This is a genomic window from Streptomyces sp. NPDC031210 (assembly GCF_055570395.1).
In genome coordinates this window covers 146,915-198,916 of sequence record NZ_JBVIHH010000016.1, presented here as the reverse complement: position 1 = coordinate 198,916, position 52,002 = coordinate 146,915, and the positions used below count along the sequence as shown (strand labels likewise).

Annotated in this window: 42 protein-coding genes and 2 pseudogenes; 16 read left to right on the top strand and 28 right to left on the bottom strand. The window is 70.9% G+C overall.

The genetic code is table 11. The features are described 5' to 3' along the window. Window positions 1-172: 172 nt before the first annotated feature. The 6 genes from ACZ45Z_RS27050 to ACZ45Z_RS27025 form a co-directional block, all read right to left on the bottom strand. On the bottom strand, window positions 173-715 hold the full coding sequence (locus ACZ45Z_RS27050; protein ID WP_468367478.1) for an arginine repressor: 543 nt from the start codon (window positions 713-715) through the stop codon (window positions 173-175). Between the two features lie 8 nt (window positions 716-723). Beyond that, window positions 724-1,941 carry an acetylornithine transaminase gene (locus ACZ45Z_RS27045; RefSeq protein WP_468367474.1) on the bottom strand — a complete coding sequence of 406 codons (1,218 nt, stop codon included), beginning with the start codon at window positions 1,939-1,941 and terminating at the stop codon, window positions 724-726. Then, entirely contained in the window at window positions 1,938-2,855 is a 918-nt protein-coding gene (gene argB / locus ACZ45Z_RS27040) for an acetylglutamate kinase (RefSeq protein ID WP_468367471.1), read from the bottom strand. The genes ACZ45Z_RS27045 and argB overlap by 4 nt, the downstream gene beginning before the upstream one ends. A gap of 73 nt (window positions 2,856-2,928) precedes the next feature. Beyond that, on the bottom strand, window positions 2,929-4,080 hold the full coding sequence (gene argJ, locus ACZ45Z_RS27035) for a bifunctional glutamate N-acetyltransferase/amino-acid acetyltransferase ArgJ (protein ID WP_468367468.1): 1,152 nt from the start codon (window positions 4,078-4,080) through the stop codon (window positions 2,929-2,931). Window positions 4,081-4,159: 79 nt separating this feature from the next. Then, window positions 4,160-5,188, bottom strand: coding sequence for an N-acetyl-gamma-glutamyl-phosphate reductase (gene argC / locus ACZ45Z_RS27030; RefSeq protein WP_468367465.1), 1,029 nt, complete (start codon window positions 5,186-5,188; stop codon window positions 4,160-4,162). A gap of 96 nt (window positions 5,189-5,284) precedes the next feature. After that, on the bottom strand, window positions 5,285-5,767 hold the full coding sequence (locus tag ACZ45Z_RS27025; protein ID WP_468367462.1) for a MerR family transcriptional regulator: 483 nt from the start codon (window positions 5,765-5,767) through the stop codon (window positions 5,285-5,287). Between the two features lie 98 nt (window positions 5,768-5,865). Between ACZ45Z_RS27025 and ACZ45Z_RS27020 the strand changes: the two genes are divergently transcribed. After that, a complete protein-coding gene (locus ACZ45Z_RS27020) occupies window positions 5,866-6,654 on the top strand; it encodes an amidohydrolase family protein (RefSeq protein ID WP_468367460.1) in 789 nt (262 codons plus the stop codon). Window positions 6,655-6,757: 103 nt separating this feature from the next. On the opposite strand, the gene ACZ45Z_RS27015 is transcribed toward ACZ45Z_RS27020, so the two are convergent. Together ACZ45Z_RS27015 and ACZ45Z_RS27010 are read right to left on the bottom strand one after the other, a co-directional pair. Further along, complete coding sequence (locus tag ACZ45Z_RS27015; RefSeq protein ID WP_468367458.1) at window positions 6,758-7,762, bottom strand: MerR family transcriptional regulator; 1,005 nt, start codon at window positions 7,760-7,762, stop codon at window positions 6,758-6,760. Window positions 7,763-7,765: 3 nt separating this feature from the next. Next, window positions 7,766-8,437 carry a HEAT repeat domain-containing protein gene (locus ACZ45Z_RS27010; protein WP_468367455.1) on the bottom strand — a complete coding sequence of 224 codons (672 nt, stop codon included), beginning with the start codon at window positions 8,435-8,437 and terminating at the stop codon, window positions 7,766-7,768. 422 nt (window positions 8,438-8,859) lie between these two features. On the opposite strand from ACZ45Z_RS27010, the gene ACZ45Z_RS27005 reads away from it, so the two are divergent. Continuing rightward, window positions 8,860-9,549: a DUF6215 domain-containing protein gene (locus ACZ45Z_RS27005; protein ID WP_468367453.1), complete on the top strand. Its 690-nt coding sequence runs from the start codon at window positions 8,860-8,862 to the stop codon at window positions 9,547-9,549. A gap of 152 nt (window positions 9,550-9,701) precedes the next feature. Here the strand turns inward: ACZ45Z_RS27005 and ACZ45Z_RS27000 are convergent, their stop codons facing one another. Next, window positions 9,702-10,097, bottom strand: coding sequence for a DUF5997 family protein (locus tag ACZ45Z_RS27000; protein WP_468367450.1), 396 nt, complete (start codon window positions 10,095-10,097; stop codon window positions 9,702-9,704). Window positions 10,098-10,154: 57 nt separating this feature from the next. On the opposite strand from ACZ45Z_RS27000, the gene ACZ45Z_RS26995 reads away from it, so the two are divergent. The 5 genes and pseudogenes from ACZ45Z_RS26995 to ACZ45Z_RS26975 form a co-directional block, all read left to right on the top strand. Beyond that, entirely contained in the window at window positions 10,155-10,964 is an 810-nt protein-coding gene (locus ACZ45Z_RS26995) for a LysR family substrate-binding domain-containing protein (protein WP_468367447.1), read from the top strand. A gap of 286 nt (window positions 10,965-11,250) precedes the next feature. Then, complete coding sequence (locus ACZ45Z_RS26990; protein ID WP_468367444.1) at window positions 11,251-12,477, top strand: FUSC family protein; 1,227 nt, start codon at window positions 11,251-11,253, stop codon at window positions 12,475-12,477. 241 nt (window positions 12,478-12,718) lie between these two features. Then, window positions 12,719-13,942, top strand: coding sequence for a beta-ketoacyl-[acyl-carrier-protein] synthase family protein (locus ACZ45Z_RS26985; protein ID WP_468367497.1), 1,224 nt, complete (start codon window positions 12,719-12,721; stop codon window positions 13,940-13,942). Window positions 13,943-14,102: 160 nt separating this feature from the next. Continuing rightward, window positions 14,103-14,363 (top strand): annotated as a pseudogene (locus ACZ45Z_RS26980) (alpha/beta hydrolase fold domain-containing protein); the annotation flags it as partial. Between the two features lie 20 nt (window positions 14,364-14,383). After that, window positions 14,384-14,476 (top strand): annotated as a pseudogene (locus ACZ45Z_RS26975) (hypothetical protein); the annotation flags it as partial. A gap of 51 nt (window positions 14,477-14,527) precedes the next feature. On the opposite strand, the gene ACZ45Z_RS26970 reads toward ACZ45Z_RS26975, so the two are convergent. Next, window positions 14,528-14,980, bottom strand: a complete 453-nt coding sequence (locus ACZ45Z_RS26970) for a GNAT family N-acetyltransferase (protein WP_468367441.1) — start codon at window positions 14,978-14,980, stop codon at window positions 14,528-14,530. 211 nt (window positions 14,981-15,191) lie between these two features. On the opposite strand from ACZ45Z_RS26970, the gene ACZ45Z_RS26965 reads away from it, so the two are divergent. Next, window positions 15,192-15,401, top strand: a complete 210-nt coding sequence (locus tag ACZ45Z_RS26965) for a DUF1918 domain-containing protein (protein WP_468367438.1) — start codon at window positions 15,192-15,194, stop codon at window positions 15,399-15,401. A 75-nt stretch (window positions 15,402-15,476) separates the two neighbouring features. On the opposite strand, the gene ACZ45Z_RS26960 is transcribed toward ACZ45Z_RS26965, so the two are convergent. Then, a complete protein-coding gene (locus ACZ45Z_RS26960; RefSeq protein ID WP_468367436.1) occupies window positions 15,477-16,709 on the bottom strand; it encodes a glycoside hydrolase family 10-like protein in 1,233 nt (410 codons plus the stop codon). A 159-nt stretch (window positions 16,710-16,868) separates the two neighbouring features. Between ACZ45Z_RS26960 and ACZ45Z_RS26955 the strand changes: the two genes are divergently transcribed. Further along, window positions 16,869-17,726 (top strand): 3-hydroxybutyryl-CoA dehydrogenase, encoded by an 858-nt coding sequence (locus ACZ45Z_RS26955; RefSeq protein ID WP_468367435.1) that lies wholly within the window; start codon window positions 16,869-16,871, stop codon window positions 17,724-17,726. Window positions 17,727-17,860: 134 nt separating this feature from the next. Here the strand turns inward: ACZ45Z_RS26955 and ACZ45Z_RS26950 are convergent, their stop codons facing one another. Further along, complete coding sequence (locus tag ACZ45Z_RS26950; RefSeq protein WP_468367432.1) at window positions 17,861-18,322, bottom strand: hypothetical protein; 462 nt, start codon at window positions 18,320-18,322, stop codon at window positions 17,861-17,863. A gap of 466 nt (window positions 18,323-18,788) precedes the next feature. On the opposite strand from ACZ45Z_RS26950, the gene ACZ45Z_RS26945 reads away from it, so the two are divergent. The 4 genes from ACZ45Z_RS26945 (at window position 18,789) to ACZ45Z_RS26930 (ending at window position 27,948) form a co-directional block, all read left to right on the top strand. Further along, window positions 18,789-19,229 carry a hypothetical protein gene (locus ACZ45Z_RS26945; RefSeq protein ID WP_468367429.1) on the top strand — a complete coding sequence of 147 codons (441 nt, stop codon included), beginning with the start codon at window positions 18,789-18,791 and terminating at the stop codon, window positions 19,227-19,229. Window positions 19,230-19,486: 257 nt separating this feature from the next. Next, window positions 19,487-19,798 (top strand): hypothetical protein, encoded by a 312-nt coding sequence (locus ACZ45Z_RS26940; RefSeq protein ID WP_468367426.1) that lies wholly within the window; start codon window positions 19,487-19,489, stop codon window positions 19,796-19,798. 294 nt (window positions 19,799-20,092) lie between these two features. After that, window positions 20,093-27,679, top strand: a complete 7,587-nt coding sequence (locus tag ACZ45Z_RS26935; RefSeq protein ID WP_468367494.1) for a toxin glutamine deamidase domain-containing protein — start codon at window positions 20,093-20,095, stop codon at window positions 27,677-27,679. Then, complete coding sequence (locus ACZ45Z_RS26930) at window positions 27,676-27,948, top strand: DUF6406 domain-containing protein (RefSeq protein ID WP_468367423.1); 273 nt, start codon at window positions 27,676-27,678, stop codon at window positions 27,946-27,948. Before ACZ45Z_RS26935 ends, ACZ45Z_RS26930 begins: the two co-directional genes overlap by 4 nt. A gap of 91 nt (window positions 27,949-28,039) precedes the next feature. Here ACZ45Z_RS26930 and ACZ45Z_RS26925 read toward each other — a convergent pair whose 3' ends face one another. Next, on the bottom strand, window positions 28,040-28,843 hold the full coding sequence (locus ACZ45Z_RS26925) for an alpha-ketoglutarate-dependent dioxygenase AlkB family protein (RefSeq protein ID WP_468367420.1): 804 nt from the start codon (window positions 28,841-28,843) through the stop codon (window positions 28,040-28,042). Continuing rightward, the gene (locus ACZ45Z_RS26920; protein ID WP_468367418.1) at window positions 28,827-30,071 is read right to left on the bottom strand and encodes a hypothetical protein; all 1,245 of its coding nucleotides are present in this window, start codon (window positions 30,069-30,071) and stop codon (window positions 28,827-28,829) included. Before ACZ45Z_RS26920 ends, ACZ45Z_RS26925 begins: the two co-directional genes overlap by 17 nt. Before the next feature lie 338 nt (window positions 30,072-30,409). Here ACZ45Z_RS26920 and ACZ45Z_RS26915 point away from each other — a divergent pair, with 338 nt between their 5' ends. Beyond that, complete coding sequence (locus ACZ45Z_RS26915; RefSeq protein ID WP_468367415.1) at window positions 30,410-32,623, top strand: SUKH-4 family immunity protein; 2,214 nt, start codon at window positions 30,410-30,412, stop codon at window positions 32,621-32,623. A gap of 46 nt (window positions 32,624-32,669) precedes the next feature. Here ACZ45Z_RS26915 and ACZ45Z_RS26910 read toward each other — a convergent pair whose 3' ends face one another. The 4 genes from ACZ45Z_RS26910 to ACZ45Z_RS26895 all read right to left on the bottom strand — a co-directional run bounded on the left by ACZ45Z_RS26910 (window position 32,670) and on the right by ACZ45Z_RS26895 (window position 38,870). Then, window positions 32,670-34,829 carry a hypothetical protein gene (locus ACZ45Z_RS26910; RefSeq protein ID WP_468367412.1) on the bottom strand — a complete coding sequence of 720 codons (2,160 nt, stop codon included), beginning with the start codon at window positions 34,827-34,829 and terminating at the stop codon, window positions 32,670-32,672. A gap of 80 nt (window positions 34,830-34,909) precedes the next feature. Beyond that, window positions 34,910-35,182, bottom strand: coding sequence for a DUF6406 domain-containing protein (locus tag ACZ45Z_RS26905; RefSeq protein ID WP_468367410.1), 273 nt, complete (start codon window positions 35,180-35,182; stop codon window positions 34,910-34,912). A 28-nt stretch (window positions 35,183-35,210) separates the two neighbouring features. Beyond that, complete coding sequence (locus tag ACZ45Z_RS26900; RefSeq protein ID WP_468367407.1) at window positions 35,211-36,530, bottom strand: SUKH-4 family immunity protein; 1,320 nt, start codon at window positions 36,528-36,530, stop codon at window positions 35,211-35,213. Between the two features lie 165 nt (window positions 36,531-36,695). Then, window positions 36,696-38,870, bottom strand: a complete 2,175-nt coding sequence (locus ACZ45Z_RS26895) for an ATP-binding protein (protein WP_468367404.1) — start codon at window positions 38,868-38,870, stop codon at window positions 36,696-36,698. Window positions 38,871-39,626: 756 nt separating this feature from the next. Between ACZ45Z_RS26895 and ACZ45Z_RS26890 the strand changes: the two genes are divergently transcribed. Beyond that, window positions 39,627-39,884 carry a hypothetical protein gene (locus ACZ45Z_RS26890; RefSeq protein WP_468367402.1) on the top strand — a complete coding sequence of 86 codons (258 nt, stop codon included), beginning with the start codon at window positions 39,627-39,629 and terminating at the stop codon, window positions 39,882-39,884. Window positions 39,885-39,930: 46 nt separating this feature from the next. Here ACZ45Z_RS26890 and ACZ45Z_RS26885 read toward each other — a convergent pair whose 3' ends face one another. The 10 genes from ACZ45Z_RS26885 to infC all read right to left on the bottom strand — a co-directional run bounded on the left by ACZ45Z_RS26885 (window position 39,931) and on the right by infC (window position 51,161). Continuing rightward, window positions 39,931-40,461: an NUDIX domain-containing protein gene (locus tag ACZ45Z_RS26885; protein ID WP_468367400.1), complete on the bottom strand. Its 531-nt coding sequence runs from the start codon at window positions 40,459-40,461 to the stop codon at window positions 39,931-39,933. A 65-nt stretch (window positions 40,462-40,526) separates the two neighbouring features. Continuing rightward, a complete protein-coding gene (locus ACZ45Z_RS26880; RefSeq protein WP_468367397.1) occupies window positions 40,527-41,864 on the bottom strand; it encodes a transcriptional regulator in 1,338 nt (445 codons plus the stop codon). Window positions 41,865-41,999: 135 nt separating this feature from the next. Then, window positions 42,000-43,262, bottom strand: coding sequence for a PP2C family protein-serine/threonine phosphatase (locus ACZ45Z_RS26875; RefSeq protein WP_468367491.1), 1,263 nt, complete (start codon window positions 43,260-43,262; stop codon window positions 42,000-42,002). A 292-nt stretch (window positions 43,263-43,554) separates the two neighbouring features. After that, window positions 43,555-46,080 carry a phenylalanine--tRNA ligase subunit beta gene (gene pheT, locus ACZ45Z_RS26870; RefSeq protein WP_468367394.1) on the bottom strand — a complete coding sequence of 842 codons (2,526 nt, stop codon included), beginning with the start codon at window positions 46,078-46,080 and terminating at the stop codon, window positions 43,555-43,557. After that, window positions 46,080-47,204, bottom strand: coding sequence for a phenylalanine--tRNA ligase subunit alpha (gene pheS / locus ACZ45Z_RS26865; RefSeq protein WP_468367391.1), 1,125 nt, complete (start codon window positions 47,202-47,204; stop codon window positions 46,080-46,082). Before pheS ends, pheT begins: the two co-directional genes overlap by 1 nt. Before the next feature lie 191 nt (window positions 47,205-47,395). After that, on the bottom strand, window positions 47,396-48,556 hold the full coding sequence (locus tag ACZ45Z_RS26860; protein ID WP_468367389.1) for a sensor histidine kinase: 1,161 nt from the start codon (window positions 48,554-48,556) through the stop codon (window positions 47,396-47,398). A gap of 82 nt (window positions 48,557-48,638) precedes the next feature. Beyond that, window positions 48,639-49,493: a TrmH family RNA methyltransferase gene (locus ACZ45Z_RS26855; RefSeq protein WP_468367387.1), complete on the bottom strand. Its 855-nt coding sequence runs from the start codon at window positions 49,491-49,493 to the stop codon at window positions 48,639-48,641. Window positions 49,494-49,637: 144 nt separating this feature from the next. Beyond that, window positions 49,638-50,021: a 50S ribosomal protein L20 gene (gene rplT / locus ACZ45Z_RS26850; RefSeq protein WP_468367384.1), complete on the bottom strand. Its 384-nt coding sequence runs from the start codon at window positions 50,019-50,021 to the stop codon at window positions 49,638-49,640. A 109-nt stretch (window positions 50,022-50,130) separates the two neighbouring features. Continuing rightward, the gene (gene rpmI, locus ACZ45Z_RS26845; protein WP_361161105.1) at window positions 50,131-50,325 is read right to left on the bottom strand and encodes a 50S ribosomal protein L35; all 195 of its coding nucleotides are present in this window, start codon (window positions 50,323-50,325) and stop codon (window positions 50,131-50,133) included. Window positions 50,326-50,447: 122 nt separating this feature from the next. Continuing rightward, entirely contained in the window at window positions 50,448-51,161 is a 714-nt protein-coding gene (gene infC, locus ACZ45Z_RS26840) for a translation initiation factor IF-3 (RefSeq protein WP_468367488.1), read from the bottom strand. 335 nt (window positions 51,162-51,496) lie between these two features. On the opposite strand from infC, the gene ACZ45Z_RS26835 reads away from it, so the two are divergent. Continuing rightward, window positions 51,497-51,895, top strand: coding sequence for a DUF1844 domain-containing protein (locus ACZ45Z_RS26835; protein ID WP_468367381.1), 399 nt, complete (start codon window positions 51,497-51,499; stop codon window positions 51,893-51,895). The last annotated feature ends 107 nt before the right edge of the window (window positions 51,896-52,002 follow it).

Below are 52,002 nucleotides of genomic sequence, written 5' to 3'. Positions count from 1 at the left end.
ACGCCTACGCGTCCCCGGGCGAACACGACTCCCCGTGCGGGCACGACTCCCCAGACGCACCCCCCCCCCCCCCTGCCTCTCCCCCCCCCCCCCCCCCCCCCCCCCCCCCCCCCCCCGGGCCCTGCCTTCGAGGTGTCTCGGTCCTTCCGGTGCCGCAGTCGTTTCCGGCGTCTCAGTGCGCCTTCTGCGCCAGCCGCAGCAGATGATCGGCCAGCGCCTGGCCGCCCGCCGGGTCGCGGCTGATCAGCATGAGCGTGTCGTCGCCGGCGATGGTGCCGAGGATGTCGTGCAGCTCCGCCTGGTCGATGGCCGAGGCCAGGAACTGGGCCGCTCCGGGCGGGGTGCGCAGGACGACGAGGTTGGCGGACGCCTCCGCGGAGATCAGCAGCTCGCTGGAGAGCCGGCGCATCCGCTCCTCCTTGGCCGACTCGCCCAGCGGCGCCCGCGGCGTGCGGTCACCGCCCTCGCTGGGCACCGCGTAGATCAACTCACCGCCGGTGTTGCGGATCTTCACCGCGCCGAGTTCGTCCAGGTCCCGCGAGAGCGTGGCCTGGGTGACGGAGAGCCCGTCGTCGGCGAGCAGCTTGGCGAGCTGGCTCTGGGAGCGGACCGCCTGCCGGTTGAGGATGTCCACGATCCGGCGGTGCCGGGCGGTGCGGGTCTGCGGTACCGCCTGGCCGCCGTTGTGCGACTCGTTGTCCTGCGGCTCGGTCATCGTTGTCGTCAGTCTCCGGATCGTTGTGCCCCGTGGGCCCCGTCGAGGGCCGTGTCGAGGACGGCGGGGAGCCTGTGGAGGAACGTGTCCGCCTCGCCTTCCGAGAGGTTCAGCGGCGGGGCGAGCCGGATGACGTCCGGCGCGACCGCGTTCACCAGAAGACCCGCGTCCTGAGCCGCCTGCTGCGCCTGGGGCGCGAGGGGCTCGGTCAAGACGATACCCAGGAGCAGACCCGCGCCGCGGACCTGCCCGACCAACGGGTGCGCGAGCGCCTCGATCCCGCCCCGCAGCCGCTCGCCGACCCGCTTGACGTGGTCGAGCAGACCGTCCGCCTCGATGGTGTCCAGGACGGCGAGGGCGGCGGCGCAGACGACCGGGTTGCCGCTGAACGTCGAGCCGTGCGAACCCGGCGTGAGCAGCTCGGCGGCCGGTCCGAAGGCGAGCGTCGCGCCGATCGGGAGGCCGCCGCCCAGGCCCTTGGCGAGGGTGACGATATCGGCCTCGACGCCCTGCGCCCGCGATTCCAGCCAGGTGCCGGTCCGGCCGATGCCGGTCTGGATCTCGTCCAGGACAAGGAGGGTGCCGGTGGCGGCGGTGATCTCGCGGGCCGCCCGGAGGTAGCCCGGCGGCGGCACGATCACCCCGTTCTCGCCCTGCACCGGCTCCAGGATCACGAAGGCGGTGTCGGTGGTGACGGCGGCGCGCAGGGCGTCGGCGTCGCCGTAGGGGACGTAGGTGACGTCGCCCGGCAGCGGGGCGAACGGGGCCTGCTTGGCGGGCTGGCCGGTCAGCGCGAGGGCGCCCATGGTGCGGCCGTGGAAACCCCCGGCCGTGGAGACCATGTGCGTACGCCCGGTCAGCCGGCCGATCTTGAAGGCGGCCTCGTTGGCCTCGGCACCGGAGTTGGAGAAGTACACCCGGCCCGGCCGGCCGGCCAGCGTCAGGAGCCGCTCGGCCAGGGCCACGGTGGGCTCGGTGACGAAGAAGTTCGAGACGTGGCCGAGGGTGGCGACCTGGTCGGAGACCGCCCGGACGACCGCGGGGTGGGCGTGGCCGAGGGCGTTGACCGCGATACCGCCGAGGAAGTCGAGGTAGGCGTTGCCGTCGGCGTCCCAGACGGTGGTGCCCTCACCCCGCACGAGGGGGAGGCGGGGGGTGCCGAAGTTGTCCATCATGGCGCCCCGCCAGCGCTGTGTCAGGCCCGCGTTGTCCACCGGCTCGCTCATGCCGTCCCCTCGTTCGTGTCCGCGTCCGGCACGACCATCGTGCCGATTCCCTCGTCGGTGAAGATCTCCAGCAGGATCGAGTGCTGGACCCGCCCGTCGATCACCCGGGCGGTGTGCACCCCGTTGCGGACGGCGTGCAGGCAGCCGCGCATCTTCGGCACCATGCCGCTGGCCAGGTCCGGCAGCAGCCGCTCCAGCTCGGTCGCGGTCAGCCGGGAGATCACTTCGTCGCTGTGGGGCCAGTCCTCGTAGAGGCCCTCGACGTCCGTGAGCACCATCAGCGTCTCGGCGCCCAGCGCGGCGGCCAGCGCGGCCGCCGCGGTGTCGGCGTTGACGTTGAAGACACCGGAGGCGTCGCCTTCGTCGCTGCTGCGGGCGATGGAGGAGATGACCGGGATCCGGCCGTCGTCCAGCAGGGCCTGGACGGCCCCCGGGTCGATCGCGGTGATCTCGCCGACCCGACCGATGTCCACCCGCTCGCCGTCGATCTCGGCGTAGTGCTTGGTCGCGGTCATCAGATGGGCGTCCTCGCCGGTCATGCCGACGGCGAGCGGGCCGTGCTCGTTGAGCAGTCCGACCAGTTCGCGCTGCACCTGGCCGGCGAGGACCATCCGTACGACGTCCATCGCCTCGGGCGTGGTGACCCGCAGGCCCGCCTTGAACTCCGACTCCAGGCCGAGGCGGTCCAGTTGCGCGCTGATCTGCGGTCCGCCGCCGTGCACGACGACCGGGCGCAGCCCGGCGTGCCGCAGGAAGACGACGTCCTGCGCGAAGGCGCTCTTGAGCGCGTCGTCGATCATGGCGTTGCCGCCGAACTTGATGACGACGGTCTTGCCGTTGTGCCGGGTCAGCCAGGGCAGCGCCTCGATGAGAGTGCGGGCCTTGGGCAGCGCGGTGTGCTTACGCGTACTCATGCGCCGGCCTCGCTACGCTCGGCGGGCTGTGAGCACAGCACGCACCTTTGAATGATTCCCTCGCTACGCTCGCTCATGAGGAGTACGCGCTGTTCTCGTGGACGTAGTCGGCGGTCAGGTCGTTGGACCAGATGACCGCGGACTCGGTGCCCGCGGCGAGGTCGGCGGTGATCCGCACCTCCCGGTAGCGCATGTCGACCAGGTCGCGGTCCTCGCCCACCGAACCGTTCCGGCACACCCATACGTCGTTGATCGCGACGTTCAGCCGGTCGGGTTCGAAGACGGCGGACGTGGTGCCGATCGCGGAGAGCACCCGGCCCCAGTTGGGGTCCTCGCCGTGCAGGGCGCACTTGAGGAGGTTGTTGCGGGCGATGGAGCGGCCGACCTCGACGGCGTCGTCCTCGCTGGCCGCGCCCACGACCTCGATGCGGATGTCCTTGCTGGCACCCTCGGCGTCGCCGATCAACTGCCGGGCGAGGTCGTCGCAGACCGTCCGCACCGCCTCGGCGAAGGCGGCCGCGTCCGGCACGACGCCGGAGGCGCCGGAGGCGAGCAGCAGCACCGTGTCGTTGGTCGACATGCAGCCGTCGGAGTCGACCCGGTCGAAGGTCGTACGGGTGGCCGCGCGCAGCGCCGTGTCCAGTTCGGCGGCCGGCACGTCGGCGTCGGTCGTGAGCACCACGAGCATGGTGGCCAGGCCCGGCGCGAGCATGCCCGCGCCCTTGGCCATGCCGCCGACCGTCCAGCCGTCGCCGGCGGCCACGGCCGTCTTGTGCACGCTGTCGGTGGTCTTGATGGCGATGGCGGCCTTCTCGCCGCCGTGCTCGGTCAGCTCGGCCGCGGCCTTGTCGATGCCCGGCAGCAGTTTGTCCATGGGCAGCCGCAGGCCGATCAGACCGGTGGAGGCGACGGCCACCTCTCCGGCGCTGTGCCCCAGCGCCTCGGCCGCCTTCTCCGCGGTGGCGTGGGTGTCCTGGAAGCCCAGCGGGCCCGTACAGGCGTTGGCGCCACCGGAGTTGAGGACCACCGCGGAGACCTGGCCGCCCTTGAGGACCTGCTCGGACCACACGACGGGCGCGGCCTTGACGCGGTTGGAGGTGAAGACGCCGGCGGCGGCCAGTCGCGGCCCGTTGTTGACCACGAGGGCGAGGTCCGGGTTGCCGTTCTCCTTGATCCCCGCGGCGATGCCCGCCGCCGTGAATCCCTGTGCTGCCGTGACGCTCACTTCTTCTCCTCCGTCGATTCTCCGGCCGCGCCCGTCGCGGGCGCGCCGGTCCCCCCTGGCCGCCCCGGCCCGGTCGGTGTCACGGGGCGACCCCGACCGTGGGCAGCCCGGTCTCCTCGGGCAGGCCCAGGGCGATGTTCATGCTCTGCACCGCGCCGCCGGCGGTGCCCTTGGTGAGGTTGTCGATGGCGCAGACGACGATGATCCGGCCGGCCGCGGCGTCCAGAGCCACCTGGAGCTGCGCGGCGTTGGAGCCGTACACGGCGGCGGTCGAGGGCCACTGCCCCTCGGGCAGCAGCCGCGCGAACGGCTCGTCCGCCAGCGCCTTTTCGTAGGCGGCCCGCACGCTCGCCGCGTCGACGCCCGGCTTGGCCTTCGCCGTGCAGGTGGCGAGGATGCCGCGCGGCATGGGGGCGAGGGTCGGCGTGAAGGAGACGCTGACCCGCTCGCCGGCCACCGCGCTCAGGTTCTGGATCATCTCGGGGGTGTGGCGGTGCCCGCCGCCGACGCCGTACGGGCTCATCGAGCCCATGACCTCGGAGCCCAGCAGGTTCGGCTTGGGCGTCTTGCCGGCGCCGGACGTGCCGGAGGCCGCGACGATCACGGCCTCGGGCTCGGCGAGGGCGGCCGCGTAGGCCGGGAACAGGGCGAGCGAGACGGCGGTGGGGTAGCAGCCGGGGACCGCGACGCGCTTGGAGCCGCGCAGTGCGGCCCGTCCGCCGGGCAGCTCCGGCAGGCCGTACGGCCAGGTGCCGGCGTGGGCCGAGCCGTAGAACGCCTCCCAGTCGGCGGCGTCCCGCAGCCGGAAGTCCGCGCCGCAGTCCACGACGAGTACGTCGGGGCCGAGCTCCTCGGCGACCGCGGCCGACTGGCCGTGCGGCAGCGCCAGGAAGACGACGTCGTGCCCGGCCAGCACCTCGGCGGTGGTCGGCTGCACCTCCCGGTCGGCCAACGGGAGCAGATGCGGCTGGAGCGCACCGAGGCGCTGCCCCGCGTTGGAGTGCCCGGTCACCGCGCCGATCTCCACCTCCGGGTGCCCCAGAAGCAGACGCAGAACCTCACCCCCGGCGTACCCACTCGCACCGGCCACTGCTGCTCGTACCGTCATGGACCCTCCTCCTTGAAGGCATGACTATACGGAAGAAGGAAGTTTTATGCAATGCGGCGCCAGGCCACGCACGCGGCATCCCTGTGACTGAGCGCTTCACTTGGCGGATGAGCGTCCGACGTGGCGGGCCGAAGCGTCTCGGTTGGCGGACGAGGGGGTGACTGCGGTTCTCACCTGCGAAAACTCAGCGCTGTGCGGGACTCGGGCGCCCGACATCCGGTCTTGGTTTGCTTCGTTCTCGGTGGCGGCGATCGTCTGGCGCAGAAGGCGGCGCGCGGTCTCCAGGTCGGCGGCACGTTGATCGAGGACGTTCAGCTGGTCCCGGAGGCTGGTGAGGACGCCGGGGCAGGGGCGCAGTGCCGCCTCGTCAAAGGTGCAGGGCAGGATCTGGCGGATGATGCGGGTGGGCAGTCCGGCGGCCAGCAGGGCGCGGATGCGCCGCACCGTCTCCACCGTCGGGTCGTCGTACTCGCGATAGCCGTTGGTGCGGCGCTCCGAGTGGATCAGCTCCATCCGCTCGTAGTAGCGCAACAGCCGCTCGCTCACTCCTGCGCGACGCGACAGCTCACCGATCAGCACCGACCAGCTCCTTCCAGCTTGACCTTGCCACCGTGTCAGGGAGCAACAGTGCACTGGTCGGCCGAATTCCGGGCCGATCGTCAAGGATGGAGTGACCATTGATCATCGATGCACACAGCCACGTCCACGACCCGGTCGAGGCACATGTGGGGCTGCTGGACGAGGCCGGGGTGGACCGTGCCGTGCTGTTCGCCACCCGTCCACATCCGGAGCGGGCTGGTGACCTTGCCTCGCTGCGCCGGGAGATGGCGATCCTGGACGAGGCCATCGGGGGTCGGGCCGGCACGGCCGAGAGGTATCGCGACGCGTGGCGGGAATTGGACGCCGCACTTGCCGCACGGCCGGAGCGGTTCATCGGCTTCCTGTCCGTACCGCTGGACCTGGAGCCGGAACACATTGCCGCGACCGTGGAACGCGAGGTCGTTGGGCGTGGGCTGCACGGGATCGGCGAGCTGACGCCGCCGCCCGGACAGGCAGGGGTGATCGAACCGGTGCTGAGGGCGGCGGCCGATCATGGTGGGCTGCCCGTGGTCGTGCACGGATCGGCCCCGACCACGGCGGACGATCTGGTAACCCTGTCGGTTCTCGCCGGCCGGTATCCGAGGGTTCCGCTGGTGGTCAGCCAGCTCGGAGGGCTGAACTGGATGCAGGCTGTCGGGCTGGTCCGGGACACCCCGAACATGTACCTGGAGCTGTCCACGGCCAACATCGTTTTCGCGGTCCGGCTGGCCGTCAAGGAGATCCCGGACCGGACCCTGTTCGGCTCGGACGCCCCGTACGGCGACCCGGTCTTGGCCCGGGCGATGGTGGAGCGAGTCACCAGCCCGGGCGAGATACGCGACCGGGTGCTCGGTGGGACGATCGCCGAATTGGTCGGGCTTGCCTGAGGCAGACCCGGCGTCCCCAGGCGCGACCTCGACAGATTGAGCGCTTCAGATGGCGAACTCCGCCAACTGAAGCGCTCAGTCACAATCCCGGAACGGAGATGCGTCACCGCGCGTCGCGGAGCCGAAGAACGTACGCCGCAGTCAGCGCGACGGCGCGGTCCTCGTCATGCGACAGCTCCATGAGGGCACGTGACGCCGTCGTCCCCGGGACGGCGGCCAGCGCCTGGGTCAACCGTCCGCGGGCGGGCGCTTCAGTGGTGTCGTGGGCGAGGCGGTCGACAAGGCCGGTCGCGATCCGATCCGCCCTCGCGCCATCGTCGCTCGCCAGCACGCTCAGTGCGTCGGCGGCATCGGTGTCGTTCCGTCCTTCCACGATCATGTCGATGAGCGTCGGGAGCGCATCGGCCACTCCACGGGTTCCGAGCGCCAGAGCCGCATGCCCGCGGACCACGGCGTCGGGGTTCGCGAGGGCCTGCCGCAGCCGCGTGGCCTCACCGCAGGGCATCTCGGCGAGGGATCGAACAGCGCGTTCCCGCACCGCGGCCACCGGTGAGCCGAGGCCCTCCGCCAGCAGTGCCGGGCCGCCGTCGCCCGCTCGCGCCAGCGCCCATCGAAGGGCTCCGGCGACGTTCGGGTCCGTCTCGCTCAGTGCCGCCTGGACCAGGGCCTCCACCGGCACCGGAACCTCGTCGGCCGAGGAAAGGGCCGCACGCTGGCGCGCGCTGGCGCTCTTCGACCCCAGTGCCTGGACGAGCGCGACGACCTGGAGGACGTCCTCCCAGTCGGCGGGGTCCGCGGCATCGATCCGGCGCAGCCGCGTGAGCAGCTCGGTCTCGGCCGCGATGCGTTCGCGTGTCTGGCGGATGAGGTCGCCGACGAGCGCCGAGGGCGTGAAGCCGGGATCGTCGAGCGCACGCCCGATCTCCCGCAGCGACAGCCCCAGCGACCGCAGGCTCTCGATATGGAAGATCCGCCGGATGTCCTCCCCGGAGTACTCCCGATATCCGGAGCCCGTACGGCCGGACGGCCGCACCAGGCCGAGCGACTCGTAATGCCGGAGCATGCGGGCACTGACCCCGGACCGTCGCGCCACCTCACCGATCAACACGTCCTATCGTCCCTCCTGGCCGGACCCGCCGAGGGCCACGACGCGCTTCGCCTCCTCGATCGCGAACTCGAAACCGGCGTCCGGGTCGCGCAGCAGCCGTTGGGTGGCGAGCGCGTGCGCGCGCACGTGCGGGTCAGGGACCGTCGTCGCCGCACGCAGAGCCGGCGCGGTTGCTTCACCCAGCGCGACCAGCGCCCGGCTGAGACTCAGCCGCGTCTCCCGCTCACCGCGCCCGAGTCGCGTCGCCAGCACCGCGGCCAGGGCGGACTCCTCGCCTTCCGGTACGAGCACGACCGCGGCCCGCCAGGCGCTCCGCGCCACCTCGTCGTCGGCGTCGGACAACAGCGCCGGCGTGATCGCCGGCCACGCCCGCCGGTCCCCGATCTTGGACAGCGTGTGCAGCGCCTGGCTCCGTGCCTGCGCACGCTCCGAGCGGACTTCGCGGACCAGCGCGGGGAGCGTCAGGGACACCGGGTGGCGGGTGAGCGCCCAGGTCAGCATGTCGCGGACGAGGAACTCGGGCTCGGTCGCGCATCGCTCGATGAGCTTGCCGACGAAGCGGGGGTCAGGCGTCGTGCCGACGGCCAGGGCGGCCCGCAGTCGCACGGACGAACGGTCGTCCGCCAGCCCCTGGAGCGCTCGTATCGCATCCGTGTCCTGTTTCGTGATCGTCATCGAGATCACCACCTCCTTGGCAGGCAGTGAAGACCTTGTCACCGTGTCAAGGTCAAACAGGTCGAACGGGATCCGAGAAGGGTCGGTGGCCACGCACGGTGGCTGGGCGCCGCAGGAGCGTGGCGCAGCAGACGAGGAACGCGAGGAGGCAGCACCACAGTCCACGGAACTCGATGCCGATGAGGCCGGTGCCGTGGCGGACGGCGCCGACGCCGCCATGTCACGTAGGCGAACGCCCCGGCCGCCAACCACGCATGCCGCGACGGGGTCGCCGGATCAGCCAACACATCGCACCACTCCGGGCGGTCCATTTGACGCAACCGGCCAACAGAACCGCTCGGTCACACCACATCCTTGTCCGCCCGATGATCGCGGGTTAAGGTCCCCGGGCACGTATCGGGGGATCATGGCAGGCGGGGGACATGGCAGACGAAATCGGCACGCCCACGAAGGGCACGGGCGCGTGGGGGCAGGCCGTCGCGGCCGTGGCGATGGTGGCGGCACTCGGTGTCGGTCTGTGGACGTTGCAGGAGACGTCGTCCTCGGAGAATGCCCCGACGCCGGCCACGTGCTCGGGCGGGGAGGCCGCGAAGGCGTCTCGGCGCGTCTCCGGGGCGCAACTGTGCGAGGCGCTGAACCGTCGCGACCTCGCCGAACTGCTGGGCACTCCGGGGCAGATCGCGAAGACCGCCGGCGGCAGCGGTGGCTCCGTCAAGCTTGCCGGCGGCAAGGAGATCCCCACGCCGTCCGCCCAGGTCGAGTTCGAGACCTACACGGTGACGCTGTCGGCCACCTACGACCGTCTTCCGGTGGCCGGTTCCACCGCGCTTGTGGGGGACGGCGCGCGACGGCAGAAGGTGCTGGGCCGCCCGGCGGTCTTCTCCTCGACCCGCACCATCCGCATCAGCTTCCGCCTCGACGGGAGCGACACCGACAGCGGTCCCGGCGTCCCGGCCCGCACCCTCACCGTGGCCCAGGACACCAAGGACAGCGGCGGTTCCTTCGAGGTGGGCGTGTGGCGGGCGGACGGCGGGGTGCCGGACGACGCGGTGCTGCTCCGCGTCGCCCAGAAGGTGCTGCCGACGGTGCCGGGGTGGACTGCCGCCGGATGATCGCCGGATGATCGCCGGGTGACCGCCTTGGGCGGCGCCCGGCGTCCCGGCGTCTCTTACCTCGCGGCTGGTGTCCTCACCTCGGTGGGCGAGGACCGCCGGCGGCGTCCAGGAACCTCAGCAAGCGGAGGCGGGGAAGGTCAGGAACGCGGTCAGCGGCCCTGCTCGTCCTGCGCCGCCTTCTTCTTCTCCTTCAGGCGGACCGCTTCCTTGCGGACCTCGGCCTGGGTGGCGCGTTCCTTCTGCAGCCACTCGGGGTTTTCGTTCTTGAGCGCGTCGATCTGCTCGGTGGTGAGAGCCTCCGTGACTCCGCCCCGCGCGAGACCGGAAATGGAGATGCCCAGCTTCGCGGCGACCACCGGCCGGGGGTGCGGGCCGTTGCGTCGCAGTTCCACCAGCCACTCGGGCGGGTCGGCCTGCAGCGCACTGAGCTCGGTACGCGAGACGACACCCTCCTGGAAGTCGGCGGGGGTGGCCTCTAGGTACACACCCAGTTTCTTCGCCGCGGTCGCGGGCTTCATCGTCTGGGTGGTCTGGTGCGACGTCATGTGTCAAGAGTATCGAGCGTGTGCGCTACCTCTGACCACGACCGGTAACCTGGCGGGGTGACAGGCTCGGAAGTATCCCCTTCGTTCCGGCTCGCCTACGTCCCCGGGGTGACGCCCACGAAGTGGGTGCGGATCTGGAACGAGCGGCTGCCCGACGTCCCCCTGACCCTCGTCCCGGTGTCCCCCGCCGAGGCGTTCGGCGTGCTGCGGGACGGTGGCGCCGACGCGGGTTTCGTGCGGTTGCCGGTCGACCGGACGGACCTCAGCGCGATCCCGCTCTACACCGAGACGACGGTGGTCGTGGTCCCGAAAGACCACCTCCTGACGGCGGTCGACGAGGTGTCCGCCGAGGATCTGGCCGACGACATCGTGCTGCATCCCCTCGATGACACCCTCGGCTGGGAGCGGCCGCCGGGCCGGCCCGCGAACGAGCGTCCCGCGACGACGGCGGACGCCATCGAACTGGTGGCGGCCGGCGTGGGACTCCTCGTCGTCCCGCAGTCCCTCGCCCGCCTGCACCACCGCAAGGACCTCACCTACCGACCGGTGACGGACGCCCCCGAGTCCCGTGTCGCGCTCTCCTGGCCGGCCGACGAGACCACTGATCTGGTGGACGATTTCATCGGGATCGTGCGCGGGCGGACGGTCAACAGCACCCGGGGGCGCTCGTCGGCCACGGCTCCGGCCCCGGCGCAGTCGAAGCGTAAGCGCCCGGAAACGGGGGGCGGCGCGCGGCGGAAGCCCGCGGCGGGCAAGGGCGCGGGCAAGGCCACCGGGAAGACGACGGGCAAGAGCCCGCGGGGCGGTTCCGGCGGGTCCGGCGGCTCCAGATCCGCCCGGCGCGGCAAACCCGGCCGCCGGTCGTAGCGCGGGTATCAGGCTTGCGGCGCTGAGTGCCGCGTATCCGGCCCCCGGGAACTCAACGGTCCCGGGGGCCTGCGCGTGTCACACCTCGGTGGCGGCTTCGGAGGCGTCCTCCGTCTCGGCCCTGGAGTGCCCCTGGCCGTCATGAGGGGCGCCGCCGCGAGCGCAGGCCAGGCTGCGGTCGCGGACCGTAGTCGACCCCCGGTGCGCCTCGGTCCGTACGGGCGGCGCACGGGTGGTGGGGTGGCCGATGGTGCCTGCGGGGCGGAAGAGCGGGAAGAGAGGAAGGGTGCCCGAAGTTACCGACCCCCTGCTGAATCTCGTGCGGCGGCACCGGGAACCCGCGGTCGCGCAGACGGTCCGGTCGACCGTCGCCGCCGTGATCTCCTACGTCGTCGCCCTGATGCTGAGCAGCGAACCCGCCCCGCTGACCGCGCCGCTGACCGCGCTGCTCGTCGTCCAGGTCACCCTCTACACGACCCTGACCACCAGCATGCGCCGGGTGAACTCGGTCGTGGCGGGGGTGGTCATCGCCATCGGCTTCAGCTCGCTGGTGGGTCTGACCTGGTGGAGCCTGGGCCTGACCATCCTCGCCTCGCTCGTGCTGGGGCGTTTCGTGAAGGCCGGGGAGTTCCTCCCCGAGGTGGCGATCAGCGCCATGCTGGTGCTGGGCGTGACAAGGGTGGCCGAGACGGCCTGGGACCGGGTGCTGGAGACGCTGATCGGGGCGGTCGTCGGGCTGCTGTTCAACGTCCTGTTCGTGCCACCGGTGTGGGTGCAGCCCGCGAGCGCGGCCATCGAAGACCTCGCCGGGCGCATGCGGGGGCTGCTGGTGTGTCTCGGCGACGAGGTGACCGGCCACACCCCGGTGGCGGAGGCCGCCGCCCGGCTGCACGAGGCGCGCCGGCTGGATCACGACATCGTCCGGGTCGACGCGGCTCTCCGGCAGGCGGAGGACAGCCTCCGCCTCAACCCGCGCGTCAAGGAGGGCCTCCTCTTCCGGGTCGTCCTGCGCACGGGCCTGGACACCCTGGAGATCTCCGCGGTGGTGCTGCGTACGGTGTGCCGCACCCTGACCGATCTGGCGAAGGCCCGGACCGAGGAGACGCTGTTCACCGCGGAGATCGGCGCCGCGCTGCGGGAGCTGTTCACGCACATGGCCCGCGCGGTGGAGAGCTTCGCCGTACTGATCACCACGCAGGTCAGCGCCAACGCGGAGGAAGCCGAGGACCGGCTGCTCAGGGAGCTCGGCGCCAGCCGCCAGAGCCGCGAGATCGTCGCGCATCTGCTCCTGGACGGGGTGCGGGAACACCCGCGCCAGTGGCAGCTCCACGGCGCGCTGCTCGCCGAGGTCGACCGGATCCTGGACGAGTTGGACGTGGAGAAGCGGTCGCAACGGCTGGTGGAGGAGCTGGACCGGCAGTCGCGGGAACAGCATGAGAAGTTCCCGCTGGTGGCCAAGCTGCGGAGCCGGTTCCGCGGCCGGTCGCGTGCGCGGGCGGCTGCGGAGTCGTAGGAGCGGCGGGCGGGGAACGAGGACGGGGCCGGCGCGCCACGCGGTCGCCGGTGGGGCTTGGCGCGGCCGCCAACATGGCAAGAACCTACAAATTCCCTGCTCGGGAATCCGTTGATCATCGCATCCGAGGGGCCCTCAAGCCGCTGGCAGAGTGGCTGTCGAGTCGATCTCTCCCCGCAGCCGACCGCGCGGGGAATTGTCTCTCCACGACAAAGGGGGTTCAGCCATGAACGGTTCAGCCATGACGGCGGACAACAACGATGTGGTGGTCACCGGACTCGGCGCCACCACGCCGCTCGGCGGGGACGCCGCTTCGACCTGGGCCGCGATGCTGGCCGGGGAATCCGGGATCGGGGCGATCGAGGAGGAGTGGGCGGCCGGGCTGCCGGTGCGGATCGCGGGCCGGCTCAAGGTGGAGCCGACCGAGGTGCTGGACCGAGTACGGGCCCGCCGTATGGACCGCTGCGAACAGACCGCCCTCGTCGCGGCCCGCGAGGCGTGGGCCGACGCGGGCGCGCCCGAGGTCGAACCCGAGCGGCTGGCCGTCGTGATCGGCACCGGCACCGGCGGCGCGCTGACCATGCTCGGCCAGGACGACGTCCTGGAGTCCTCCGGCGTACGGCGGGTGTCCCCGCACACCGTTCCGATGCTGATGGCGAACGGTCCGGCCGCCTGGGTCAGCATCGAACTCGGCGCCCGCGGCGGCGCCCACACGCCGGTCAGCGCCTGCGCGTCGGGCGCGGAAGCCCTCGCGATGGGCCGGGACCTGATCCGCCTGGGCCGGGCCGACGTGGTGGTGGCGGGCGGTACCGAAGCCTGCATCCATCCGCTGCCGCTGGCCGGTTTCGCGCAGGCCAGGGCGCATTCGACGCGGAATGACGCGCCGGGGCGGGCGTCGCGGCCGTTCGACGCCGACCGGGACGGATTCGTCATCGGCGAGGGCGCGGCCGTGGTCGTCCTGGAGCGGGCCGGGTTCGCCGCGGCCCGGGCGGCCCGCGCGCACGCGGTCCTGGCCGGGGCCGGTGTCACCTCGGACGCCCACCACATCACCGCCGCGCACCCGGCCGGCCAGGTCCGCGCGATGCGTCTGGCGCTGGCCGACGCGGGACTGTCCCCGCTCGACGTCGGGCACGTCCACGCGCACGCCACGTCCACGCCCACGGGGGATGTCACCGAGGCTCTCTCGATCACGGAGGCCGTCGGCGCGCATCCGGCCGTCACCGCGACCAAGTCGATGACGGGCCACCTCTTCGGCGCGGCGGGAGCGGTCGGCGCGCTGGCCGCCCTCCTCGCGGTCCGTGACGGTGTCATCCCGGCGACCCGGAACCTGGAGGTCCTCGATCCGCGGGTGAAGCTCGATGTGGTCGCGGGGGCGCCGCGGCGGAGGCCGCTGACGGCGGCGATGGCCAATTCCTTCGGCTTCGGCGGACACAACGCCTCGCTGGTCTTCACCCCGGCGGGCTGACGGCGAGCCCCGGCGCGGCCCGGAGACCCGAGCCGCGCCGGGGAGAAGGCGGCTCAAGCCCCCTCACCCCTCGGCCGTATCCGGCTCCCGCGGATCGTCGAGCCGGCCCGCCGATCCGTACGCCGACATCGCCGCCACCCGCGCGGGCTTCGCCGCCCTGATGATGGCGCCGCGCATGTCCGCCCACGACCCCCGGATAACCCAGCGGCGTACGACCCTGCCCGGGCCGAACGGCAACACGCTGGAGGCGCAGGTGCCGCGCCCGGCCGGTGCCGAGGGGACGCTGCCGGGCCTGCTCTACCCGCACGGCGGCGGGTTCGCGTACGGCGAGCTGGACGGGCCGAGCCCGATGGCCCGGGACGCCTGCGCGGCGGCGGGCGCGGTGGTGGTCAACGTCCACTACCGGCCGGCTCCCGAGCATCCCGCACCTAGGACACCCACCTGGGCTGTGACCGGGCCCCCGGCCTCTCTCCCTACGCGGCACCCGCCCGCGCCACCGACCTCTCCGGCCTGCCGCCCGCCTGCGTCCTGACCTGCGGACTCGACCCCCTGCGCGACGAGGGACTCGACTACGCCCGCCGCCGGTCAGAGGCCGAGCGGTCCGGGATCGATCAGCCCGAGGGTCATCCACTCCTCGGGGGCCACCAGGCTGCGGAAGCCGATCTTCTCGTAGACGCCGTGGGCGTCCTTGGTGGCGAGCGTGAGGCGGGAGAGTCCGCAGGGCGTCATGTGGTCGGCGATGGCCGCGACGAGGGCGGTGCCCAGGCCCTTGCCGCGCTCGTCGCGGCATACGTAGACATCGCAGAGCCAGGCGAAGGTGGCGTGGTCGGTGACCACCCGGGCGTAGGCGGCCTGACGGCCCGAATCCGCTTCGTAGAGGCCGAAGTTGAGCGATCCGGCGACGGCGCGGTCATGGAGTTCCCGGGGACGGTCCAGGGCCCAGTAGGCGTCGGTGGACAGCCAGTGGTGGACCAGGTCCGCGTCCAGGCGGGCCGGGTCGGTGGAGATCTCGTAGCCGTCGAGGGCGTGATCGGTCATGCCGGGAGGTTGGCAGAAGCGCGGGCCGGCGTCGAACCGATAAGGGGCCCGAGCGCACCGGATGCGCGATTCCTGCCCGGACGTAAACTTGCCGCGAGGGCATGCAAGCCGTCCGGGCCGCTCCGGTCCGTCAAACCCTGGCCGTTGAACCGCTCGGCCGTCGCGCCCCGGCGGCCGACGGCCGTCCGGCCGCCGAGCGGAAGGAGACCTGATGCACGCGAACACGGGCGACCGACTGGTGGTGCACGGCAGGACCGTCGGGCATCACGACAAGGTCGTGGAGATCATCGAGGTGCTGGGCACGAACGGCGATCCGCCCTATCGCGTCCGCTCCGAGGACGGGCATGAGGCGATCATGTCGCCCGGTCCCGACGCGGTCGTCCAGCACACCAGGTCCACCGACGCCGGCCCCGCGCGGTAATCCGGCCGTCGCCGGTCTCTCCGAAGCGCTCCCTCCGGAGCCGCTCACCCCGGCAACGAGCACGCTCCCCCGCCACTACGGCTTCGCCGCGCCGCCGTAGTGGTCGCTCACGACCCGCGCCAGCGCGCCCACCCGGTCCTCGGCGACCTCCTTCGCCGAGAAGAAGACATGCCCATCGACCTGCGGACAGCGGCGGGCGAACGCGAGGTGCCGGGAGAGTTCGGCCGGGTCGCGCCAGGCGGCCGGCTGGGCCGGGTCGCCCGCCTTGTACAGCGCCTCGCCGATGTAGAGATCCACTCCGCTGCCCGCCACGGTCCGCGACCACCAGGGCACGAGTTCGGCGTAGTCGGCGGCCTCGAAACCGAGAGGCCAGTAGACCTGCGGCGCGATGTAGTCGAGCCAGCCCTTCCGCACCCACTTGCGGGTGTCGGCGTAGAGATCGTCGTAGGTCTGCACGCCGGCGTGCGTGGCGGAGCCCGCCGGGTCGGTCGCGCGGTTGCGCCAGATGGCGAACGGGCTGACGCCGAACCGCACCCGTCGGCCGGCCCGCTTCCCGGCGGCGCGGACCCGGCCGGCCATCTCCCGCACCAGCCGGTCGGTGTTGTCCCGCCGCCAGTCGCCGAGGTCGTCGAAGCGCGCTCCGTGTGCCGCGTACGCCGCGTCGTCGTCGAAGGTCTCGCCCGCGACGGGATACGGATAGAAGTAGTCGTCGAAGTGCACCCCGTCGACGGGGTAGCGGCGCACCGCGTCGAGCATCGCGTCCTGCACGAACCGGCGGACCTCCGGCAGCCCGGGGTTGTAGTACAGCCTCCCGCCGTACGGCAGGACCCAGTCGGGATGCCGGCGGGCGGGGTGGGTGGCGACCAGCCGACCCGGGTCGGCGTGGTTGGCCACCCGGTAGGGGTTGAACCAGGCGTGCAGCTTCAGACCCCGCCGGTGGGCCTCCCGTACGGCGAAGCCCAGCGGGTCCCAGCCGGGGTCGCGGCCCTGGGTGCCGGTCAGGTACTCCGCCCACGGCTCGTACGGCGAGGGCCACAGCGCGTCGGCGGTGGGGCGGACCTGGAAGATCACGGTGTTCAGCCGGCTCTCGACGGCCGCGTCGAGGCGGGCCCGCAACTCGTCCCGCTGCTCGTCGGGCTCCAGCCCGGGCTCGGAGGGCCAGTCCCGGTTGGCGACGGTCGCCAGCCACATGCCGCGCACCGCACGCCGTGACCGGCCCCCCGTGGCCCGCGCGGCGCCCGCGCCGAGCAGCGAGGAGGCCGCGCCCAGCGCGCCCGCCGCGAAACCTCTTCGTGTGATCCGCCTCATGAAAAGTCCCCTGTTTATCCGGTTCATCCCGTACTGAGGGCCCAGAATGCCCGCCCCGCCGCCCGGAGCACAGCACCGTGCGGAGTAACGTCGGGGCCGAGGCGGGCGCCGGACCCTTACGGCGTACCGCCAGTCCTGAAGATCAGCGAAAGGCACGATGTGACCGACATCGAACGCGTCGGAGTGGTCGGCTGCGGCCAGATGGGCGCAGGCATCGCCGAGGTGTGCGCCCGCGCCGGGCTGGACGTCATGGTCGCCGAGACCACCGGCGAAGCCCTGGAGCTGGGACGTACCCGATTGACCAACTCCCTCGGCAAGGCCGCCGAGCGCGGCAAGATCACTGCCGCGGAACGCGACGCGACGCTCGGCCGGCTCAGCTTCACCACCGACCTCGGGGAGTTCGCCGACCGCGACCTCGTCATCGAGGCCGTCGTGGAGAACGAGCAGGTCAAGACGGAGATCTTCCAGGTCCTCGACCAGGTGATGACCCGGCCGGACGCGATCTTGGCGTCCAACACCTCCTCCATCCCGCTGGTGAAGCTGGCGGTGGCCACGTCCCGACCCGACCAGGTCATCGGCATCCACTTCTTCAACCCAGCACCAGTGCAGAAGCTCGTCGAGCTGATCCCCGCGCTGACCACCGGCGAGGACACCATCAAGCGGGCCGAGGCGCTGGTGCAGGACGTGCTGGGCAAGCACGCCATCCGCGCCCAGGACCGCTCCGGCTTCGTCGTCAACGCGCTGCTCATCCCCTACCTGCTCTCCGCGATCCGGATGTTCGAGTCGGGCATGGCCAGCCGCGAGGACATCGACAACGGCATGGAGCTGGGCTGCGCCCATCCGATGGGCCCGCTCAAGCTGAGCGACCTCATCGGACTGGACACCGTGGCCTCGGTCGCCGCCTCGATGTACGAGGAGTACAAGGAGCCGCTGTACGCCGCTCCGCCGCTGCTTCAGCGGATGGTGGACGCGGGGCGTCTGGGGCGGAAGTCGGGGTCGGGCTTCTACTCGTATTAGGGAGCGCGGTGGCGCGGTGGCGCCGCCAAGTGGCGCTGTTCCCGGGCTAGTTCACCCGACCCCACGCCGACGGCGGCGCTGCGGTCGGGTGGCTCTCGCGGTGCCCGCCAGGTCCTTCGGACCAAACCGCCGGCTCACTCGCCGCAGGCAGGGCTTGATCCCGCACTGGTTTGTTGGCGCTGCCTCGCCGATGCGAGTGCTCGGAGCGACACATTCGCCGCGCGGGTCGGCGCAGTACGGGCATCGGCAGGGCGGTGACGACAACGGCCTCGGACCACGGGAAGCGACATCCGCTCAATAGCCGCCTGCGCGGCCCCGTCGGCCTCCGAGACCCTGCGCCGCCGTATGACCCGCGCCTTCGCCCCGAGCAAGCCACGGATCTTGGCGCCCTCACTGCCCAAAAGACTCAACGTCGAGGCGAGCTCCATCAGGTCGATGACCGTCAGGTCCAGGACGAGGCAGAGGGTGCGCCGCATCTCGCGACGCCGCCGCTCCGCCTGCTTGCGGACGCTCATGTCGGGGACGAAGAACAGCACCACCGCCAGGGCCGGCAAGCCGGGAAGCGGACCGGGACCGGGCGAGCCGGAGATCGACAACTCCGAGCTGATGGACGTCGCGCAGGACCCAGAACAGGCTGACAGCCTCCACAAAGCGCTGCGCGCTCTGGCCAACAACCCCCATGTGAGCGGACCGCTCCAGGAAACGGCCGAGGGCATCCTGTCGGGACGTAGCGCGCCGAGCACGACGGTCCTTCTCCAACGTGGTCACGGGGCCGAAGAAGCGGGGGCGGGGTGGACACCGGGGTCGAGCCCGGAGCCGGACGGGCCAAGGGCCCGTGCCCACGGAGGCTCGGGCCGTCTCACCGACGCACCGCCTACCGGCGAACGATGGGGATCGGCCGGACGCTCCCGGGGCAGCACTGTGACACCCAGGGTTGAGGGCTTGTCAGTGCCTATGGGTACTCTGGCACCTATATAAAACGGACGTGAACCGGCAGCTCGATGACGCCGGTTGGTGAACGGGGGCGCGGTCATGGGCGACGGGTTCAGGAGCAATCCGGAGATGCTGAAGGCCGAGGGGAGGAACTTCTCCGAGATCGGCAGGGATTTCTACCAGGCGACCGCCAAGCTGAAGAACGGCCTGGCCGCGCAGGGTGACGGTGGAGGCGGCGGAGGCGGAGCGCCGAAGGAGACGACGGTCTCGAGTGTCGCCCACGACGCCTGGAAGGGCATGACCACCTTCAGCGACAAGGAAGGCACCCCGCCGTGGGGTGACGACGAGCTCGGCGAGAAGTTCGGCGTGGTCTACGAAGGTCTGCGCGACGGCATGACGGACTCGATGGACCACCTTGCCACCAAGCTCAACGAAATCGGCAAGGCGTTGGAGCGGATGGCGAAGAACCACGAGGAGAACGAGGACTTCAACGAGGCTCTGATCAAGGAGCACAAGCCGGAGAACCAGTTCGGCGGCGACGTGCGGATTCTGAGGTCCACGAGCAAGTGACACGGCCCGCACCACGGGGGGGCGTGTGGCGACCGCACAGCGGGGTTGCAGGGCCGCCACCACAGCAACACGGTCGCGGCAGCCAGGGTCGAGTGTTTGTGCCGTATCGGTTTCGGCGTCGGCTCGGCTCCGGCTCGACACTTCGAACGCTTCGAACGCTTCGAACGCTTCGACGGCCAACGCCCCGCGCCAACCCGAGTTCCACCGCATGACCGCGCCTGACCCACAGCCGTCCCTTCACTGACAGGAGAGAGTCCGTGTCGCATCCCGACGCGCCGGAACCGGTACAGCCCATCCCCGCCACTGCCGAAGAGGCATTGGCTGCCGCTCGCGCCCGATTCGAAGTACTGGATCTGGAAGGAAACCCGGCGCCGTTGTACGTGACGGAGTTCGACATCGGCTTCCTCGTCCACGCCGTCATGCCCCCACCGCCGCCCGGCACTCAGGCGCCCTTGGGTGGCAGTCACATGGTGATCTCCAAAAGCGACGGATCCGTCACCTATGTCCCCAACTTTCCGCCGGACTCCGCGATCGAGCTGTACCGCAGCATGCGCCGGCCCAACGGCTAGGGCTGCCGCCTGAGGGCTGGACGAATGCGGACCGGATGTCTGCTACAGCACTGTGACACACCAGAGCTGAGGGCCCAAAAGGTCCGTTGGGTAGGCTCTGGCATGGGCATGGGCATGACTCTGCGCCGACACAAGCCGGTTTGAGCACTCACGAGGCTCCGAACGGCGCCTTCGGCAGCAGCAGAGAAGCAGGGCCCTTCCGCCGGCGGGGAGGCGGAAGGGGGGCGGTCGGCCCACAGGGCCGGGACAACACGAACTACATGGGCAACAACGGGGGACTTCGTCGTGGCTTTGATGCTGCCGAACGCACTTGAGTGGGTTCTCGAGATGTGTGGCTTCGAATGGCCCACAGGCAACGAAGACAAGATGATGGAGTGCGCCAACACCTGGCGCCAGTTCGCCGCTGATGTGGAGGCCCTCCAGGCCCGTGGCGTGAGCGCCGCCGGCAACGTCCTCGCCGAGAGCGCCGGCGACTCCATCGAGGGCTTCAACAAGACCTGGGAGAAGTTCGCCGGCGGCTCGGGCTACTTCGATGACGCCCGCCAGGGCGCCGAGCTGATCGCCATCTGCATGGACGCCGCGGCGATGCTCATCATCGGGCTAAAAGTGGCGGTGATCGCCCAGTTGATCGTCCTGGCGATCGAGATCATCGCGGCCCAGGCCGCCGCTCCCTTCACCCTGGGTCTGTCCGAACTCGGCGCGATGGGCGCGGCCGCCGCCACGCGGATGATCCTGCGCAAACTCCTCAAGGAGATAGCCCAACAGATCTTGCAGGCGGTGTTGGAGACCGCCAAGGAACCCTTTGTCTCCGCTCTGGAAGCCATGGTCTCCGACCTGGTCGCCCAGACCGTCGAGCAGAACTTCGGCAAGCAGTCGGGCTACGACCTGGGCCGCACCGCCAAGAAGGGTTACGAAGAGGGCAAGGAGGCCCTGAAGAACTCCGGTTCCACCTTCGGCGAGTCCCTGCGCGACGGCGCCGGCTCCCGCGCGGGGCGTGGCGCCCGCGACGGACTGACCAACAGCGGAAACGACGGCGGCGACAGCTCGTCGGACTCCGGCAACGACAGCTCGTCGAACTCCAACGATTCGTCGTCGAACGACAGCAGTTCCAACGACTCTTCGTCCAACGACAGCAGTTCGTCCAACAACTCCCCCAGCTCCTCCAGCTCCTCCAATTCGTCGAACTCGCCGAGCTCGTCCAACTCGTCCAACTCGTCCAACTCGTCCAACTCGCCGTCGAACGACAGCAGTTCGCCGAGCAACACCCCGAGTTCCAGTAGTTCGCCGAGTTCGAGCAGTAGTGACTCCGGGCGCAGGGCACCGGATATCGGCGGTCCGTCGTCCTCGTCTCCGTCGAGCGGTTCGGACAGCTCTTCGTCGAGCCCGTCCTCGTCGTCCGACGGCCCGTCGGCTTCGGGTTCGCCCTCCTCTTCCTCCAGTACGCCGTCCAACAGCAGCACGGACAGCACCGGCAGCCCGGACTCGTCGAACCCCTCGTCGTCCTCGCCCTCACCGAGCCGCGGCTCCGACTCGCCCAGCCCCTTCGACGTGGGCACCCAGGCCTACAACGAGAGCGTCGGTCGTCCTCCGGGCGACGACTCGGCCACCCCCGACTCGTCTCCGGACTCGTCCACGCCGTCCACCACGACGAGGCCGGACGTCGAGGGCGGACCGGCCCCCGACACCACCCCTGACTCCGCCCGTCCGGACAGCACACCGGACGCCCCGCCGAGCACGGCACCGGGCAACGAGCCGTCCATGCCCTCCAACTCCTCGCCCATCGAGGGGCCGGGCACCACGCCGGATGTCGATGGCTCCCCGGCGCCGGACACCACTCCGGACAGCGCTCGCCCGAGCCGCCCGGACGGCGTCGACGTCCACACCCCGGAGCAGGGCGCGTCGATCCCGGACCCACGCAACACCGAGCCCGCGCCCATGCCGTCCCCGCCGCCGGAGACAGACCGCCCCGAGGCCGCACCGGCCCCGGCTCCCGACAACTCCCGCCCCGAACCGGGCGTGCACCAGGTCGACCGCGACTCGGTCACCACCATGCCCGCACCGGCCCAGGGCCCCATGCCGGGCGACTCCAACGACGGCAACAACAGCGACAATCAGAACCAGAACCAGGGCAGCGGCCGCGTCTCCATGCCGAGCGGCGCCATGCCCGGCAACACACCCACCGCGAACCCCAGCCCTGGTCAGGGCCACGCGCCGACACCGTCAACACCGACCCCGCAAAACCCGGATGACGAAAACATGGGCCTCATGGGCAACGTCGCCACGGCGACGCCCCCGGCCCCCGGTACGCAGTCCGGTGAGGCGGGCAACCCGCAGGCGACCCCGTCATCCGCGACGCCCTCAACGTCGACCCCGGGTGCCATGCCACCACCGGCGGCCGGCCCCATCCCGACGCAGGCGCCGGCGGCAGGCACCCCCAGGACAACACCGACGACACCGCGGGCCACCAGGCCCAGCGCCACGACGCCGCGTACGGAACAGCCGAGCACCAGGCCCACGACGCCGTCGCGGGACACCCAGCAGAACCGTCCCGCATCGCCGCCGCGCACCGAGACGCCGCGCAGCGAGACGCCGCGCAGCGAGACACCGAGCCGCTCGACCACGCAGCCGCGCACCGACACACCGCGTACCGAAACGCCCAGCCGCCCCACCACACCACCACGCACTGACACGGCGCGTGCCGAGACTCCGCGCACCGAGACGCCTGGGCGCCCGACGACGCCGCCGCGCGGCGAGCAGCCGACGAACCGTCCGGCGGACCAGCGGTCACCGGCCGAGTCCCGCACTTCCACGCCCAACGACCAGGGCATGCCGGCACCGAACGACCAACAGCCGGACAACCAACAGCCGAATAATCAACAGCCGAATAACCAGCAGCCGGACAATCAGCAGCCGGACGCCACCAACCAGACGCCCGATCAGCACCAGCCCCCCGCTGACGACAGCGCGCCCGAGCAACCCACGGCGCCTCCGCCGCCGCCCCAGGCAGACAACCTTTCGGACATCCGTAACGACCTGAACATCCCGTCCGAGGGCCTGACCACACCCGACCCCGCCCATCAGCAGGACCTCGAGAACGCCCACCCGAGGAACCCCGACGGCACCCCGCAGGTGTACGCGGACCCGCGGCAAGGAAACTGGGCCGGTCTGCAGAACGACGGCGGCCCGGCGGTGCCCGGCCGATCCAACAACTGCGCCGACTGCACCCGCTCGTTCCTCGAGACATGGTTCGGCCGCCCGACGGTGTCCGCCCCGCGCACCTTGGACCTCAATGCGGACGGCAGCCTGAACCGCTTTTCCGCGGAGCGCGACTCGGTCGACAACCAGGCGCGCTGGGCCGGCGCACCCAGCACGTACGCGGGCAAGGACCATCCCAACCCGTACGCGCGTATCGCCTACGAGCTGTCGCAGGCCGGGCACGGCTCGGCAGCCGTGATCGGCGTCAACTGGCCCGGCGGTGGCGGCCACGCCTTCGCCGCGGTCAACCACAACGGCCAGGTCCTGTTCGTCGACCCGCAAACGGGCGTCGTCAGCGAGAATCCGATCCACCTGGGCGCCCAAGAGGTCTTCTACACCCCGCTGGACGCCAACCGGAATCCGATCACTCCGTACTTCCTGACGCCGTCGACGCCTCAGCCGTCCACGGAGAACACTCCGGACACCAACAACAGCCCGGGCCCCGACGCGTCGACGGATCAGTCAACTCCCAACACCCAGTCGGCCGGACCTTCCACCACCTCGCCGTCCACGGAACCGTCCACGGACGAGGCCCCCTCCGACAACGACAATGACGGCACGACGGCCGAACAGAACGCGAACGAGGGCGACACCGACACGGCACCACCGTCGACGACCCCGGAATCCTCCACAACGCCGGAGACGACGCCTGCCCCCGGAATGGCGCCGACCCCGGAGACGACATCCCCGCAGAACGAGGACATCTCTCCGGACACGAACACCACCCAGGAGTCCAGCCCGCCCACCCCGGACCAGGCATCCGAGACCGCCCCGGACACGGACGCCACCACCGACCGGGACTCGGAAACGACCCAGGACTCGGACCCGACGGACCAGGACAGCTCGCAGCCCGACAACGCGCAGGACACGCAGGACAGCCAGGAATCCGAAGCCCCTCAGGATTCCCAGGATACCCACGACACCCACGACGACACCCACGACGACACCCAGGAAACCGAGAACTCTCAAGACACCGACCAGCAAGCGGAGTCGAGTGAACCGGTCTTCCCGTCCACCGCCACGCGCCCCTCCGGTCCACCGGATGGCTACGACGACCCCACCGACGCCGACAACCGCGCGCAGCAGGAGAGGTTCCCGCGCAACGAGGACGGCTCGTTCCAGCAGGCCCCTGACCCGCGTGAGGGCACCTGGGTCGACGATCTGCGCGGCCAGAGCCCCGACGAGTCCGGTCGCGACGTCAACTGCCCTGACGGATCACTGGCGTTCGTCGAGTCGTACGCGGGCAACCCCACGGTCGCCGCCCGCCGCAGCCCGAATGGGGACGGCACGCCCGCCGACACTCCCGAGCCCAACGGCCGCGACCGTATCGAGAACGCCCTAGGCGCCGAGTTCGACGACTTCGGCGACGGCCGCGACGCGTACAACAACCTGGAGACCGCCCTCCTCAACGAGGGCCACGGCTCACAGGCCGTGATCATCACCCAGAACGCCGACGGCCGTGCCCACGCCTGGAACGTGGTCAACCACAACGGCCAGATCGTCTACGCCGACCCGCAGACGGGCCAGCGCAGCACCACCCCGCTCCACAGCGGCACCAACGGCGTCTTCGCGATCCCGTTGGACGCCAACCGCAGGCCCGTCGGCACCACCAACCAGCCCGCCGCCCACACCCAGAGCCCGACCACCCCGACCGCGACCAACCGCCCGTCGCCGCAAGGCCCGGCCGGCATCACTGATCCGTCCGACAGTCAACCCAGCGCCGAAGCAACTCGCGAGCAGCGAAACCAGAGCCTCCCCGACCGGGAAGCCCCGGACCAGCAGCACGCGAATCTCCCTCCGGATCAATCACAGCAGGATCTCCGGCGGGAGCATAAGGTACGGCGGATTGATCTGACACCGGTCCAGCAGCAGATGCGGGCCTGGGCCGAGCCCCAGGGCAACCCGCCCACCTCCCCCTTGCGCGATCTGCTGCAGGAGTCCCTGGACCGCCGGCAGCAACATGCGGAGTCCGCACAGCACGTCCGCGACGCCAAGCAGGCTCTTGACGACGCCAAGAAGGAGGCCGACAGCGCCAAGAGGGCGCTGAAGAAGGCCGATCCGACGGAGCGGGCGGCTGCCGAGCAGCGACTGAACGACGCCAAGAACGCCTTGGCGGAGGCGAAGAAGCAGCACAAGGAGACGCTGCAGGCGCACCGGGACGACGTCTCGATGCCGGCGACCAACTTCACGGACAGCGATCTGCGCCGTCACCTCGACCCGGCGTGGTCGCAGATGAACGACGGTGACCGGTACGCCGCGCTCGCGACCTTGGGCCGGATGAGCCACTCCTTCCACGCGAACAACGCGGTGGGCGCGAGCCCGGAACCCGCGCCCAACAACGACCCGTACGCCGACGCCCCGCCCAAGAAGCGTCAGAAGATCGACCCGGCGCACGACCATCACGAGTCCGTGGCATCCACCCGACGGGAGGCCTCGGCGCGCCCCAAGGACGACGCCCCGCAGGACCTCAGGGATCTGTTGGACGCGACGGAGCGCAACTCCCCGGACTTCTCCGACAAGAACTACGCGGTCGTGGAGGTCGTCGACGAGCGCGGCGAGAGCCACTACATCATCGACTCCTCGGTCCCGGCCGCCTCGGATGCCGTGCGTCCACGGCACTCGGAAAGTCACATCCTGGAGTGGGTCGACCAGCTCAACAACAGCAGGGAAGCCGAGGGGAAGCCCAAGTACAAGATCGCCGGCCTGTACACCGAGCGGGAGCCTTGCGGTCTGCGCAAGGACATGTCCGGGCATGCGGACTGCTCCAAGACCATTCGCGACTCCGACGCGATGGACGGGGTGCCCGTGTACTACAGCACGACGTACCGGGTCGACCCTCAGCGCAAGGCGTTGCTGGAGCAGGAGCGCGCCGCCCTGCGGGACCAGGGGTTGACCGAGGCCGAGGCCAAGAAAGCGACGGAGGGCTTCAAGACGCCCAACCGCCAACTCATGGACCGGGAGATCCAGCAGCATCTGGACTTCGTCGACAACCTCATTTCGACGATGAACGACCAGGGCCAGACTCCCCTCACCACCACGGACCCCAACCGCACCACACCGGCGAACCCGGCAGGCGCCGACCGCCGTCCCCCCGCCGACCCGGCAGGCACAGACCGCCGTCCCCCCGCCGACCCCGCAGGCACGGGCCACCGGCCCCCCACCGACCCCGCAGGCACAGACCGCCGTCCCCCCGCCGACCCCGCAGGCACAGACCGCCGTCCCCCCGCCGACCCCGCAGGCACGCCGACCACCAAGCCGACCGATAGCGAGCGCACGCCTTCGGCAGACCCCGCGCGCGTCGACTCCCCTGTGGACAACGGGACTGCGGACCACGGGACTGCGGACCACGGGACTACGGACCGCGGAACTGCGGACCACGGGACTGTGGACAACGGGACTGCGGACAACGGAACTGCGGACAACGGGACTGTGGACAACGGAGCATCCGTGCCGACGGACTCGCAGCGCGGCTCGCAGCGCTCGAACCGCGACGTTTCGCAGAAGGAGACCGAACTCGCGGACGCGGGAGAGACCCCGCGCCCCACCACCGCCACCACGAGGACGGGCGAGCAGGCCGGCGCCCCGAACCCGTCCGCCGGCGAGCCTCGCGAGGGCTCCCCCGCCTCGGACGACCAGGCGGAAAAGCGAGGCCGGTTCAAGCAGCTCTGGCAGTCCCTGACCCAGTCGGGCCCGGCCGAGCCCACCGAGATCACCACTGAGGTGGACCAGCCGCACTTCGGCAACCACAAGAAGCCGGCGGAGTTCCAGCCCGACCGTTACGGCACGCCGCTGGACCGTCCGGACGGGACGCGCGTGCCGCTGTTCGACGGGCCTCCCTCGCGTGAGCAGACGCAGCAGGGTGCCATCGGCGACTGCGGCATGATCGCCACCTTGGGCGCCATCGCGAGCAGGTACCCGGATCTCCTCCAGGACATGATCCGGGAGACGGAGGACGGCAATTACGAGGTCCGTTTCCACGAGGTGCGGCGCAACAACTACGGCAACCAGGCTCCGACCGGCCGCATCCTGACCGTGCGCGTCACCCCGGACCTGCCCGTGTACAGCGACTTCCCCAACACCACCGCCTACGCCGAAGCCAACGACGTGGGTGTGGCCTGGCCAGCGATCATGGAGAAGGCCATCGCGGGCCTGGACCAGTTCTGGGACGACAAGAAGCGCGAGCACGAGTCGCAGTTCCCCGGCAACAAGGACTTCGACGACAACCTGCTGACGGGCTACTCCCGTATCGGCCAGGGCTCCACATCGGGCGACCGTGCCGAGCTGCTCGCCCAGCTCACGGGACGTACGTCGGAAAACCACGAATTCCCGACGCAGTACGATATGCAGGGCCGCAGCCCGGAAAAGCAACTCCTGGCTCACCTGCGGGAACTCACGGAAAGCGGCAGGCCGGTCGTTATCGGCACGCGCCCCAAGGGCACGGGTGTGGAGAACAAGATGGAGAAGGACCTCCTGAGTTCCCACGCCTACGAGATCGTCTCGGTCGACGACAAGGGCCTGATTCAGTTGCGCAATCCGCATAACTCGAACCATCCCCAGCCGCTGACCATCAAGGAGTTCATGAAATACTGCAGCAACCAGTACGCATCTTTGGAGGATGAGAAGTGAGTAATGCCGACACGATTCATCTCTGGCACGGGATTCAGCGACATACCGAGAACGCCAGGTTCGCAGTGATGGACATCTACCGGGAGTCCGACGCCTCGGTCAGGGTTCGGATCGTGACCGTCGCCGCCGAGAAGCAGGATCACACCCTCCGCGTTGGGGAGAACTTCCCCGTGGGCGACGAGACGTGGCAGCTCGCCGACTTGACGGGTTGGCCGAGCGAGGACGACTGGACCGTGGTGCTGCGCCGCGTCGCGGCTGCCGCATCCTGATTCCGCCACCACCCACCACGCGCAGGGTCGAGGAGTCATCGCGCAATAAGCAGGACCATGTTGAGACATGGTGGAGGACGGCGAGGGCCTGTCACCAGCCGACTGGCGTGATGGCGTCCTCGGGTACTCCGGGCGGCATCAGATCTCCCTCGCTGACGGTGTACGTCAACGAGGGGTAGACGAAGTCCGTTTCTGTGTTCTCGCGACGCCGCATTCGGAAGAAGTCGCGCCTCTGCTCCTCGTCGGCCGACGTGAGCCGCGTGCCCCGTGGCAGGTACGGGAGTCCGTCGCTGAACCGGATGAAGGTCTTCGCCGTCCGGAACGTCACGCCCAGCCACTGGTTGTCCGGCGCCTGGGCGGGCGCGTCCAACACGATCCTGTGCTTGAGTCGTCGATTCGAAGCGACGGAGAAGGCGACGATGCCGTGGTGGACGAGAGGGATCTCGAGCTTCTCGCCATCGGACTGCTTCGTTTCGAAGATCAGCTTCCTCGGCGGTCCGGATTCGGGATACCGGTAGCAGGAGAAGACAGCGATGAACGATTCGTCGGCCAGATCAAGGGCCTGGTCGGAATGGCTGCCCATCTTGGTGTACGCGTTCGTGTAGCGCTCGATGAGAGCGTTGTTGAAGCCGACCGGAAGTTTCGCACACTCCTGGATCTGTTGCGCCAACCGTTCGTGTACCGCCCGGAAACACTGCGTCGGGCTGCCGTATTGGGTGGTGGTGCGTACAAGAGGCACATCACCGGCCTCGTCGATCTTCGTCAGTGCGGCGCCCTGCCGACCCTTTCCCACGTCTTCCCAGCGCACCGACGCGGACAGTTCCGCGAAGAGGTTCTCGTCGGTCGGCAGAGTACAAGAGAAGATCTCGTCCGAGATCCTAGGCTCGTGGGGCAACGTAGTCTCCCGTGTTCATGCTGAAGAGGAATGCGTCGCCGTAGTCGATGAAGGACGAGGTCCTGTTCTCCTCGGCGTACAGCCTGCGCAGCGCGTCCATGCCGGCCTCTGCGGGAGGCTCCAGAGGCACCCGGTCGCCTGCCCCTGTTCCTCCCGCTGTCTTGAGGTAGGTGTGGCCGTCCTCATGCACGGCTTCGGCGCTCGAACAGCGGACCACGTATCCCAGTCGGGTCGGGAGCAGTTCGGCATCCAACCCCGACGGCCGGATTTCGTGCGTGTAGAGGCGGTTGGTGGACAGCGGAATGAAGAAGACGGAGCCGGGATACAGCGTCACGGTGAATTGCGCGGGGAACGAGGCGTCGTCGCGTTCCTCGGTCGGATCCTTGAGGCGGAAGCGGAGCCGGGTCAGACCGCTGGCACCCTTCACCCCGAAGTCGAAGGGGTCTTCGGCCAGCGGCCGCAGGTCATCGAGCCGATCGTAGAACGTGCAAAAGGCCATGATGCCGTTGACGGGCATGTCCTTGGTCTTGTCGGCATGCGCCGAGATCCGGGCCTTGGACTGCTTGCGCTCCGCCGTGGCAAGGGTGTTGTGATAGATCTGGGCCAGGACGTGATTGAGCGGTGCCTGGTTACGGAAAACAGTGGTGGCCTCGCGATTGAGGCCGTCGACGATACGTGTGTCGGTGGGCCCGAAATTCTCGGTGGGTCCAGAGAGATTCGTGGAGCATCGGAGCAGGCGGAAGTGCAGTGCGTCTCCGTCTCGTGTGACGGGCGTCAGATAGATTCCGCTGCGATGGGCCGTTCCCGGCTTGGTGGACTCCGTCAGGGACTGGAACGTGTGCTCCGCACGGATGCGGTCGAACTCATCGGAGCCGAGCCCGAAAAAGCGTCGGTAGTACACACCGACGCCGTGTACGCGGACGGGGACTCGGCCGAGGTCGACAAGGGGCCATGGCGCACCTACGCCCTCGGGGTAGCCGTGTGAAAGCTCCCGGATGACGAACACGCGGGCGGCATCCTGCAGTCGGCGGGCGCTGACCCCGGATATGTCGCCGCACAGATATACGGTCTTCCGTGCAAGGTCGAGTGAAGCTGAGGCCAGGTCCTCGGGCGTGTTGGTGGTCCCGAAGAAGGCCCTGACCCATTCCTGATCCTGCATCGCCGTCGGCGCGACCAAGATGTTGCTCGAATCGTCAACGCGGGCTTCTGTTTCCTCGGTTGTGCCCATTCAACGGTACCTGCCATCCACGCTTGCGAATAATCCCCCGGCGAGGAGAGCGAGGTGGCCAGGTCCGTACCCGAAGGGCGAGAAGGAAGCCACCCCCATGGCCTCGCTGTTCCGAGGCAGACGAGAGGGTTGGCGTCCCCTCGTGGAGAGGGAGCTGAGAAGGTAGCCCGTTCATATCCTCGGCACACGGAACGCTAGCAGGCCGGCCGGGAGCACGTCGTACGGATTCTCGGGTGTGCGCAGGCGACTGACGCCCAGCCGACAGGCCCTCGGGACACGATGGCGACGCCGTCCCATTACCGTGAGGGAGTTCGGGAGCAGTGGCGGCGAGGAGCGGCATGACTGAGACATCGATGGGCATTCCCGCGGAAGGAGTGCCCGGTCGCGTGGGCGCATGGTGGCGTGGCGGTGGGCGGGGCGGCGGCGTCGCCCATGTCGTCGCTCCGGTCGGTGTGGATACCGGGGCCGTCATGCGGCGGGTGCACGAGGGTGTGCCGGGGAGCGTGCTCGTCGATGCCACCGGTCTCACCGCCGAACAGGTCATGCACCGGGCTCTCACAGCGCTCGGCGTCGATCTGTCCCCCGACAAGCGGGACGACTGGCGTTTCGCGCTCGGTTCGTGGAGCGAAGAGCGGTTGTTGGTGCTTGTCAACACCCGCCGCGCCGGGCTCACCCGGCGGTCGTACGAGCCGGAGCGGCTGATCCGCAGCACCATCCCCTGGCTGGCGCGCGGGAAGTTGGCCGTGGTGACCGATACCGACCCCGAACTCCTGCCGCGGGGCGTGCCTCCCGAGGCCGTCTTCCGCCTGGCCGAGCCCGCCGGTGTCGTCCCCGCTCCCGACGTGCCGGCCGCCCTGCGGGCTCTCGCCCTGGCGGAGCCGCGCGTCGTGCCCATGCCCGTGTGGGCGGAGCTTGTCGTCGCCTTGACCGGCGAGACCATGTCTCACGACGCACTCACCGAGTTGGCTCGGGAGCATTCAGACGTCCTGCTGGTGGGACCACTTGGGGTTTCCTTCGCTGACGAGGCTGTCGCCGAAGCCCTGCGACGCCAAGTCGAATCCGAGGAACTCGTATGCGTCAGTCGGCACTTGGTCGCTTGGCTGCTGCGAACATCCGCCGATTTCCGTCATCCGGAGGGGTGGGCCAAGGCAGGAGCCGTCGGGCTGTACGCCGCCACCGGGCTCGCCATGCACGCCGTGCAGGCGGCGGCATACGAAGAACTTCTGCGCGATGGGCGTACGGTGGCCCATCTACCGCATACCGCACTCATGGACTCGGCGCGAAGCCGCAGCTTCATTATCCCCGGCAACAGTCCCGCCGCCGATGCAATTCATCTGTGGGGATGGGGGGTTGTGCCGCGAAGTCAGGGTGAGTGGGCTTCCTGGCTGCATTTGATGGCCTGGTCGCGAAACGATCTCGAATTCGCGTCGTCCGTGGCTTCGTCCGGTGTCTCACTTCCCTGGCGTACGAAATGGGCCCACTGGCGGCCGCCGGGTGGATACCATCCGCGTTTCCTCGAAGCGGGCAGGTTCGTCAGGCTGGCGGAAGTGCGCCGGCGGGGACGGTCCGCCATTGCCGGATTGCAGCAGCGTACGGTAGATGGATCGCCGCAACCGTACGTCTCCGTCCGGGACCTGGAGACGGGTGAGCTCGTCGCAGGTCTCTGGGAACAGGGTGAGATTCCGCAGGAAGATCGCACGGACCTGGCCCTGCCCCCGGCGACTACGACACCGACCCCATCGGCTTCACAGGCCGGCGAGAGTTCCGGGCATCCCACACGCCTGCGCGAACTGTTCGACTCGTCGTCCCCTCCTCGAAGCAAAAGCGCGTTCCTGCTTCCCTGCATCCCACTGACCGTGGGCGATGTCGTCGTGTTCGGGGGCGACCTGGGGCTGATCGCCATCCAGTCAGCGGACGGCGTGGACCCCTCGGACACCTTCGGCTCCCGGCAACGGGCCCTGTCCTGGGATTACGCGGACGCGGGCCCAAGCCGTCCCGTTGATGCCACGCCCCCGAACCACAGGGACCTGATCGCCCTTTTCGGCGAAGACGACATCTACGAGGCCGAACCCGAGGAACTCCCCGAGGAGTTGACCCACCAGCCGACTCGCGAGCTCTGCACCGGGTTCGGCCTGCCAGACATGAATGAGGGCGCCATGGCGCTACTGCCGTACGGGAATTGGGAAGTCGACCTCTTCGACGAGGCGGACTGGCCGGATGATGTCGAACCCGTGGCGGAACGCGGGCCCTTCTTCCAGATCGGTAAGTGGATGGGGGGCGAAATCGTCATCGACGGGCCCACCGGGCATATCCTGCGCGTCCCGACCGGACCCGACGAGGAGTATCTGGCCGGGCTTCCCGCTGCACGCGGCCTGGAGAGCTTCCTCACCATGGTCGCGCTGTGGGTCACCGGGCTCCGCACCCGTGCCCTCCTTCCTCCGGGCAACTCCGAGCGGGGGCAGATCACTTATTGGGTCTTGGGGGCACTGGCAGAAGTCGATGAGCGGGGCGGCGAGCAGCCCGCGTGGTCGTACGTCCTCCACAACGAGTGACACAACAAACGAGTGACACAACAAGTGATACATCGGTGTCGGCGCGTCAGCCGGAGAGGCGGGCGACAAGGCGCCTCAGCCCCTCCTGGCAGTTGACCCCCGTCTGGAGTGCCTTCCAGGCCCGGGCGGCCTGCGAATCGGACAGGTCGGGCAAGGTCTCGTCGATCCGTGTGCGCAGGGCCGGCATGGGCCTGGTGCCGATCAGGTCCTCGGGGCGCATCGTGGCCATCAGTCCTTCGACCGCCGGGCGTTCGGCTTCGGTCGGAAGGTCGGCCAGGACCAGCGCGACCACGTCCACGGACGCGAACTCCCGTGCCGCCGCCTCGTCCTTGAGCAGCTCGTCGACAACCCCGCCGATGTGCACGAAGGGGGCGAGCACCCGCACGAGCCCGTTCAGGTCGAGCCCCGCGCGCAGGCGTTCGCGTTGACGGTTCATCCAAGCGCACAGCACCTCACGGCCCAGGGGCGTGCGGCAGATGCCGGGGGTGCTTTGCCAGCTCTCGCGTTCCGCGGCGCGGTGCGGGCGGTAGTGATGGTGGTACGAGATCCCTGCCTCCGGTAGCCCTACCAGCTCGAGTTCGTTGTCGAGCCCGCTGCGCAGCTCGCGGGCGAAGCGCGGGTCCGCGAGCAGCCGGGTCAGGTGCGGGCGCCGGTGTACGACCATGTGGGCGGCGCCCGGACTGCCCAGTTTCGGCGGAGGGTCCGCCAACGGAACCCCGTGTTCGAGGAGTTCGTCCGCCAGGTCGAGCGGGATGAGGGCCCGCTTGCGGTCGGGCGCGGGGTAGGGCAGGCGCACCGGAACGGCGTCGGCTGCCAGACGTGGGGCGAGGCGCACCGCCAGGTCGTACAGCTCGTCACTCCGTGCACGCCACGTCGGCTCGCTCGCCAGCCAGTCGTGCAGCACGCGGGCGGCTTCGCCGGCGGGGAGCCCCGGCCGCTCGCCCGTCAACAGGGCCAGGGCACCGCTGCGTCGGAGCAGCGACAGCCAGTCCTCCGCGCTGTTCGCGTCGTCGGGGACCAGCCGCAGTACGTCGTGCACCGTTTCCGGGCGTCGCTCGACCAGCAGCTCCAGGGCCTTTCCCTTCAGGGCGTCGACCCAGAACTTGTTCACGTCACCCGCGCACAGCCCGACCTTCGGCACGATGCCCTCGAGCAGCGCGGCCACTTCGGACTCGGGATTCGCCCCCGCCGCCCGGGCCACCTTGCGCAGATCCGCGGCCATGCCCGGATACAGGTCGTGGGGCGTGTGTACGCGTCGCACCAGTACGTCGCGGAATCGCCGGAGTTGGTCCGGCGAGACCACCGCGCCTCGGCGAGCCAGTTCCTTGGCACACGCGCGTACCGCCCCGTTGGCCAGCGCTCCCTGGTCCGCGAAGGTGGCGTATCGGGCGTCGAGCCGGCGCTCGTCGGGCTTGGTGTGGTGCTCACGTTCGGCGTTCCTGGCGCGCGTGAAGTACCCGGTGGCGTACTGCTTGCGCTTTCCGCCCTCCTCCAGGCACATGTCGGCGAGTTCGTCGAGGAAGGCGGGGAGGAACCTGGGTGCCGTCGCGGCCAGGTGCTCCACGTCGTCGTCCAGGATGGACTTGTAGAGAAGCGGGCTGCCCCAGAGGCTCCAGCCGAAGGCGTAGGCCGCCTCCAGGGCCTCCTGTTCCTGGCCGGGGTACGCCGCCATCAGCCGCTCAGGGAACGGGAGCTCGCTGTCCCCGGTACCCCCGGTATCCCCGGTGTCCCTGGGAGCCTGGATGCCGGTCGCGAACGTGTCCGTCAGCTCCCATTCCTCCTGCGACGCCAGCAGCGCGTCCCAATGACGCGCGAAGGGAGACCTCAGGAGGAGCGTCATGAGGTGGCCGTCGGGGTGGACGTACGTCCGCGCGATCAGCGCCGCCTCGTCGGCATCCGATGCGGGCTGGTCTGCCGCCGGCTCGACCCCGGCGTCGGCGAGCACCTCGCGCCACACGGCGTCGGACTCGGCGAGGGCCATGGGCACGCGCGTGCCCGCGGTGGCCCAGGCTTCGGCCTGCACGCGCGCATCCCTACGGTGTCCCGTGAGCGCCCGCCGCAGCCGGTACAGCCTGCGTACGCCTTCGGTGTCCGCGAGCCGGTCGGGTATCTTCTGAAGCTTCTTGCCGCGTGGATTGCGGTAGACGACCTGGAGGTCGTCGTCCAACTCGGCGGTGTAACCGTCCGCTTCGTAGCGCCGACCCATGGCCCGGTACTGCCTCCCCGTCCTGATTGCCGCGACCGTCCTCGTCCGCGTACCCCTGTACCGCCTTCGCGTACATCCTCTCAGGTTGAGGACGTCGCGACGCGGCGCAGCACCACGAGCCAGTCGTCCTCGCTCGGCCAACCCGTCAAATCGGTGAGCTGCCATGTCTCGGCGCCCACGGGGAAGGTCTCCCCCACGCGGAGGGTGTGGGTCCGCTCTTCAGTGGTGACGGTCACGAGCAGGACCCTGACCGAGGCGTCGGACTCCCGGTAGATGTCGTGCACCGAGAAGCTGGCGTACCCGAGATTTCGCTGGATCCCGTGCCAGAGACCCACCGTGTCGGCGCTAGTCACTTCGCATCCTCCAGGCGGACGGGGTCGGTCAGAACAACCCGTGCCACATCTGCTCGACGATCACCGACCACCAGTTCCTCGGGTCGTCCAGGGCCGACGCGTCGATGGCGACGAGCTGCTCCTGGAAGTCGGCGACGGCGCTGCCCGCCATGATCGGGTCGAGCGCGATCATCTCCTCGCGCGTGGTGTGCAGGAGCGCGAGGGAGCGGGCGAAGGCGGACAGCGAGGCGTTGACGCGGCGGCCCGCGCCGCTTTCCGGAGTGACGGCCCAGAGCTGGCCGACCGGCTCACCCTCCAGATCGGACCCCGTGCACTGGACGGTGATCAGTGCGACCCCGTCGGTGCCGATCCTGACGTGGCCCTCCAGGAACGCGAGGGAGTCGGCGCTCGCCTGGGGGCCGATCGCGCGCAGATGCGTGGCGGCATTGCCGAACAGGCCGGCCGGAAGCTCCGCCTCTGGGCTGTCGGCCGTGAAGAAGAACGGGATGTCGGTCGGAAGCCCGGCCCATGTCAGCGTGGCCTTGGTGGCCTCGGGGAGCGGGGTGCCCGCCAGGTCGTCGGCGTCGTAGCGACGTACGCCGTCAGCGCCGAAGGCCTCCGTCAGCTCGCGGCCCAGCTCCACATCGCCGAGCGGCTCGGCCGGCTCCACGTCGGTCGGCACCGGGGCGCGGTGCGGCCGTGGCGGCGGCTGCTGTCCCGCGATCTGGTGCATCATCTCGACGTGCTGGAGCAGCCCGGCGATCGCCTCGGCGCGCTCCTCGCCCCGCAGGCCGTACTCCTGCGTGCAGGAGTACCGGGCGTTGGGGTAGGCACGGCCGATCAGGCGGCCCGGGTACCCGCCGGGGAGCAGGCTGGAGCTGAGGTCGGTGTGGATCGCGACCACGTTCTGCGCGGGGACGCCGAGGCTCTGGATCTCCGCCATGGCCTGGAACTCGGAGTGCGGCAGACCGGGGGCGGAGTTCTTGAAGAGGCTCGTCTCCTCGCCGGTGCGCGGGTCGACGTAGGTGATGACCGTGGTGTTGCCGGGGCCGGTGACCGGCGGCTGCGCGGGCGGCGCGGCCTCCTGGCCGCCGCCGTGCTTTTCCTGATACATCCGCACGACCTCCTCGACCGGCACGGACGGCCAGGTGCTCAGCTCGCCGGTGCGGCGGTCGACCACACCGCAGGAGTGGCCGATCGTGGCCGGCGGCCGGCGCTTGCCCGTGACCGGGTCACGCTCGATCGGCGGGGCCGCGGCCCACACCACCCAGCCCAGATCGAACTCCTGCATCCGCACCTCACGGCGCTCCTGTCCCTCGGGGTTGAGCCACCCCTCGGCGGTCGCGAGCGCCTGCTCCTGGCTGATCACGGGATCTCCTTCGAGTCTTCGGGCGGACGGGGCCGGTGCGGCCGGGGTCGGTGCCGGGCGAGCTCCGCGGCCCTCGTCCGAGTGGGCCTGGGTGCAGGCGGTCTGATGCGGGCGCCTTCGAGAGGCTTCGGGCCTTTGAGCCTAACGGTCGGCGGTGGGTGGATGTCAGGCGGTCGGGTGGGCATCGGGCCCGGGGGCTTGTGGAGCCTGTGCGGCTTCCGGTGTGGGCTCGGGGGCCTGTGCGGGCTCGGGCTCCGCTTCCCGGGGGTCGGGTACGGAGCGCCGAGCGGTCGTGGGACAGGGCTGCGCCGGGCGGATCCGCAGCGCCTTCACACCGCTTTCCGTGGCGACAAGGAGGATGCCGTCGGGGGAGAGGTCGGTTCCCGTGAAGGGCGTGGCGGAGATCAGGGCCGTGACAATCTTCTCGTCGCCCTGCTGCTCGCCGCGACGCCAGACGCGTACGTAGTCGGCGCCGCGGCTGAACCCGAGCGGCCCCGTGGCGCGCTCGTCATCCGAGGGGCGCAGGATCTGGGACGGGTCGGCATCGATGACGGAGCCGGTGGCGAGGTCCTGCACGAGCACGGCGGGGGCCTTGGGATCGTCGGCCTTCAACGGGCTCGAACCCGGGGTGCCTTGAGGCACCGCGCTCACGGCGACCGCGAGCGGGGCCGACTCCCGAGGCTCCTGCTTCGCGGGAGCCTGCGCGGCGCCGTCCGACGCGGCCGCGGCCGGGGCCGGGGCCGGGGCCGGGGCCGGGGCCAGTTTGCCGACGGTCACGGCGTCGACCCCGGCGACCGGCACGCTCCACAGGGTGTGCCAGGGAAGCTCGGGCACCATGCGGCGCAACACCGCCGCGTACTCCAGCAGTCCGTCTTCGACGAACGCGGTCTCCAGGAGCGCCGCTCGAAGGACGGCGGGTGCCTGGGTGCGGGTGAACAGCGGGGCCGTACGCAGATAGGTGCGCGCCGGTGCGTCCAACCGCTCCAGGGGTACGGCCTCCACCGCGGCGCGCAACCGCACCGGATCGGCGTGGGCGAACAGGCCGGGGTCGGTGAGGAGCCGGGGGAGCAAACCGGCCTCCAGGGTGTGTCCCGCGATGTGATCGCGAACGTACGCCCCTGCCTTCGCCCAGTTCTGCTCGGGTACGGCCTCCAGCAACTCCATGGCGATACGCGCCTGAGCGCCCGGAATATCCGGAATGCCCGCCCGAACGGCCTCGCCGATGCCCGGGTGCTGCAATCCGATGAGCGTCCGCTCGTCCTCAGGGATGCCTTCGCCGGCCCTCTCGATGGGGCGGATGAAGGGGGCGACGAGCCGCATGCCCCGCGCCATGCCCTCGCTCATGTCCCGCTCGGCGACTGCGGAGGCGAGCGGGGTCAGGAGGTGCACGGGCAGGCCGTCGCCCTCGGCGAGGGCGAGGGGCGCGAGGATCCGCCGCAGGGTGCGGGGGTGGGTGTCAAGTCGCTGGGCGTGCAGATCGATCACTTCGCCGACGCTGCCGGGCAGTTGGCTCGTATCCGCCGGGTCGAACCCCTCCGGGTGCATCAGGATCGACTGGACGGCGAGGTGCACGGTCAGGCGGCTGCCCGCGCCGTCTCCCGCATGCCGGGCGATCACCTCGGCGAGCGCGCGTCGAGCGTCGGGCTCGGTCGTGAACGGCAGCTCCGGGGCGCCGAACCGGGGATCGAGCAGCGTCTCGGCCTGCAGCACGAGCCCTTCGGGGTCGGCCCACTCGGGTGCGTCGAGGTCGATGATCTGGGCCACGCCGGGCGGCAGGCTCTCGGCGAGCTCGACGGCGAACTCGCGGGGCACGTCGGCGAGAAGGCGTAGGGAATCGACGGCGGCGAGGGGCTTCAGCGCGTCCCGCACCACGTGCGCGGGCTCACCCGCCCCCCGCACCGGACCGGCCCGATCCACATCCGGCACCACGATCGTCACCGGCCGCCCGGACAACGGGAGTTGACCGAGTTCGGGGAAGATGTCGGCGGTGCGGGTCGCGGACAACTCGTAGTGATCGGCGAGCAGCCACAGGATCTGCGCCGCCGTCAGCCCGGCAACGCTCGGCACCGCGGGTGCGGGCAAGTCCGGAGGCACGGTCGCCGGATCGAGCGCGTCCAGCTCCAGCCCCTTGCGATACTCCGGGTCGCAGAGCATCAGGAACCCCGTGAGCAGCCGCGAACATCCGGTGCCCGGACTTCCGGTCAGCATGACGACCCGAGGCGCGCCCGGCCGCTCCGTCCGCCACGCGGTGAGCGCGCGCAGCGCGGCGTTGCGCCCCCCGATGTAGGGGTGGGGCTCATGGGCCTTGGTCTGTTCTGGGGCCTGGGTCGGGCTGGTCATTGTCTCCCCGTTGTCCTGTCCGTCCGGCACCGTCACGTCATGTTGACCGTACGCCGTTCATCCTAGGGTCGTCGCACGGGGTGAATCGCACCCCGACCGCCGCTCGTCACCCAGGTGTGGCGTGCGCTTGTCACCCCCGTGTGGCGCCGCGCCGGCGATTCACGGGGTGCCTGCGCTCACCCGTGAAACTTTCGTACCCGCATCATGCCGCACCCCACTGACAATGCCCCTGGCCTCCCCTGATTCACCCAAGGGCAGATACGAGGAGTACAAGGAGCCGCTGTACGCCGCTCCCCCGGATGGTCGACGCAGGCCGGCTCGGCCGCAAGAGCGGCCCGGGTGTCTCCGCGTACTGAGCGCCCGCACCGCGCCGGGAACGGCCCGTGCCGACAGCGGGTACGGGCCGTCCCGTTGCCCGGGGCCGTCCGCCCGCCGCTCGGGGGAATACCGGCGGGCGGACACCGGGCCGGCGGGCGCCCGTCCGCCGGCGCCGGACCCCGTGGCACCACCGAGTCAACTCCCCCTCGGGCGGCGGCGGGAGCGTGTGAACCGGCCGGTCCCGGGTGCGCGGTTCACACCCCGTGCGAACGGCCGCCGCCGCCCGCCCCGGCCGTCACCGCGCGTCACTTCACACGGGGTGTGCGCCGGTGACCCGCATATACCCTCCGCACACGCTCCCGCCTTCCGCCGCAGGGCAGTTGACTGAGGACCGCACGGACCATGAAGCCCGAACGTCGAAGGAATGAGGAGCGGACTGTGACCGCCCACCCCGAACCGGACCTGAAAGTCGCCGACTTAGCGGAGCTGAGGCGCTGCCTCGATGTGCGCACCGCACGGGTCGACGGCCAACTCGCGCTGCTCGCCCAGCGCTCCGAGCAGTACGAGCGGGACGCGGACGAACTCCAGGCCCGCGTGACACGGCTGGAGAGCGCGCGCTGGCCGCTGCCCTCCCTCGCCGCGCTCACCGGGCTCGCGGCGCTGGTGGTCACGGTGTGGCAGGGCCTGGGCAGGTGACCGACCGGCCGGCGGCCCCGGACGGGAGCCGCCGGCCGGCCCGGGGTCAGCCCAGCCGGAGATGGTGCAGCATCAGCAACGCGGCCGCCATGTTGGCCGCCGGCACCTCCCCCCGGGCCACCATGTCCGGTACCAGCTTCAGGGACACCCACTCCCGCCGGTCGGACTCGAAGGCGTCCTCGGGCGGGCCCACATAGGTGGCCTCGTCCGACCAGTAGATGTGGTGCCGGGCGTCGGTGAGGCCGTTGGACGGCTCCACCGTCAGGAGGGGGGTGAGGGGGCCGGGCCGCCACCCGGTCTCCTCCTCCATCTCCCGCGCCGCCGCGGCTTCGATGTCCTCGCCGTCCTCGACGACCCCGGCCGCCAGCTCCCAGCCCCAGCTATCGGTGATGAAGCGGTGCCGCCACAACAGCAGCACCTCATTGGCCGCGTTGACCACCGTGGCCACCGCGACCGGCCGCATCCGGATCAGATAGTGATCCAGATGGCGGCCGCCGGGGAGTTCCACATCGGCGAGATTCACCCGGAACCAGGGATTCGAGTAGACCGGCGTTTCGCCGAGGTTTTTCCAACGCACGTCACTGCCACCTTCCGCCGTTGACTGGCGAGGTGACACGAGCCCGGTCGAGGGCCTGACCTGCCCTACAGCGGAACGCGCAGCACCTCGTCGATGAGATCGGCAGCCGCGTCGGTCGCGGAACTCCCGGTCTCCGCCAGATGCTCGCGCACCGCCCGCAGCCGGTCCCGCAGCCGTTGCGACTCCATACCCCGAGCCTGCTCCGTCATCTGAGCGGCATTGGCCACGGCCCGGTCCGCGTCCCCCTGGCGCAGCTCGATATGGGTGAGCATGGCCAGCCGGTGGACCCGGCCGCGGTCGTGGGCGGGGGTGTCGACGGCGGCGTCCGCCTGCTCCCGGGCGGCGCGCAGGTCGCCGAGGCTGAGCAGCGCCTCCGCCACCTGCACGTTCACCAGGCCCGGCTGGACGTAACCGGTCTCGGCCGGTTCGAGACCGGGCCGGATGCGCTCCGCCGCCGCCTCCGCCCGCCGGATGCACGCCAGGGCGCTGCGGCCGTCGCCCAGCCGGGCGTAGGACTTGGCCTGCATCGCGTAGAGGTCCGCGGCGAGCGCGGGAGTGATCTGCGGCCCCGCGGCCCGCAGCGCCGCCTCCGCGAACGCGACCGCCTGGCGGTATTCGCGGACGAACAGGGACTGGTTGACCAGCAGCGCGATGACGTACGCGCCCAGGCCCCGGTCCCCGCTCGCCTTCGCCAGCCGCAGCGCCTGGTGGAAGTAGCGCTGGGCCAGGCCCAGGGCGTCCGAGTCGTACGCGCAGATCCCGGCGACGGCGACCAGGCCGCCGGTGGCCCGGTGGAGCTGACGGCCCGTCGCGTCGGTGTAGCTGCCCCGCAGCAGCGGCGCCGCCTCGGTGTTGAGGAAGCCCACGATGCGCGCTCTGGTCGCGACGCCACCGGCCTTGCGGTACATCTGCTCGTAGTGCGTCCGGGCCGCGCGCAGCATCTCGATGTCGGCCATGCCCACCCGGGTCACGCCCTCCCGCGACACATCGCGGTCCTCGGGTGGGTTCTCCCACTCCCAGACGGGAATCACCGCCGAGGTGCCGGTCAGCGCGGGCGCGGCCAGGACGTGCGGGCGCTGCTGCTCGTCGGAGCGCCACAGGGCGGTGGCGCGTTCCACGAACCCGGAGAGCGGGGTCTCGCTGGTGCGGCGCACTCCGGGCCGGCTCAGGCCGACGTCGTCCAGCCCGACCGGGCGGCGCAGCCGGTCGCCGAGTATCTCGCAGATCAGGTCGGGCACCTGGCCGCGCGGCCGCTGCCCCTTCAACCAGCGGGCGACCGCGGTGTGTTCGTAGCGCAGGGCCAGGCCGCGGCGCTCGCCGAGCTGGTTGATGCGCGCGGCGAGACCGGCGTGCGAGATGCCGGCCTCGTCCAGGATCGCGTCGAGCAGGGTGTTGGGCTCCATGCGGGCCTCCCGGTGGGCCTGGGCCCGCGCGGGCCGGCGGCTGATGGCCTGGTCGACTTCCTGACCGGAGTGCGATCAGCGTAGTGAACCGGGCTTCACACGGGGTGTGAAGAGGGCCGCCGACAACCGCCCGGGCTACGGGCCTTCGGCCTTCCCCACGCGCTCCCCCGGCCGTCCCACCGCCACCCGGTTCGGTACCGGCCGCCCGGCGGTCCGGCCCCGCGCGGGCACCCGCGGCCGGTCGTTGCACAGCATCAGCAGTGCGACGTCGTCGGTCGGCCGCCCGCCGGAGTGCCGCAGCAGCGCGGCCCGTAAGTCCTCCACCACTGCGGCCGGGGCGGGGCCGGGGGCCGCGCCGGCCGCCTCGACGCTGCGGCGCAGCTCCCGGGTCAGCGGGAAGAACGCCCCGGCCGCGTCCCGCGCGTCGGCCGCGCCGTCGGTGTGCAGGAACAGTCCTTCGCCGGGCCGCAGTTGACCGCAGCGGACCGCGGGAAGGTCCTCGGGCAGCGGGAAGAGGCCCAGCGGCGGCATGGGCTCGGCGGCCTCGACCGGCGCGACCCTCCGGCGACCGACGCGGTACGGCCAGGGGTGCCCGCAGTTGAGCGCCGTGACCGAGCCGTCCCGGCCGACCTCCAGCAGCAGCACCGTCACGAACTCCTCCGCGACCGGGCTCACCGGCTCACCGCCGCCGGCCGCCGGATGCTCCGCCCGCGCCCGCTCGGACAGGTGCCGCCGGTGCGCCCGCTCCAGACGGCGCAACACCCCGCCCAGCTCCGGCTCGTCGTGCGCCGCCTCGCGGAAGCTGCCGAGCATCGCCGCGACCGTACCGAGCGCCTCCAGGCCGTGGCCGCGCACGTCCCCGATGACCGCCCGGACGCCGTACCGCGTCCCCACCACGTCATAGAGGTCACCGCCGACGGCGGCGCCCTCGGCGGCGGAGAGATGGCCGGCGGCCAGCGTCAGACCGTCGATCCGCGGGGGCAGCGGCCGCAGCAGCACCCGCTGGGCGGCGGCCGCGACCTCACGGGTGCGGTGGAGTTCGCGGACGAGCCGCAGCCGCCGGCCCGCCGTGAGATAGCTGGCGCCGACCACGGCGAGGATCGCGCCGCAGGTCGTCGCGCGGGTGGCGAGGCCGACCGCCGGCGCCGCCTGCCCCAGGGGCACCAGCGCGAGCACGGCGCACAGGCCGCCGAGGAGCACGCACCTGCGCCGGCCGGTGCCCGCGCAGGCGATGGCCGGTGCGGCGGCGAGGAGTTGCGGCAACTGCCCGCTGGTGGGGCGGCACAGCTCCCAGATCATCACGCCGAGCACCCAGAGGCCGGGCAGCACGAGGAGAAGGGCCCGCCGGGCACGCGCCGCGGTGGCGCCCGCCCCGCCCCTCACCCGGGTTCGGATCATGCCGGTGGTCATGCCGGTGGTCCCCCTAGCCGGTGGGCCCGTAGAAGGTGTCCGTCCATCCCGCCGCGCGGCCCGTCACCGCGGTCACGCGGGCCGCGCCTGGCTCCGTCGATTCTTGCGACGTTGCGTGATCGAGTGGCGACGAAGCGTGCCCTACCACCCGATTGAGTGATGATGTACGGATCTGCCCGGTCCCGGGCAGCGGCGACGAGAAAGGGCGTGGACCGCACCAGGTGCCGTCCACGCCCTCTTCGCCGGCCCGCCCGCCGAAGCGGCGGGGTGCCGCCCTCGGCTAGCCGCGCAACACCGCTCCGGTCCGCTCCTGCGCCGCCGCGACCGCCGCGTCACGGGCCGCCGAGGCGTCCTCCGCGGTCAGCGTGCGGTCGGCGGCGCGGAACCGCAGCGCGTACGCCAGCGACTTCTTGCCCGCGCCGATCTGCTCGCCGGTGAAGACGTCGAACAGCCGCAGCGACTCCAGCAGTTCACCGGCGCCCTCGCGCAGCGCGCTCTCGACGTCCGCCGCCGGAACGGTGGCGTCGACGATGAGCGCCACATCCTGCGTGGCGACGGGGAAGGTGGAGATCCGCGGGGCGCGCAGCGGACCGTCGGCCGCCCGCTCCACGCGGTCGAGGTCGATCTCCATCGCGCAGGTGCGCTCGGGCAGACCCAACGTCTTGATGACGCGCGGGTGCAGCTCACCGGCGTTGCCGACGAGGACCTCCTCGCCGTCGACGACGGCGAGCAGCGCCGCGCACCGGCCCGGGTGCCACGGGGCGTGCTGGTCCTGACGGACGATCAGCTCGACGCCCGCCTCCCGCGCGACCGTACGCCCGGCCTCGACGGCGTCCGCCCAGGTCGAGGGGCGTGCGCCGGCCCACCAGCCGGCCTGCTCGCGGGCTCCGGCCAGCACCACGGCGACGCGCCGCGGCTGCTGCGGCAGGGACGCGTTCAGCGCGGCGATCTCCTCGTCGGTCGGTCGGCGGTCGACGGGCAGCCGGACGGCCGGCTTCTCGTCGCCGGTCGGCCGGAAGACCAGGCCGGTCTCGAAGAGCGCCAGGTCGTGCGTGCCGCGGCCGTCGTTGCGGCGCAGCGCGCCCAGCAGACCCGGGATGAGGGTCGTGCGCAGGTCGGGCTCCTCGTCGGAGAGCGGGTTGACGAGGGTGACGACCTGGCGGCGCGGATCGTCCGGCTCGATGCCGAGCTGGTCCAGGGCCGCCGAGCCGGTGAACGGGTAGTTCAGCGCCTCGACGTAGCCCGCACCGGCCAGCGCGCGGCCGACCCGGCGGTGCAGCCGCTGACGCTCGGTCAGGCCGCGGCCGGCCGGCGGTCGCGGCAGGGTGGAGGGAAGGTTCTCGTAGCCCTCCAGCCGGATGACCTCCTCGGCGAGGTCGTTCGGGTCGGTCAGGTCCGGCCGCCAGGACGGCACGGTGACGACCAGCTCGTCCTGGCCGTAGACATCGCAGCCGACCTGCTGGAGGCGGCGGACGACGGTCTCCCGGCCGTAGTGGACGCCGGCGACCTTGTCCGGGTGGTCCGCCGGGATGGTGATCGTGCGCGGTCCCCGGGGCGAGACGACCTCGGTGACACCGGGCTCGGCGGTGCCGCCCGCGAGCAGCGTCAGGAGGTCGACGGTCCGCTGCGCCGCGGCGGACGTGGCTTCCGGGTCGACGCCGCGCTCGAAGCGCTTGGACGCCTCGGAGGACAGCTTGTGCCGGCGGGCCGTACGGGCGATGGAGAGCGCGTCGAAGTGCGCGGCCTCCACCACGATGTCGGTGGTGCCGCGCAGCGCGCCGGTCTCCGGGTCGACGACCGCGCCCGCGATCTCGGTGTTGGCGCCGCCCATGACGCCCGCGAGGCCGATGGGGCCGCGGTTGTCGGTGATGACCAGGTCCGCGGCGTCCAGCACCCGCTTGGTGCCGTCCAGGGTGGTCAGCTTCTCGCCGGGCGTGGCGCGGCGGACACCGATCGGACCGTCCACGGCGGAGCGGTCGTAGGCGTGCAGCGGCTGGCCGAGCTCCAACATGACGTAGTTGGTGACGTCGACGGCCAGCGAGACCGTGCGCATGCCGGCCTTCTGGAGCCTGCGCTGCATCCAGATCGGGGTGCGCGCCTCGGGCTCCAGGCCGGTGACCGTGCGGGCGGTGAAGCGGTCGCAGCCGATCGGGTCGGTCACCTTGACCGGGTAGCCGCCGGCGTTCGGCGGCGGCACGTCCAGCAGCGCGGGGTCGCGCAGCGGCAGGCCGTAGGCGGTGGCGGTCTCGCGGGCGACGCCGCGCATCGACAGGCAGTAGCCGCGGTCGGGCGTGACGGCGATGTCGAGCACCTCGTCGACGAGCTCCAGCAGCTCGATGGCGTCGGTGCCCGGCTCGATCTCGCGCGGCAGCACGATGATGCCGCCGCTGCCGTCGTCGCCCATGCCCAGCTCGTCGCCGGAGCAGATCATGCCGTGCGAGGTCCGGCCGTACGTCTTGCGCGCGGCGATCTTGAAGTCGCCGGGCAGGACGGCGCCCGGCAGGACCACGACGACCTTGTCGCCGACGGCGAAGTTGCGGGCGCCGCAGACGATCTCCTGGGGCTCGCCCGTGCCGTTGGCGCTGCCCACGTCGACGGTGCAGAAGCGGATGGGCTTCTTGAAGCCCTCCAGCTCCTCGATGGTCAGCACCTGGCCGACGACCAGCGGGCCCTTGAGGCCGTCGCCCACCCGCTCGACGGTCTCGACCTCCAGGCCGACCTGGATGAGCTTGGCCTGTACGTCACGGCCGGTCTCCGTCGCCGGCAGGTCGACGTACTCCCGCAGCCAAGAAAGCGGGACCCGCATCAGATCTCCATCCCGAACGGCCGGGTGAACCGGACGTCGCCCTCGAACATGTCGCGCATGTCTTCCACGTTGTGCCGGAACATCAGCATCCGGTCGATGCCGAACCCGAAAGCGAAACCGCTGTACTTCTCGGGGTCGACGCCGCAGGCGGTGAGCACCCGGGGGTTGACCATGCCGCAGCCGCCCAGCTCGATCCAGCCCTCGCTGGAGCAGGTACGGCAGGGGCGGTCGGGGTTGCCCACGGACTCGCCACGGCAGACGTAGCAGACCATGTCCATCTCGGCGGACGGCTCGGTGAACGGGAAGTAGTTCGGCCGCAGCCGGGTCTTCATGTCCGGACCGAACAGCGCCCGGACCATGTGGTCCAGGGTGCCCTTGAGGTCGGCCATGGTCAGGCCCTCGTCCACGGCGAGCAGCTCGATCTGGTGGAAGACCGGGGAGTGCGTGGCGTCCAGCTCGTCGGTGCGGTAGACGCGCCCGGGGCAGACGACGTAGACGGGCGGCTCGCGGTCGACGAGCGTGCGGGCCTGCACCGGCGAGGTGTGGGTGCGCAGCACGACACCGGATTCGTCGCCCTTGGTGCCCTCGCCCTGGATGAAGAAGGTGTCCTGCATCTGGCGGGCGGGGTGGTCGGGCACGAAGTTCAGGGCGTCGAAGTTGAACCACTCCGCCTCGACCTCGGGGCCCTCGGCGACCTCGTAGCCCATGGCGACGAAGACGTCGGCGACCCGCTCCATGAAGGTGGTCAGCGGGTGCCGGGCGCCGGCCGGGACGCGGTCGTAGGGCAGCGTGACATCCACCGCCTCCTCGACGAGCACACGCGCGTCGCGCTCGGCCTCCAGCTCCTCCTGGCGGGCCTTGAGCGCCTGGTTCACCCGGCCGCGGGCCTGACCGACGCGCTTTCCGGCGTCCGCCTTGGCGTGCGGGGGCAGGGCGCCGATCTCCCGGTTGGCGAGGGCGAGCGGCGAGCGGTCGCCGGTGTGCGCGACCTTCACCTCGCGCAGCGCCTCGAGATCGGCCGCGGCGGCGACGGCGGCCAGCGCCTCGTCGGTCACCCGCGCGATCTCTTCCGGTTTCAGGGCTTCGACCTCGACAGGGTCGTACGACTTATTGGGTGCGGACATCTCTTCCCGTGCTTCCGGTGGACTGGCTTGGCTTGGCTCGCTTCGCCTCGGCTCTTCGATCACAAACTTCGATGCCGAGCCCGCTCTGTGCCCGCGATGCTTGTGCGCCAAAGGTGCCAAAGGTCAAGTCTAAGGGGAGGGCCGCCACGGCCGTCCCGAGCCCCTGGGGCGGAGGCGCCCGCCGCTTCCTCTCAGGCCATGAAGGCCGGGGCCGCGACGGGCAGCGTAAATCGGAACTCGGCGCCGCCGGCCGGCGCCCGGCCGACCGTGATCGCCCCGCCGTGGGCCTCGACGATGCCCTTGACGATGTAGAGGCCCAGGCCGGTGCCGCCCCGCTTGCTGCCCCGCCAGAAGCGGGTGAAGACACGGCTCATCGACTCCTCCGGGATGCCGGCGCCCTCGTCGCTCACGGTGACGGTCGTCCCGGCGCTCCCCCGCTCGGGCGGGGAGGACGACGGCGCCACCTCGATGGTGACCGTTCCCTCGCCGTGGCGCACCGCATTTTCCAGCAGGTTGCCCAGCACCTGGTCGACTTTGTCCGGATCCGCCCAGAGATCGGGCAGCGGTTCGAGCACCCGGATCAGGAAGCGGTCCGGGCGCTGTCCGGCGGTGGTCTGCGCCTGGACGTGCCGGCGGACCGCGGCGATCATGTCGACGCGCTGCCGGCGCACCTCCAGGCGCCCGGAGTCGATCCGGGAGATGTCGAGCAGCTCGGCGATGAGGCGGGTGACGCGGTTGGCGTCGGCGTCCACGGTCTCCAGCATCAGGCGCTTCTGGTCGTCGGTGAAGCGCTCCCATTTCTGGAGCAAGGTGGCCGTGAAGCCCTTGACGGAGGTCAGCGGCGAGCGCAGTTCATGGGCGACGGTGGCGATCAGCTCGGCATGGCTCAGCTCCGTACGGCGCCGCGCCTCGGTGCCGCGCAGCGCGATCACCAGCCGTTGTACGGGGCCGGTGGGCCGGCCGCGGACGTAGCGGGCGGAGACCAGCACCTCGCGGCCGCCCAGCAGCAGGTTCCGCTCGGGCTGGCCGCGGCGGATGGCGAGCCCGCCGTAGGGGTCGGTGAGCTGCCACCAGCGGCGGCCCTCGATGTCCTGGAGCGGCAGGGCGTCCTCAAGGGGGTGGCCCAGCGCGTCCTGGGGGGCGATGGCGGTGATCTTGGCGGCGGCGGCGTTGAAGCAGACCACCCGGCCGCTCTCGTCGGCGACGACCAGGCCGTCGGGCAGATCGTCGGGGTCGATGCCGAGACCGGCCCCGGGGACGACCCGGGCGGCGGCGGGCGGCGGCCCGTGCCCGGCTCCGCCGGCCGGGCAGCTCTCAGTGGCGACTGTGGTGCCGGAAGTCCTCACACTCATACCCGTTACCCCCTTCCGGGCCCCGAGCACGCCACACTACTAGCTCGGGTCGTGCGCGCCACGAAGATCCGGTGGACGCCCCTCAGGCGGGTGACACCGCGCGGCATCCCCCTGCCGCGCGCTGGGCCCGGGCGGAGGCGTAGAGGCACACGGCGGCGGCCGTCGCGAGGTTGAGCGACTCCGCCTTTCCGTGGATCGGCACCCGCACCACCGCGTCCGCCAGCGCCCGGGTCTCCTCCGGCAGGCCCCACGCCTCGTTGCCGAAGACCCAGGCTGTCGGGCCGCCCATGGAGCCCGCGTCCAGCTCGGCGTCCAGATCGCGGTCGCCGGCGCCGTCGGCGGCCAGGATGCGCACACCGGCGTCCTTCAGACCGCCCACCACCCGCTCGACCGGCACGCCGACGGCGACCGGAAGGTGGAAGAGGGAGCCGACCGAGGCGCGTACGGACTTGGGGTTGTAGAGGTCGACGGAGGCGTCGGTCAGCACGACGGCGTCCGCGCCCGCCGCGTCGGCGCAGCGCAGGACCGTTCCGGCGTTGCCGGGGTCGCGGACGTTGGCGAGCACCGCGATCAGCCGCGGACGGGCCGCGAGGATCTCCTCGAACGGCGAGTCCAGGAAGCGGCAGACGCCGAGCAGGCCCTGCGGCGTGACGGTCTGGGAGATGTCGGCGACGGTCCGGTCGTCGGCGTAGTGCACCCGGACCCCGGCCGCGAGGGCGGCCTCGATGATCCCCTCGTGCCGCTCGGCGGCCTCCACGGTGGCGAACAGCTCGACGAGCGTGGCCGCGCCGTCCACCCGGTGCGCGATGGCCTCGCGTACGGCCTGCGGGCCCTCGGCGATGAACCGGCGTTCCTTGCCGCGGAAGGCGCGGCGGGCCAGCCGCCGGGCGGCGGAGACGCGCGGGGAACGCGGGGAGATCAGCTCGGGGGTGCCCATGGGCGGCGGCTCGCTTCTTTCGTTCGGTGCGGGTGGACCGGGCGCGGTGTGCGGGCGGGGAGCCCGGTGAACGGTCCGTCAAACGGCGGCGGACCCGCAGGCCGGGGCCTGCGGGTCCGCGTCACAACGTCGTCAGGCCGGTGTTCAGGCGGCCTTCGGGGCGTTGACGTCGCTCGGAAGCGCCTTCTGGGCCGCCTCGACGAGCGCGGAGAACGCGTTGGCGTCGTTCACGGCGAGGTCGGCCAGGATCTTGCGGTCCACCTCGATGCTGGCGGCCTTCAGACCCTGGATGAAGCGGTTGTACGTCATGCCGTTGGCGCGGGCAGCGGCGTTGATGCGCTGGATCCAGAGCTGACGGAAGTCGCCCTTGCGCTTCTTGCGGTCGTTGTAGTTGTAGACGAGGGAGTGGGTGACCTGCTCCTTCGCCTTGCGGTAGAGGCGCGAGCGCTGGCCGCGGTAGCCGCTGGCCTGCTCGAGGATCGCCCGGCGCTTCTTGTGGGCGTTGACTGCCCGCTTGACGCGTGCCACTTGATTTAACTCCTTGTAGCGGGGCCGCGGTGGGTACTCACGCGGCCCGGTTCGATTGGGTCCCGGTCTTCAAGTCCTGCGCCCCGAACGGTGAGCGGGGCGCCCGGACTCACTTGCCGAGAAGCTTCTTGATCTTCGCGGCGTCGCCCGGGGCCATCTCGGCGTTGCCGGTGAGGCGACGCGTCACGCGGGACGACTTGTGCTCGAGCAGGTGGCGCTTGCCGGCGCGCTCGCGCATCACCTTGCCGGAGCCAGTGATCTTGAAGCGCTTGCTGGCACCGCTGTGCGTCTTGTTCTTCGGCATGCGCCGTTCTCTCCTCGTCAGTGGCGCTCCCACCGGCACGGAACCGGCCCGCGGGAGCGTCAGATGTATCGGTTGGTGTCCGGGGCGAGTGCCCCGGCATGACTCCGGGGCACGCCCGGGAATCACGCCTCGGCGGGCTCCTCGGCGGACTCCTCCACGGACTGCTCCGCGGGAGATCCACCCTGGCGCTCCGCCTTGCGGGCGGCCTGCGCCTCACGGGCTTCGGCCATCGCCTCGGTCTTCTTCTTGTGCGGACCGAGGACCATGATCATGTTTCGGCCGTCCTGCTTCGGATTCGACTCGATGAAGCCGAGGTCCTCCACGTCGGACGCGAGCCGCTGCAGCAGCCGGAAGCCCAGCTCGGGGCGGGACTGCTCGCGACCACGGAACATGATCGTGATCTTGACCTTGTCACCCTGCTTGAGGAACCGGACGACGTGACCCTTTTTGGTGTCGTAGTCGTGCGGGTCGATCTTCGGCCGGAGCTTCATCTCCTTGATGACCGTGTGCGCCTGGTTCTTGCGCGCCTCACGGGCCTTCATGGCCGACTCGTACTTGAACTTTCCGTAGTCCATGAGCTTGCAGACCGGCGGACGTGCGGTCGCCGCCACCTCGACCAGGTCGAGGTCGTACTCCTGCGCAAGCTCCAGGGCTTTGGCAAGCGGCACAATGCCGACCTGCTCGCCACTGGGACCGACGAGTCGCACCTCAGGGACGCGAATCCGGTCGTTGATGCGGGGCTCGGCGCTGATGGATCCTCCTCGGTAGCACCACGCGACGGCCTGGCGGACTGCCGCGTAACGTCTGTTTCGGTGTGACCAACCGCGCCGGTACATGAAAAACGCCCCGGACGGGACACAGGCGGGGCTCCGTGAATGGTTCAGGAGCACCGCCGCGAATGTCTCCGCGGGGCGCAGCCAGACCGTTGACCCGCCAACCGTGAGGTCGGTCGGGTGGGAGATCGGAGCCTCCACTTGTGGGCCGGTCACATGTGTGTCCGGCCGGTCGGAACACCAGAATACACCAGTCAAGGGGGGACCCCCACTCCTGTGCGGGCCCGCGGTGCCGGTGCGGGCTCACTCGTCCAGGGGAACGCTCCCGCGCGCGGGGGCGGCGGGCGCGGGCCATAGTCTGGGCACGATCCCCTCAGCAGGAAGTGAAGCCCCAAGACATGAGTGACCAGACCCCGCAGCAGCCGGAGCAGCCCGACGCGTCGCCCGCGGCGGACCCCTCGCATCCCGACTTCGAGGCCATGACCCGCGACATCGCGGACGTGCCGGCGGTCGAGGTGATCACGACGGTCGCGGTGCACCTGATGAGCTCGGCGGCGGTCAACCTCGGCCTGGCCGAGGAGGGCGAGACGCACAAGGACCTGGACGAGGCGCGCAAGCTGATCCACGCCCTGGCGGGGCTGGTCACGGCCAGCGCCACCGAGATCGGCTCGTATCACGCGGCGCCCCTGCGGGACGGTCTGAAGTCCCTGCAGCTCGCCTTCCGCGAAGCCTCGGTGGTCCCGGACGAGCCGGGCCAGGGGCCGGGCGAGAAGTTCACCGGGCCGGTCCACGGCTAGTACGGCAGCGCCACCCGGGGACAAGGAGGGAGCCAAGCGACGGGGGGGGGGGAAAGCGGGTGTGCTGTGTAGGGGTGGTGGGGGGGGCGGAAAGGGAGGCGGGGGAG

Excerpts from the sequence above, each read along its gene's own strand:
- ACZ45Z_RS26985 (WP_468367497.1), top strand. The coding sequence starts at position 12,719 with ATGACGGCGGACAACAACGATGTGGTGGTCACCGGACTCGGCGCCACC.
- ACZ45Z_RS26860 (WP_468367389.1), bottom strand. The coding sequence starts at position 48,556 with ATGAGTGTGAGGACTTCCGGCACCACAGTCGCCACTGAGAGCTGCCCG.
- ACZ45Z_RS26855 (WP_468367387.1), bottom strand. The coding sequence starts at position 49,493 with ATGGGCACCCCCGAGCTGATCTCCCCGCGTTCCCCGCGCGTCTCCGCC.
- ACZ45Z_RS26910 (WP_468367412.1), bottom strand. The coding sequence starts at position 34,829 with ATGGGTCGGCGCTACGAAGCGGACGGTTACACCGCCGAGTTGGACGAC.
- ACZ45Z_RS26970 (WP_468367441.1), bottom strand. The coding sequence starts at position 14,980 with ATGACCGATCACGCCCTCGACGGCTACGAGATCTCCACCGACCCGGCC.
- ACZ45Z_RS27045 (WP_468367474.1), bottom strand. The coding sequence starts at position 1,941 with ATGAGCGAGCCGGTGGACAACGCGGGCCTGACACAGCGCTGGCGGGGC.
- ACZ45Z_RS26895 (WP_468367404.1), bottom strand. The coding sequence starts at position 38,870 with ATGACCAGCCCGACCCAGGCCCCAGAACAGACCAAGGCCCATGAGCCC.
- ACZ45Z_RS26960 (WP_468367436.1), bottom strand. The coding sequence starts at position 16,709 with ATGAGGCGGATCACACGAAGAGGTTTCGCGGCGGGCGCGCTGGGCGCG.
- ACZ45Z_RS26920 (WP_468367418.1), bottom strand. The coding sequence starts at position 30,071 with ATGGGCACAACCGAGGAAACAGAAGCCCGCGTTGACGATTCGAGCAAC.
- ACZ45Z_RS26875 (WP_468367491.1), bottom strand. The coding sequence starts at position 43,262 with ATGATCCGAACCCGGGTGAGGGGCGGGGCGGGCGCCACCGCGGCGCGT.
- ACZ45Z_RS27005 (WP_468367453.1), top strand. The coding sequence starts at position 8,860 with ATGGCAGACGAAATCGGCACGCCCACGAAGGGCACGGGCGCGTGGGGG.
- ACZ45Z_RS27000 (WP_468367450.1), bottom strand. The coding sequence starts at position 10,097 with ATGACGTCGCACCAGACCACCCAGACGATGAAGCCCGCGACCGCGGCG.
- argB (WP_468367471.1), bottom strand. The coding sequence starts at position 2,855 with ATGAGTACGCGTAAGCACACCGCGCTGCCCAAGGCCCGCACTCTCATC.
- ACZ45Z_RS26835 (WP_468367381.1), top strand. The coding sequence starts at position 51,497 with ATGAGTGACCAGACCCCGCAGCAGCCGGAGCAGCCCGACGCGTCGCCC.
- ACZ45Z_RS27050 (WP_468367478.1), bottom strand. The coding sequence starts at position 715 with ATGACCGAGCCGCAGGACAACGAGTCGCACAACGGCGGCCAGGCGGTA.
- ACZ45Z_RS26965 (WP_468367438.1), top strand. The coding sequence starts at position 15,192 with ATGCACGCGAACACGGGCGACCGACTGGTGGTGCACGGCAGGACCGTC.
- pheS (WP_468367391.1), bottom strand. The coding sequence starts at position 47,204 with ATGTCCGCACCCAATAAGTCGTACGACCCTGTCGAGGTCGAAGCCCTG.
- ACZ45Z_RS26915 (WP_468367415.1), top strand. The coding sequence starts at position 30,410 with ATGACTGAGACATCGATGGGCATTCCCGCGGAAGGAGTGCCCGGTCGC.
- rpmI (WP_361161105.1), bottom strand. The coding sequence starts at position 50,325 with ATGCCGAAGAACAAGACGCACAGCGGTGCCAGCAAGCGCTTCAAGATC.
- infC (WP_468367488.1), bottom strand. The coding sequence starts at position 51,161 with ATGTACCGGCGCGGTTGGTCACACCGAAACAGACGTTACGCGGCAGTC.
- ACZ45Z_RS26945 (WP_468367429.1), top strand. The coding sequence starts at position 18,789 with ATGCTGAAGGCCGAGGGGAGGAACTTCTCCGAGATCGGCAGGGATTTC.
- ACZ45Z_RS27010 (WP_468367455.1), bottom strand. The coding sequence starts at position 8,437 with ATGACGATCACGAAACAGGACACGGATGCGATACGAGCGCTCCAGGGG.
- ACZ45Z_RS26880 (WP_468367397.1), bottom strand. The coding sequence starts at position 41,864 with ATGGAGCCCAACACCCTGCTCGACGCGATCCTGGACGAGGCCGGCATC.
- pheT (WP_468367394.1), bottom strand. The coding sequence starts at position 46,080 with ATGCGGGTCCCGCTTTCTTGGCTGCGGGAGTACGTCGACCTGCCGGCG.
- ACZ45Z_RS26935 (WP_468367494.1), top strand. The coding sequence starts at position 20,093 with ATGCTGCCGAACGCACTTGAGTGGGTTCTCGAGATGTGTGGCTTCGAA.
- argC (WP_468367465.1), bottom strand. The coding sequence starts at position 5,188 with ATGACGGTACGAGCAGCAGTGGCCGGTGCGAGTGGGTACGCCGGGGGT.